The sequence below is a fragment of the Arthrobacter sp. NPDC080031 genome, from assembly GCF_040702485.1.
Classification (GTDB): domain Bacteria; phylum Actinomycetota; class Actinomycetes; order Actinomycetales; family Micrococcaceae; genus Arthrobacter.
The window spans coordinates 57,672-115,342 of sequence record NZ_JBFBLA010000001.1; the positions used below are offsets into that span (position 1 = coordinate 57,672).

The 57,671-nt window shown below is 60.9% G+C and carries 43 protein-coding genes and 5 pseudogenes (1 of these 48 only partly in view); 36 read left to right on the forward strand and 12 right to left on the reverse strand.

Going from position 1 to position 57,671, the window contains the following annotated elements:
* Positions 1–806, forward strand: partial view of an NADP-dependent malic enzyme gene (locus AB0323_RS00270; RefSeq protein WP_366175620.1) — the 3' portion only. 409 nt of this gene lie to the left of the window's left edge; 806 of the gene's 1,215 nt are visible here — the last part of the coding sequence; the start codon falls outside the window, past its left edge; its stop codon occupies positions 804–806.
* A 1,020-nt stretch (positions 807–1,826) separates the two neighbouring features.
* On the opposite strand, the gene AB0323_RS00275 is transcribed toward AB0323_RS00270, so the two are convergent.
* Positions 1,827–2,000, reverse strand: coding sequence for a hypothetical protein (locus AB0323_RS00275; RefSeq protein WP_366175621.1), 174 nt, complete (start codon positions 1,998–2,000; stop codon positions 1,827–1,829).
* 115 nt (positions 2,001–2,115) lie between these two features.
* On the opposite strand from AB0323_RS00275, the gene AB0323_RS00280 reads away from it, so the two are divergent.
* Positions 2,116–2,379: a hypothetical protein gene (locus tag AB0323_RS00280; RefSeq protein WP_366175622.1), complete on the forward strand. Its 264-nt coding sequence runs from the start codon at positions 2,116–2,118 to the stop codon at positions 2,377–2,379.
* Positions 2,380–2,724: 345 nt separating this feature from the next.
* Here AB0323_RS00280 and AB0323_RS00285 read toward each other — a convergent pair whose 3' ends face one another.
* Positions 2,725–3,960: a thiolase family protein gene (locus tag AB0323_RS00285; RefSeq protein WP_366175623.1), complete on the reverse strand. Its 1,236-nt coding sequence runs from the start codon at positions 3,958–3,960 to the stop codon at positions 2,725–2,727.
* Between the two features lie 108 nt (positions 3,961–4,068).
* Here AB0323_RS00285 and AB0323_RS00290 point away from each other — a divergent pair, with 108 nt between their 5' ends.
* On the forward strand, positions 4,069–4,926 hold the full coding sequence (locus AB0323_RS00290) for an MBL fold metallo-hydrolase (RefSeq protein WP_366175624.1): 858 nt from the start codon (positions 4,069–4,071) through the stop codon (positions 4,924–4,926).
* Between the two features lie 53 nt (positions 4,927–4,979).
* Here the strand turns inward: AB0323_RS00290 and AB0323_RS00295 are convergent, their stop codons facing one another.
* Positions 4,980–5,882 (reverse strand): alpha/beta fold hydrolase, encoded by a 903-nt coding sequence (locus tag AB0323_RS00295; protein ID WP_366175625.1) that lies wholly within the window; start codon positions 5,880–5,882, stop codon positions 4,980–4,982.
* Entirely contained in the window at positions 5,875–6,699 is an 825-nt protein-coding gene (locus AB0323_RS00300) for an alpha/beta hydrolase (protein ID WP_366175856.1), read from the reverse strand. Before AB0323_RS00300 ends, AB0323_RS00295 begins: the two co-directional genes overlap by 8 nt.
* Before the next feature lie 157 nt (positions 6,700–6,856).
* Here AB0323_RS00300 and AB0323_RS00305 point away from each other — a divergent pair, with 157 nt between their 5' ends.
* From AB0323_RS00305 to istB, 6 genes are all read left to right on the forward strand, one after another.
* Complete coding sequence (locus tag AB0323_RS00305) at positions 6,857–7,567, forward strand: flavin reductase family protein (RefSeq protein WP_366175626.1); 711 nt, start codon at positions 6,857–6,859, stop codon at positions 7,565–7,567.
* Positions 7,568–7,581: 14 nt separating this feature from the next.
* Positions 7,582–8,793 (forward strand): alpha/beta hydrolase, encoded by a 1,212-nt coding sequence (locus tag AB0323_RS00310; RefSeq protein ID WP_366175627.1) that lies wholly within the window; start codon positions 7,582–7,584, stop codon positions 8,791–8,793.
* A gap of 15 nt (positions 8,794–8,808) precedes the next feature.
* Positions 8,809–9,600, forward strand: a complete 792-nt coding sequence (locus tag AB0323_RS00315) for an enoyl-CoA hydratase/isomerase family protein (protein ID WP_366175628.1) — start codon at positions 8,809–8,811, stop codon at positions 9,598–9,600.
* 184 nt (positions 9,601–9,784) lie between these two features.
* Complete coding sequence (locus tag AB0323_RS00320) at positions 9,785–10,288, forward strand: CGNR zinc finger domain-containing protein (RefSeq protein ID WP_366175629.1); 504 nt, start codon at positions 9,785–9,787, stop codon at positions 10,286–10,288.
* Positions 10,289–11,300: 1,012 nt separating this feature from the next.
* On the forward strand, positions 11,301–12,518 hold the full coding sequence (istA, locus tag AB0323_RS00325; RefSeq protein ID WP_366175630.1) for an IS21 family transposase: 1,218 nt from the start codon (positions 11,301–11,303) through the stop codon (positions 12,516–12,518).
* Positions 12,518–13,306, forward strand: a complete 789-nt coding sequence (gene istB / locus AB0323_RS00330) for an IS21-like element helper ATPase IstB (RefSeq protein WP_366175631.1) — start codon at positions 12,518–12,520, stop codon at positions 13,304–13,306. Before istA ends, istB begins: the two co-directional genes overlap by 1 nt.
* A 999-nt stretch (positions 13,307–14,305) precedes the next feature.
* Here istB and AB0323_RS00335 read toward each other — a convergent pair.
* Positions 14,306–14,758, reverse strand: coding sequence for a helix-turn-helix domain-containing protein (locus AB0323_RS00335; RefSeq protein WP_366175632.1), 453 nt, complete (start codon positions 14,756–14,758; stop codon positions 14,306–14,308).
* 146 nt (positions 14,759–14,904) lie between these two features.
* Here AB0323_RS00335 and AB0323_RS00340 point away from each other — a divergent pair, with 146 nt between their 5' ends.
* From AB0323_RS00340 to AB0323_RS00350, 3 genes are all read left to right on the forward strand, one after another.
* The gene (locus AB0323_RS00340; protein WP_366175633.1) at positions 14,905–15,600 is read left to right on the forward strand and encodes an SDR family oxidoreductase; all 696 of its coding nucleotides are present in this window, start codon (positions 14,905–14,907) and stop codon (positions 15,598–15,600) included.
* A gap of 520 nt (positions 15,601–16,120) precedes the next feature.
* Complete coding sequence (locus AB0323_RS00345; protein ID WP_366175634.1) at positions 16,121–17,356, forward strand: beta-ketoacyl-[acyl-carrier-protein] synthase family protein; 1,236 nt, start codon at positions 16,121–16,123, stop codon at positions 17,354–17,356.
* Between the two features lie 912 nt (positions 17,357–18,268).
* Positions 18,269–19,297 (forward strand): hypothetical protein, encoded by a 1,029-nt coding sequence (locus AB0323_RS00350; protein WP_366175857.1) that lies wholly within the window; start codon positions 18,269–18,271, stop codon positions 19,295–19,297.
* A 974-nt stretch (positions 19,298–20,271) separates the two neighbouring features.
* Here the strand turns inward: AB0323_RS00350 and AB0323_RS00355 are convergent.
* Positions 20,272–21,555: an RbtT/DalT/CsbX family MFS transporter gene (locus AB0323_RS00355; RefSeq protein WP_366175635.1), complete on the reverse strand. Its 1,284-nt coding sequence runs from the start codon at positions 21,553–21,555 to the stop codon at positions 20,272–20,274.
* 1,715 nt (positions 21,556–23,270) lie between these two features.
* Here AB0323_RS00355 and AB0323_RS00360 point away from each other — a divergent pair.
* The 9 genes from AB0323_RS00360 to AB0323_RS00400 all read left to right on the forward strand — a co-directional run bounded on the left by AB0323_RS00360 (position 23,271) and on the right by AB0323_RS00400 (position 30,601).
* Complete coding sequence (locus AB0323_RS00360; RefSeq protein ID WP_366175636.1) at positions 23,271–23,777, forward strand: helix-turn-helix domain-containing protein; 507 nt, start codon at positions 23,271–23,273, stop codon at positions 23,775–23,777.
* 159 nt (positions 23,778–23,936) lie between these two features.
* A complete protein-coding gene (locus AB0323_RS00365; protein WP_366175637.1) occupies positions 23,937–24,422 on the forward strand; it encodes a tautomerase family protein in 486 nt (161 codons plus the stop codon).
* Between the two features lie 2 nt (positions 24,423–24,424).
* Positions 24,425–25,837 carry an aldehyde dehydrogenase family protein gene (locus AB0323_RS00370; protein WP_366175638.1) on the forward strand — a complete coding sequence of 471 codons (1,413 nt, stop codon included), beginning with the start codon at positions 24,425–24,427 and terminating at the stop codon, positions 25,835–25,837.
* Positions 25,838–25,906: 69 nt separating this feature from the next.
* Positions 25,907–26,725 carry a 3-keto-5-aminohexanoate cleavage protein gene (locus AB0323_RS00375; RefSeq protein ID WP_366175639.1) on the forward strand — a complete coding sequence of 273 codons (819 nt, stop codon included), beginning with the start codon at positions 25,907–25,909 and terminating at the stop codon, positions 26,723–26,725.
* Positions 26,726–26,752: 27 nt separating this feature from the next.
* Positions 26,753–27,544 carry an enoyl-CoA hydratase/isomerase family protein gene (locus tag AB0323_RS00380; protein WP_366175640.1) on the forward strand — a complete coding sequence of 264 codons (792 nt, stop codon included), beginning with the start codon at positions 26,753–26,755 and terminating at the stop codon, positions 27,542–27,544.
* A 5-nt stretch (positions 27,545–27,549) separates the two neighbouring features.
* Positions 27,550–28,848, forward strand: coding sequence for a CaiB/BaiF CoA-transferase family protein (locus AB0323_RS00385; RefSeq protein WP_366175641.1), 1,299 nt, complete (start codon positions 27,550–27,552; stop codon positions 28,846–28,848).
* A gap of 135 nt (positions 28,849–28,983) precedes the next feature.
* Complete coding sequence (locus AB0323_RS00390; RefSeq protein WP_366175642.1) at positions 28,984–29,343, forward strand: hypothetical protein; 360 nt, start codon at positions 28,984–28,986, stop codon at positions 29,341–29,343.
* Positions 29,343–29,669, forward strand: a complete 327-nt coding sequence (locus AB0323_RS00395; protein WP_366175643.1) for a hypothetical protein — start codon at positions 29,343–29,345, stop codon at positions 29,667–29,669. Before AB0323_RS00390 ends, AB0323_RS00395 begins: the two co-directional genes overlap by 1 nt.
* A 527-nt stretch (positions 29,670–30,196) precedes the next feature.
* Positions 30,197–30,601, forward strand: coding sequence for a tautomerase family protein (locus AB0323_RS00400; protein ID WP_366175644.1), 405 nt, complete (start codon positions 30,197–30,199; stop codon positions 30,599–30,601).
* Positions 30,602–30,869: 268 nt separating this feature from the next.
* Here AB0323_RS00400 and AB0323_RS00405 read toward each other — a convergent pair whose 3' ends face one another.
* Complete coding sequence (locus AB0323_RS00405) at positions 30,870–32,063, reverse strand: glycerate kinase (RefSeq protein WP_366175645.1); 1,194 nt, start codon at positions 32,061–32,063, stop codon at positions 30,870–30,872.
* Positions 32,064–32,107: 44 nt separating this feature from the next.
* On the opposite strand from AB0323_RS00405, the gene AB0323_RS00410 reads away from it, so the two are divergent.
* From AB0323_RS00410 to AB0323_RS00430, 5 genes and pseudogenes are all read left to right on the forward strand, one after another.
* Positions 32,108–32,575: a helix-turn-helix domain-containing protein gene (locus AB0323_RS00410; RefSeq protein WP_366175646.1), complete on the forward strand. Its 468-nt coding sequence runs from the start codon at positions 32,108–32,110 to the stop codon at positions 32,573–32,575.
* Positions 32,576–32,698: 123 nt separating this feature from the next.
* Positions 32,699–33,448, forward strand: a complete 750-nt coding sequence (locus tag AB0323_RS00415; protein ID WP_366175647.1) for a glucose 1-dehydrogenase — start codon at positions 32,699–32,701, stop codon at positions 33,446–33,448.
* Between the two features lie 32 nt (positions 33,449–33,480).
* A complete protein-coding gene (locus tag AB0323_RS00420) occupies positions 33,481–34,407 on the forward strand; it encodes an alpha/beta hydrolase (RefSeq protein ID WP_366175648.1) in 927 nt (308 codons plus the stop codon).
* Positions 34,404–35,249, forward strand: a complete 846-nt coding sequence (locus AB0323_RS00425) for an alpha/beta hydrolase (protein ID WP_366175649.1) — start codon at positions 34,404–34,406, stop codon at positions 35,247–35,249. The genes AB0323_RS00420 and AB0323_RS00425 overlap by 4 nt, the downstream gene beginning before the upstream one ends.
* 1,758 nt (positions 35,250–37,007) lie before the next feature.
* Positions 37,008–37,528 (forward strand): annotated as a pseudogene (locus AB0323_RS00430) (hypothetical protein).
* 111 nt (positions 37,529–37,639) lie between these two features.
* Here the strand turns inward: AB0323_RS00430 and serC are convergent.
* A pseudogene (serC, locus tag AB0323_RS00435) lies at positions 37,640–38,769 on the reverse strand (phosphoserine transaminase).
* 318 nt (positions 38,770–39,087) lie between these two features.
* On the opposite strand from serC, the pseudogene AB0323_RS00440 reads away from it, so the two are divergent.
* The 3 genes and pseudogenes from AB0323_RS00440 to AB0323_RS00450 all read left to right on the forward strand — a co-directional run.
* A pseudogene (locus tag AB0323_RS00440) lies at positions 39,088–40,758 on the forward strand (AMP-binding protein); the annotation flags it as partial.
* A 51-nt stretch (positions 40,759–40,809) separates the two neighbouring features.
* Positions 40,810–42,855, forward strand: coding sequence for an NADPH-dependent 2,4-dienoyl-CoA reductase (locus AB0323_RS00445; RefSeq protein WP_366175858.1), 2,046 nt, complete (start codon positions 40,810–40,812; stop codon positions 42,853–42,855).
* Positions 42,856–43,111: 256 nt separating this feature from the next.
* On the forward strand, positions 43,112–44,287 hold the full coding sequence (locus AB0323_RS00450; RefSeq protein WP_366175650.1) for an acyl-CoA dehydrogenase family protein: 1,176 nt from the start codon (positions 43,112–43,114) through the stop codon (positions 44,285–44,287).
* 1,500 nt (positions 44,288–45,787) lie between these two features.
* Here AB0323_RS00450 and AB0323_RS00455 read toward each other — a convergent pair.
* A complete protein-coding gene (locus AB0323_RS00455; protein WP_366175651.1) occupies positions 45,788–46,333 on the reverse strand; it encodes an MFS transporter in 546 nt (181 codons plus the stop codon).
* Positions 46,334–46,360: 27 nt separating this feature from the next.
* Positions 46,361–47,088: pseudogene (locus AB0323_RS00460) on the reverse strand (MFS transporter).
* Positions 47,089–47,476: 388 nt separating this feature from the next.
* Between AB0323_RS00460 and AB0323_RS00465 the strand changes: the two are divergent.
* The 4 genes from AB0323_RS00465 to AB0323_RS00480 all read left to right on the forward strand — a co-directional run bounded on the left by AB0323_RS00465 (position 47,477) and on the right by AB0323_RS00480 (position 52,224).
* Positions 47,477–48,271: an enoyl-CoA hydratase-related protein gene (locus tag AB0323_RS00465; RefSeq protein WP_366175652.1), complete on the forward strand. Its 795-nt coding sequence runs from the start codon at positions 47,477–47,479 to the stop codon at positions 48,269–48,271.
* Between the two features lie 9 nt (positions 48,272–48,280).
* Positions 48,281–49,021 carry an SDR family oxidoreductase gene (locus AB0323_RS00470; RefSeq protein WP_366175653.1) on the forward strand — a complete coding sequence of 247 codons (741 nt, stop codon included), beginning with the start codon at positions 48,281–48,283 and terminating at the stop codon, positions 49,019–49,021.
* Between the two features lie 244 nt (positions 49,022–49,265).
* Positions 49,266–50,897, forward strand: a complete 1,632-nt coding sequence (locus tag AB0323_RS00475; RefSeq protein ID WP_366175859.1) for an AMP-binding protein — start codon at positions 49,266–49,268, stop codon at positions 50,895–50,897.
* 178 nt (positions 50,898–51,075) lie between these two features.
* The gene (locus tag AB0323_RS00480; protein WP_366175654.1) at positions 51,076–52,224 is read left to right on the forward strand and encodes an acyl-CoA dehydrogenase family protein; all 1,149 of its coding nucleotides are present in this window, start codon (positions 51,076–51,078) and stop codon (positions 52,222–52,224) included.
* Positions 52,225–52,571: 347 nt separating this feature from the next.
* Here AB0323_RS00480 and AB0323_RS00485 read toward each other — a convergent pair whose 3' ends face one another.
* Complete coding sequence (locus tag AB0323_RS00485; RefSeq protein ID WP_366175655.1) at positions 52,572–53,369, reverse strand: enoyl-CoA hydratase-related protein; 798 nt, start codon at positions 53,367–53,369, stop codon at positions 52,572–52,574.
* A gap of 416 nt (positions 53,370–53,785) precedes the next feature.
* Between AB0323_RS00485 and AB0323_RS00490 the strand changes: the two genes are divergently transcribed.
* Positions 53,786–54,583 carry an enoyl-CoA hydratase-related protein gene (locus tag AB0323_RS00490; RefSeq protein WP_366175656.1) on the forward strand — a complete coding sequence of 266 codons (798 nt, stop codon included), beginning with the start codon at positions 53,786–53,788 and terminating at the stop codon, positions 54,581–54,583.
* The gene (locus AB0323_RS00495) at positions 54,580–55,362 is read left to right on the forward strand and encodes an SDR family oxidoreductase (protein WP_366175657.1); all 783 of its coding nucleotides are present in this window, start codon (positions 54,580–54,582) and stop codon (positions 55,360–55,362) included. The genes AB0323_RS00490 and AB0323_RS00495 overlap by 4 nt, the downstream gene beginning before the upstream one ends.
* 106 nt (positions 55,363–55,468) lie before the next feature.
* Here the strand turns inward: AB0323_RS00495 and AB0323_RS00500 are convergent, their stop codons facing one another.
* Positions 55,469–56,017 carry a TetR/AcrR family transcriptional regulator gene (locus AB0323_RS00500; RefSeq protein ID WP_366175658.1) on the reverse strand — a complete coding sequence of 183 codons (549 nt, stop codon included), beginning with the start codon at positions 56,015–56,017 and terminating at the stop codon, positions 55,469–55,471.
* A 472-nt stretch (positions 56,018–56,489) separates the two neighbouring features.
* Between AB0323_RS00500 and AB0323_RS00505 the strand changes: the two are divergent.
* Positions 56,490–57,356: pseudogene (locus tag AB0323_RS00505) on the forward strand (dihydrolipoamide acetyltransferase family protein); the annotation flags it as partial.
* Positions 57,357–57,671 lie beyond the last annotated feature (315 nt).

Below are 57,671 nucleotides of genomic sequence, written 5' to 3' on the forward strand. Positions count from 1 at the left end.
GCCCCAGCTTCGGTGCCGTCAACCTCGAGGACATCGCCGCCCCGCGCTGCTTCGAGCTGGAAGAAAAGCTCATCGAAGCCCTGGACTGCCCCGTCATGCACGATGACCAGCACGGCACCGCCGTCGTGGTCCTCGCCGCGCTGACCGGCGCCGCCAAGATCACCGGCCGCGGGCTCGAGGAGCTCCGCGTGGTGATCTCCGGCGCAGGAGCCGCAGGCATCGCCATCGCCGAAATCCTCCTCGCCGCGGGCATCGCCGACGTGGTGCTGCTGGACTCGCGCGGCGTGATCAACTCCGAGCGAGCCGACATCGCCGCCGACCCCGCCAGCAAGAAGGCCCAGATGGCGCAGCGCAGCAACCAGCGCGGCATATCTGGCGGCCCCGGCGAAGCCCTGCTGGGCGCTGACGTCTTCGTAGGCGTGTCCTCTTCCAAGCTGGATGAGGAGCACCTGAAGCTGATGAACCACAGCTCCATCGTGTTCGCGCTGTCCAACCCGAACCCCGAAGTCCTGCCCGAGGTCGCGTCCAAGTACGCGGCGGTGGTGGCCACCGGCCGGAGCGACTTCCCGAACCAGATCAACAATGTCCTGGCGTTCCCCGGCATCTTCCGCGGCGCCCTGGACGCCGGTGCGCGCCGCATCACCCCAGCGATGAAGGTTGCCGCGGCCCGTGCAATTGCCGAGCTGGCCGACGACAAGCTGTCCGCATCCTACATCGTGCCGAGCCCGCTGGACCCGCGCGTTGCGCCGGCCGTAACCGCGGCCGTCGCCGCAGCTGTGGAAGGTGAAGTTGGCTTCCCCCTGTGATAACGCCGATGTCTTCGACTGGAACGGGATCAAGCTCAGATGGAGGTGCTCGATGACGGCCTGGTCATTGCACCTGGAGTAGTCGAGGACCCGATTCCAGATCAAAGCATCATCCGGCTCAACTTCTCCGTTGGGAGAGGTCGACGAACGTACCGCCGGGAGGACTGCTGGCAGGTTAGTATTATCCGCCGGTCATCTTAAGCCCTCAGGCCTTACGCCGCCACTTCTTATCTGAGTTTCAGAGCGTGACGGCCCTACCGATAGACACGTTTCGATCTAACGCAAGGGCGCTCACATGTCTTCGCTGCGCTCCCGTTTTTACAGTCCATCGCAAAAGGTAGCGCAACGAACGGACGTGAAAACAGCGCAGCATATAAACAGGAAAGGGTGACCAAAACGTACCGTAGTTCTTCCTCCCTAACTTCTCCAAAAGAACTACCGCCTGCCCGAGATCAAGGCCAACCGAGATGAACTACCGCTTTCGCAAGCTCAAGCCCCAGACTGGATCCTTGGCGCCGCAGCCCGTTCTTAACTGGTCCAATCTTTCCCGCACCGACGAAGTGGCGATCCACAATCACGGATGGATCATAACGTCAGGCCGTATCGACATGCTAGCCATGGATGGCATTTCTCTGGCTCCATCAGGACGAAGGAAAGGGCCGCGCACTGTTCCTGCATACTGATGGACTGCTGGTGTATCGGTGACCAGTCAACCGAAGCTGAACTGACGACCTCCCCAAGAAACTAGAATTGCACCCCAATCGTGGAGAGGTAGCCGCCTCAGCTGCGGTCTCGCCGACAGGGGCTGCTGCCGGCAGGTGCGGCCCGTCTGTCACCGGCTGCCGCCGCGTTACATTTCCTTTCGGCAAATCTGTTTCCCAAGAACTTAGGACAGATCTACACGATCGTTGGCTGTTATTCCACACGACCCTCCGTCTGTGCCGCGCCCTTCTTCTACGCTTGGCAGAGTGGGCCTCGAAGAAGAACCGGTTACTCGATGGGTTGCCTTTCCAAATCCAATTATCGATAGGCACCCCAACGGCCGACCACCAATAGTTCCGGGGACTTGTGGACTGTGTTCAAGCTGCTGTTCGTACCTGCAGCCACCATGGGCTGGATCTGGGAGATCTGGGCCTGCGGATCCGGTTGGGTCATCTCCTTACGCACCTCGACGCAGTTATCGTAGGGGCTCATTTGTGGGACCGCGCTCCCGAGGTTTGCCGCCTCTTCCTGCCAGGCGTTCCTCCACGACGTCCAAGCTCAGCTCAGGCGTTTCCGCCCACTCCCACTCCCTGCCGAGTTGCTCCAAGTGCAACGTGGTCGCTCGAGGCTCGGCCCGCACGCCAGCGGCACGTCGCACGTCGATTCGACGCTCGAACTCGGTAGAAGGCACCCAGCCCTGGGAGCCGTCAACCACATGTACGCGCGCAACTCCCCCGCGGGAAGCGGCAGCATCGTCCCCCGCTCGCAGGACCACGGGGACCAGGTCATGGGCGCGGTCGCGCACGACGGCGGCGACGTTGAGGGTGTTGCAGATCTTTCGGTCCAACGAGTTCCGGACTGCGCCGTATAGGCCAAGTGAAAGTTTCGACGGCGGCGTCGACCTGGGCAGTCACGGCATCGTGTACAGCGGCTGGCACGTGTAGGAGCACACCTGTGGACTGTACTACGTGCAATTGATCGCCTGGACGGAATGCCTCCGCCAACTCTGCGGTCACGGTGCTGAACCGATCGCCCCCGAAAGGGACACAGTGCCGTTCGTTAGACTCTTGAGCGTCCCAGGGGGCATAAGCGGCTCCTGTTCCCGCCTTCGAAGAGCGCACGTGGCCTGCCTGTCCGGTCTGAATCGCATACGGCCTCGGCTGTCCCCGCTATAGCGTAATTGATTTCCAACACAGACTCTCCCTTCTCATCTGGCTTAGTTCTTGGCCGTCAAATTCTCTAGCACGACGGCCAGCCCCTGCCCCAGCCCTATGCAGATCGCGGCAACACCCCAGCGCTCACCTGTGCGCTGCAGGCTATGCGCGAGCGTGCCAAGGATGCGGCCGCCAGATGCCCCGAGCGGGTGCCCCATCGCGATTGCGCCACCGTGGCGATTGACAATCCCGGGGTCGATCTTCCACGCATCTATACATGCGAGTGACTGGGCTGCGAACGCCTCGTTGAGTTCGACGGCGCCGACCTGGTCCCAGCTGATGCCCGCCTTCGCGATGGCGCGCTTCGCTGCTTCGACCGGCGCGAACCCGAAGAACTGGGGCTCGTTTGCGGCGGCACCGCGGCCCGCGATGCGCGCGATGGGCTCGAGGCCGATCGTCGCGGCGGCGGCCCCGGAACCAAGCAGGACAGCGGATGCACCGTCGGACAGCGGTGACGCGTTGCCTGCGGTCACTGTGCCGCCCTTGGTGGTGCCCGAGCGGTCGCCGTTATCGGGGCGGAACGAAGTGCGAAGCCCCGAGAGCTTCTCTGCGCTGGAACCTGAGCGGATGCCTTCGTCGCGGGTCAGGTCGGTCCCTGGTACGGGGACGACGAGGTCGTCGTAGAAGCCCTCGTTCCACGCCTCGTCCGAAAGGTTGTGGGAGCGGGAGGCGAACTCGTCCTGACGGTCACGGCTGATCCCATGCCGCTCCCGCAGTTGTTCGGTTGCCTCGCCGTTGGACACAGTCCATTCGGGCGGCATGGTCGGGTTGACGAGGCGCCAGCCTAGCGTCGTCGAGGCGAGCATCATGTCCCCGGCCGGGTACGGTTTCTCGGTCTTCGGTAGCACCCACGGCGCACGGCTCATGGACTCGACGCCGCCTACCAGGACGACGTCGGCGTCGCCCACCGCGATCTGGCGCGAGGCAATGATGGCGGCGTCGAGGGACGAGCCGCAAAGTCGATTGACGGTCGTGCCCGGAACCGAGGTCGGGAGACCGGCGAGCAGCGTGGCCATGCGTGCGACGTTGCGGTTCTCCTCCCCTGCACCGTTTGCATTGCCGAAGACGACCTCATCGACCGCGCCGGCTTCAAGAGCGTCAATAGTGAGGCCCGGGGCACGATTTACGATGCTTCGGACGACGTGCGCCGCGAGGTCGTCCGGGCGGATCGCGGCGAGGCCGCCCCCAAACTTACCGAAGGGGGTGCGAATTGAATCGTAGACGAATGCTTCGTTCATAGCTGTTCCTCTGGAAATAAGTAGCCATTGCGACAGAACCAACAGTATATTACTTATGACGCCGTTGGAACTACCATGGCAACCCGTACGCGAAGGACGGAACAAATCATGTCAGTTATGCCTCTGTCATACAAGGTCTGGGTGGCACCGCAAGTGCCACAGTCAGGAAGGGGACCGCTCCCGGATGGCAGCACGCGCATGTGGTCACCAATTTCCTCCACCCTGATCTACGGGGAGCAGGATGCGGTGTTGGTGGACACGCCCATGACTATCTCCCAAACCGATCAGCTCATTGTTTGGCTCAAGGGCCAGAGCAGGAGGCTCACCCAGCTTTACATCACGCACGGGCATGGCGACCATTGGTTCGGGGCCTACCGCATCCTCGAGGCATTCGAAGATGTCGAGGTGCTGGCGACCGCGGGTACCGCCGCGCACATGGTGCCGCAGTCGTCGCCGGAGTTCCGGGCCAGTTTCTGGGATGCGGTCTTCCCCGGCCAGATCCCGGTAGGGAGCCTCGCCCCGACCATCGTCGGCGCCGAGGGCTTCCACCTCGAGGGACACGAACTTCTTCCTGTGGAACTCGGTCACACTGACACTGACGCTACGACAGGGCTCCACGTCCCCGCCGCTGATCTCACCATCTCAGGCGATGCCGTGTACAACGGGGTTCATCTATACCTCGCCGAATCCGGCGGGATAGGCGGCATCGACTCCTGGCTGGCCGCCCTCGACGCGATCGAAGACCTCGGGTCCATGCATGTCGTCGCGGGACACAAGGATCCTAAGTCCAGCGATGATCCTGCACACATAGCCTTCACGAGGGAGTATCTGCGCGATGCCCGCCGACTCCTCGTGGAGTCGACCGCCTCGAGGGAGTTCTATGAGGGCATGCTCGCCCTGCATCCGAACAGGATCAATCCGGGCGCCCTCTGGGGTGCAGCAATTACCCTTTTGCCGCAGGAGTGAGGACAGGTGTGAGGTGGGGCGAGCCGGCAGCTCGCCCCACCCCTATCTCAGGCCTACTCGTGTGACAGGAGATGGGCAGTGAACCACTCGACCGCCGCAGTCGACGCGACGTCGAAGTTCTTGATGTAAGGATCGAAGTGACCGCCGGGGATGAGCTTGAGCGCCTTCGGCTCGAGCGCCTCCTCGTAGGCGGCCAGGTCGATGTCCGTAACGGTCAGATAATCTTCTACTGCAACGATCATGAGCAGCGGAGTAGGCGAGATGCGGGAGATGAATACGCCTGGCTCATACATCCGGGCCCAGCGCGTTGAACGGACCGTCACCTTGTTCTCCCATACGCCCTCGGGCAGGTCTTGCAGGTAGAACTCGACTGCGTCCGGGGAGGCATAGGAGGCCCTTTCCGTCGGGTCACTGCTCACGACGAGCTGGTATTCGATGCCTTCACCCCGGGCCATTGAGCGCTCGTCCTCGGCGAAACCTTCCTCCAGTGCCGGGACCAAGTGGGGCGGAACCCGCCGAAGGGCCTGCCTGTAACCAGAGATGTTGGGAACCTGCGAGACGACAGCCTTGAGCCTACGGTCGGTAGCACCAAGCACGAGGGCATGGCCGCCGCCGTAACTGCTCCCCCAGACACCAAGGCGCGCAGCGTCAACCTCGGCCCGGGTCTCGAGGAAACTGATTGCCCGTCGCCAATCCTCGACCTGGACCCAGGGGTTGACGTCTTGGCGGGGCTCGCCATCGCTCGCCCCGAAGGACCGATGATCGTGGACCAGAACCACGAACCCGGCCTCAGCGAAACGGCGGCCGAACCCGTCCAGCCGGTGTTCCTTGACGCCCGCATAGCCATGCGCCATCGAGATCGCCGGATGGGGACCCGGGCCGTCCGGGATGTACAGCCAGCCTCGCAGCATCACTCCCCCGTCGGCCTCGAACTCAATATCTTCGCGTTCAACCATGTTTCGTCCCTTCGTTGGAGATCCTTTCGACTTGTCGCGCCACCAACCAGCGGCTGATCGCGCTCCAGGCCTCTTCCCAGCCGTGGTCGAGCATCATGTCGTGCCCGATCCCGGCAAGCTCTTGTACATCGGCACCATAGCGTCGTGCGGTTGCGCGCGCAGACACCATGGGCACCATTCGATCGTGCGTGCTATAGACACACAGCAGCGGATACGCGGGATCCATCCTCAGTGGCAGGTGGAACAGCAACTGGTACTGAACCCACGGCGACTCGCCACAAAGGGATCGAGAAATCTCCGCCGCCTCATCTTTATCCATCCGCTCGAATAGCATGTCAGGGGGGAGCCGAAGGCTTCGACCCGCGAGGAACCTCACCGCCTGCCATGGGTGGTTCCGCAGGACCGAAAGCACCGTTCCCAAAGCCGGACCAGGCGTGATGGAGCCGACGAGCACACCCGCGCCGACCCGCGCCGGCCGCGATGCCAACGCCCGCTGAACGACCAAGCCACCGAGCGAGTGCCCCACCAACACGATCTCATCACCGTCGATAGCCTCGATGGCGCGAAGGACATCTGCAACATAATCGTTCAGCCGCGCGGAGCGGAGCCGCCCGCCACTTCCGCCGTGACCCCTGAGCGAGATCGCGTATGACGCATAACCGTCAGCTGACGCGGCTCGCATCCAGTTCCTCCAGCAGGTGGCGTCATGGCCGAGCCCATGAACAAAGAGGAGCGCCCGAAGGGGCTTGGCCTCGCCAGCAGGAGAGGCCACGGCGAGCATCTCGAATTGAACTTCGCTATCTGATCCAAACATCATCGTTCTCACGACACGCAAACCTACCAGAATGTAACATAGGTAACAACATTTTACCTCTGTAATTTTATGTGACCGATCGTGCTTGCCGTCACACTCAAAGCGAGTATGCTGCTTACATGCATAGACGACAAACTGCGTTATCCGGAGGAGAGATCACATGATTATCGACACAGCGGACCTCGACCCCACATCCAGCTATAAGCTGCTCATCGGCAGCGTTCTGCCGAGGGCGATCGCGTGGGTCAGCACCCGCTCTACGAGTGGCGTCTGCAACATCGCACCAATCTCGTTCTTCACCGTCGTCGGGCGGCTGCCACCGATGGTGTCGATCTCGCTGCAGCCGAGGTCGGATGGGGTCACCCTGAAGGACACTTTTGTGAACATCCGCGACACCAACGAGTTCGTCGTCAACCTCGCGACCATCGACAACGCCCATGATGTCCATCGGTCCGCCTTCGAGTTTGAGAGCGACGTCGACGAGTTTGAGGCCCTCGGATTGACAAAGGGCACCACGGAGGTGGTACGGGCACCTCGCATAGGGGAGGCTGCGATCTCGATGGAGTGCATCGTCGACCGGATCATTCCAACGCCCCCTTTGCCTGATCACGTCGTATGGGGTCGCGTTGAGCGGTTCCACATCCGCGATGACGTCTACATGCCGGGCGGGCGGATCGATACAGCCGCGCTCGGTGCATTTGGTCGACTCGCTGCGGAGTACTCGCTCATCGACAACATCTTTACGACACCGCTGCCCGACGAAGTCGTGGACCACTGGGCCACCGCGCGGGCTGTACGGCTCGACGAGCGACCCACAAACTACTCCCCTATCGACACCCAGGAATGGTCCGCGTCCGGATCGACCAAATGAGAGGAAAAATGGAGATGACTGCACACCCGACCCTTACCGACGGAACAACCGTCACGGTCACGAGATCCCCGAGTGCACCGAGTGCACCGACGATTGTCTTTGTGCATGGCTTTCTAGACGGCGCCCACGTATGGGACAGTGTCGTAGACGAACTGGGCGGATCTCTGGCCACAGTCTCCTACGACCTGCCAGGCTCTGGAGATCGCACCGAAACGCCGGCGCCCCTGACCCTCGAGGTTCTGACCGCGGATCTCCTTCAGCTGATCGACCAGCTGAACGGACCATTAACGCTTGTCGCCCAGTCGATGGGTACACAAATTGCGGAATTGGTCGCTGCTGCACGGCCGGACCGGGTCACGGGACTTGTCCTTTTGGCTCCCATCCCACTCGGCGGTACCGGCATGCCCGAGGAGGCGGTCGCGCCGTTCAAATCAATGGGTGGGCAGATCGAACTGCAAAGGTCCGTTCGGCAGCAACTCTCGCCGAAACTGACGACTGACCAGCTCGACCGGCTCGACGACCTCGGTTCGAAGCCGTCACCTGAGACGGTAGCTGCATACGTCGACATTTGGAACCGCGGAGCCGACGACGCTCCCGCAATAAGCGCTTACCGCGGCCCGGTACTTGTAGTCCGAGGGGCCGTCGACGGCTTTGCGACCCAGGAATTGGTCGATGGCATGGTCGCTCCCCGCTTCTCGAACGGACGCGTTGCAGTACTGGACGGCGGCGGTCACTGGCTGCACGTTGAGCAGCCAGCCGAGGTAGCAGCTCTCGTGACCGAGTTCGTCGGCAGCTCGGTGTCCGGCGCAGCCGCAGCTTGGCAGAGCGCCTTCGCGGAGAAGTCAGCCGATACCTTCGGCAGCGAGTTCACGGAGGACGTCGTCCTCGAAGCGAGCGTCCTGACCATGCCGCTCAAGGGGCGGCACGACGTTGCGACAGCGCTCGGAGCGGCATCGGGCATCTACGATGCACTCACCTTCACCTCAAGCAAGACAGTTGACGACGTCACCTACCTGCAGTGGGAGGCGGAGGCACTCGGTGGAACTAAGATGTACGGCGTCACCATCCTCACCAAGGATGCCGAGGGCAAGATTAGGCACGCTGCGATCCACCATCGCCCGCTCGGCGCCGTCCTCAAGTTCTCCACAGAGCTGCGCACACGGCTCGACGGAACCCTTGACACCTCGGTCTTCTTCGATCGCGACCATGATCTCGCCCAGCAGTAAGGAGCAGGAACCTGCATGAAGCACCTCAGCTACGCCATCCTGGAAAGCCACGTTGCCGAGATCGTCCTCAACAACCCACCACAGAACCGCGTTGACGAGCAGATGGGCCGGGAACTCCTTGATGCTGTGGACGCCATCGAGGCCAGTGACGCTCGCGCCGTCATCCTGCGCGCCGAAGGGAAGGACTTCAGCTTCGGCGGCGACATCATGACGTGGCCGGAGACACCGCCCAGGGAACTGCGCGCCAAGTTCGAAAGCTTCATCTTCGCCTTCAACCGGTTTGAGCAAATGCCGCTGCCTGTCATCGCCGCCGTGAACGGACTCTGCTACGGCGGAGGCTTTGAGCTCGCGGTGCGCGCTGACGTCATCTTCGCCGGCGAGACCGCCAGATTCGGACATCCGGAGGCGACGATCGGTATCGTGACCGTCCTGGGCGGTATCTACCGCGTCGCCGAACGGGTCGGACGCGCCCGCGCATATGAATGGGCGCTTACCTCCGAACAGGTACCGGCACAGACCATGGCATCCGCTGGCCTGGTCAACCATGTGGTTCCCGACGCCGAGCTGATGGACACCACAACCGCTTTCGCGCAGAAAATAGCGTCCGGGCCGACACGGTCGCACAGCGCTCACAAGGCACTCCTTCGCCTGTGGGAGAACAGCGGGCCCAAAGTCGCCGACGACGCCATGTGGGACATCGCCATGCCGCTGTTTGCATCCAAAGACTCACGGATGGCCCTCCCCGCTGCCGTAGAAGCGATCAAGGCCGGAAATCCACGCCCGGCAATGCCGTTCACCGGCCAGTAAGAAGGTGGGTCTTACCGATAGAATCGAAAAGCCCCACCTTAACTACCAGGGTAAGGAGACGCGCGTGCATGCGCCCGCCGAGCACCATTGGCCAGCCTCCCGAAGGTTTGGTGTAGACGAAGCCCCGGCTGGCCTGGGATTCGTCCAAGACCTACTAAATACGAAGTCGAACAGTCGGGACCGCATGGTTGACCTACTGGACGAGACCGGCAGCAGCCAACGCTGGCTAGATGAGGCCCTCGAGCGGCTGCGGTTGGTTGACTCCCTCGCTCCTGTGAAGAACGTCATCGTGCGGGAAACCGAGCAAGAACAACTTCGCGTCCTGCGCTCCGAATTCAGCCTGGCACTTTCGGCCGCCTCTGATCCTGGCTCAATTCAGCACCCGATCATCAGCTCGGCGACTGCCGTGAGTATTGAGGCCGGGCAAATTCGGCTGCACGCTACCGGGGGCGGCCTGGACCTCATCCGATCGTATCTGCTGGTTCAACTGGTCAAAGCGTCGTACCGCGGCACTCTGCGCCGCCTCAAAATCTGTGCGAACCCGGAATGCGCCATCGCTTTCTTCGACCGTTCGAAAAACTGCAGCCGGCTCTGGCACGACGTGGCCACCTGCGGCAACTCCGCCAATGTCCGCGCGTACCGGCAACGGCTCAGGGAGCGAGAAGCCGCGGCAGCTCAGAGTGCCTGAGCCCAGACCGGAACGAACACACGACGGCCGTCCCAATGCCTCTTGGCGGTCCTTGGGCTGATCAGGTTCAACCGGCAGGCTACGTGGTTGCCATTCCTCTTCCTGTGACCTAACTTATGCTCGCACCCTTGCCTCTGCGGCGCTGGTTGTCGCTCTTCAGCGGAATGCGTAGTCGACGTGGAAACTCGCAGGCTTCCCCCTGAACACGGCGTCCCCACGATTAACGCTTTGATCGACCCCGGATGGCGGATCACTTCGATACCGCTTAGGTTGCCGCCTCAGCCACATTAAAGGCATCACAAGTACAGCCATGGGAGCCCGCGAAGGCGCGCGGCACGGATTGCCTGTAACGCCCCCATGAGACAGTGGGAGCTGTCGCAAATTAATGGAACAGGGGCGACAGGACAAAAGCGCCAGACGCAGGTCGCCAGAGTTTGCAGCCCGCGAAGTGCAGTGCTGCGAGCAGGCCGAATGTCGGGCGGGGTCGGACAAACCCTGCGTGGGGAGCGTCTTGCCCTCCTCCGCACGGGGCCTGACGCTCGTTCTCACGCATCGCGGAGTGGATGCCGCCGTGAACGGTCAACGCATCCGGCTACGAGAGGCTGAAGTACTATGACTCAAAATTGAACGTACCAACTCGAGCAACAGGTGCTGGCCAGGTTCTCCCCTCCCATACGGCTGACCGCGTGGGGCGTCAGGTGTAGCGGAACCCAGCATCGCCATCCGGCAGCCAAAGAGGGTTCCAAAAAGTCATGATGCCCGCGGCTACCGCGCAGATGTAGATACCACAGCGGTGGGCGAGGCTTCGAGGTGATCCTGGATGCCGGACTCGCTCGTTTTTCCTGGTAGAGCTTTGATCTCCTTGAACCCACCCTGGCCGCTTTCCTTGGAGCACCCGGACTGCACCTAATCTCTGACTCAGCGACTATTTCCTCGGGGTGTCGGTGACGGTCGAAAAGTGAGCCATTGTGATGGTTGAAAACTGAGCCACTCGTTCCAAACGATTGGGTGGGTGATCACTGTGGAGGATTGGGCGCTTATTCGGCGGTTGCATCTTGCCGAGGGTGAGTCGATGAGGTCTATAGCCGCGCGGCTGGGGGTATCGAGAAATACGGTTGCCAAGGCTGTCAGTGCCGAGGGGCCGCCGGTGTATGTGCGCGCGCCGCAGGACTCCGGGATCAAAGCCATCGGGCCGGCCATCCGGGCGTTGCTGAAGGAGAACCCGCGGATGCCAGCCACCGTAATGGCAGAGCGGGTGGGGTGGACTGGGTCACCGGCTTGGTTCAGGGAGAACGTGGCCAGGATCCGGCCAGAGTACGCACCGATCGATCCCGCGGATCGGATCAGTTACGAACCGGGCGACCAGGCCCAATGCGACTTATGGTTCCCGGAGGTGCGGATCCCGGTCGGGTCCGGGAAGCCGAAAATCCTGCCGGTGCTGGTGATGGTGTCCTCGCATTCGCGGTTCATCATGGCGCGGATGATTCCGTCCCGCATGACCGGGGATCTGCTCGCTGGCATGTGGGAGCTCCTTAGTGGTTTGGGCGCCGTTCCGCGGCGACTGATCTGGGATAACGAAACCGGCATCGGTCGCCGGAACAGCTTCGCGGCCGGTGTGTCCGCCTTCGCGGGGGTCCTCGCGACCAAGATCGTGCAGGTCAAGCCCTACGACCCGGAGTCCAAGGGAGTGGTGGAACGAGCCAACGGGTTCCTGGAAACATCATTCCTGCCGGGTCGGTCCTTCGCTTCACCCGAGGACTTCAACACCCAGCTCGGCCAGTGGCTGCCCAAAGCCAACGCCCGGCTGGTCCGACGGACCGGGGCCCGGCCCACGGAACTGCTTCCCCAGGACAAGGCGGCGATGCTGGCCCTGCCACCGGTCCAGCCAGTGACAGGATTCGCCGCGAGAATCAGGCTCCCACGGGATTACTACGTCCGGATGGGATCGAACGACTACTCCGTCCACCCGCAGGCCATCGGCAGGTTCGTCGAGATCACCGCAGACCTGGCCAAAGCCCGCATCACCCTGGACGGCAGAAGCGTCGGAGTCCACCCGCGGTCCTGGGGCACCGGACTGACCATCACCGACCCGGACCACGTCGACGCTGCCCGGACCCTGCGCAAAGCCTTCCAAAACCCCGCACCAGCCGAAGACACCGCGGGGCTGCGGGACCTTGCAGACTACGACCGTGCGTTCGGCGTCGCACTCGATGACGGGCAGGTCGCATAATGCCCGGGACCAAAGAAACCGCCGGCCAGATCGAGTACTACTCCCGGGCCATGAAGGCACCCCGAATCCGGGAAGCGGCAGCCCGGCTCGCCGAGCAGGCACGAGAGGCCGCCTGGACCCATGAAGAATACCTCGCCGCGGTCCTCTCCAGGGAAGTCGCCGCTCGCGAAGCCTCCGGAGCCGAAGCCCGTGCCAGGGCCGCCGGGTTCCCGGCCCGCAAATCGCTCGAGGACTTCAGCTTCGACCACCAGCCCGGCCTCAAACGCGACACCATCGCCCACCTTGCCACCGGGGCGTTCCTCACCGAAGCGTCCAACATCGTCTTGCTCGGCCCGCCCGGAACCGGGAAAACCCACCTCGCGACCGGGCTGGGACTGCGCGCTACACAACTGGGCCACCGGGTTTTGTTCGCTACCGCCATCGATTGGGTTGCCCGGCTTCAGGCAGCGCATCAGAACGGACGGTTACCGCAGGAGCTCATCCGGTTGCGGCGCTATGGGCTGATCATCGTCGACGAGGTCGGCTATACACCGTTCGAGCAGGACGCAGCGAACCTGTTCTTCCAACTCGTTTCCTCACGCTACGCGCACGCCTCGCTGATCCTGACCTCCAACCTGCCTTTCGCCCGCTGGGGTGATGTCTTCGGAGACCAGGTCGTGGCCTCTGCCATGATCGACAGAATCGTCCATCACGCCGAAGTCATCACCCTCAAAGGCTCCAGCTACCGGCTCAAGCACACCCAAACGGACTCATTACCCTCGACAAGACCAGAAAATACGGGAGAATAACCAACGTCAACGTGGCTCACTTTTCAACCCACGAAACGGCTCACTTTTCGACCAGCGCTGACACGGGGCAAGGCCAGCGACCTCCGTGCCTTCGAAACATGTTTCAGCAACCTTGCCCATCCGAGGCACCAAAAAAGTCAGCTCACGACTCTCCGTGAAGACAATCAAGAGCTAAAAGCGCAAATCGTGGAGTCAAGGTCCGCTGCCCCTCAACAGTGTGCTCCCGCGGCGTCGCCCACCGTCGCGCGATGTATAGCTGTGGGGCGGCGGCGAGGTGTTGTTCCTCTTCCGACCACGCATCGAAGTTCTCACTTAAGCACCCGTTGCGGGGCGCTTAGTCGGGAACCGCGGACAGCAGCACCTAAGGCGTTGCGTAAGCCCGAAGGCGCGGTCGATGTGGACACCGAGCGCGAGCGCCGGCACCGGCATGAGCTCGTCCCTGAGCGCCGAATACGAACGGGCAAGCACGTCCAGGAGGAACAAGAGCCGAGATGTGTCCCGCGCGTCATCGTCCTCTGCGAGCCTCACCCAGGCCAACAGGTGTGGATCCTAATGCCCGCCATAGGGGGTGACCGGGCTGACGGGTCGAATCTCGACTTGTGTACTCGAGGGCATGAACTGTAGCGGCAACGAGGAGACCGATACTGCTGCGGTCGTGCGGCATCTGGTCTGGATCGTCCCGACGGGAACCGGTCGCTCTGGTTTGCGCCGAGAATCGCAGTCATAACTGCCAGGAGCATTTCACTGTCGTGGGCTTTGAGCCGGGAACGCGAGGACCTTTCCGTGTTCCGTCAGTGGTGTGCATGTGAGGGTGAAAGGCTCCGCAGCGGCATATCGGGGGCGAATCGCTGCGTTTGGACTGGGAGGACAGCTAGCAGCAGGCCGCCATGCAGGGCCCGAATCCCTAAATGTGCTCGGATGCCTCCCATCGCCGACGATCTCGCGCGGCGAGGTATTCGGGGACTGATACGTGGGATCGGGTATTCGTATCCGCGACACTCACAGGGGATCAACGTCTCCACGGTTGGCGGTCATTGTGATCGCTGGCTTTCGGCAGTGTGCGCAGACGAGCTCCACGTCCAGTTCGTGGCCGCAAGAGTGGGTGAATATCAGCGGAGGTCCTTCGGGTCCGGCGAGATGGTCATCGCCCCACTGACGCAGCACTGATATGACGGAGTTGAGGGTCGCGCCGAGTTCGGTGAGATGGTATTCGTACCGTTCGGGGCGTGTGCTGTATGGGCGGCGTTCGAGAAGTCCCTCTTCCTCGAGCTTGCGCAAGCGCGCCGTCAGGATGTCGCGCGGCGCACCTGTGTTCTTGACCATCTCGCCGAAACGGTGCGTGCCCAGCATCATTTCGCGAATGGCCAGCAACGACCACTTCTCGCCGACCACGTCAAGGGCGCGTGCGACCGAGCAATGACGTGTGCCCTCACGCTGATGATTCGAGCTCATGCCCTCGATGCTATCAAGTTTGACTTTCCAACACACCGGGGAACCCGGTTGGATTTTCAAACTAAGTGGGTTATCGTGAAGTCGGTGGTCCCCTTCACCGGCAATGGGCGGTGAAGGGTTTGAGACAAGAACGAAGGGCATGGACAATGACGAAGCTGGATGGCGCGGTTGTATTGGTCACGGGAGCGAACGGCGGACTGGGGAAGGAGTTCGTGGCGCAGGCGGTCGAGCGGGGGGCAGCTAAGGTCTACGCAACGGCGCGCACCCCGCAGGAGTGGGATGACACGCGCGTGGTTCCGCTCGTGCTGGATGTCACCGATCAAGCGTCCGTCCGAGCCGCCGCGGAGGCTGCCGCGGACGTGACCGTGCTAATCAACAACGCAGGCATCTGGACCGACGCGTCTTTGCTAAACAAAGATCTCGCTTCAGCCCGGGCGATCTTCGAGACGAACTTCTGGGGGCAACTGGCGGTCACCAACGAGTTTGCATCGGCGCTCAAGCAGGGGTCCGGTGCGTTGGTGAATGTACTCTCGGTCGTGAGCTGGCTGGCTGTCGCCGACGCCTACAGTGCGACGAAGGCAGCAATGTGGTCGGCCACGAACGCGCAGCGACTCGCCTTCGCAGGAGACGACGTACAAGTGATGGGACTGCATCTCGGCTACACTGATACGCCCCTTGCAGCAGGGATCGACGTGGACAAGAACGACCCCGCTGACGTTGTAACCGCGGCATACAACGGTCTCGAGGCCGGTGAAATTGAGGTACTCGCCGACCAGATCAGCCGTCAAGTCAAGGCGGGGCTTTCGGGCCCGGTAGGAGCGCTTTATCCGCAGCTGGGTTAAGGCGTCCAGTGGCCATTCACGAGAGGGTATCGCGAGACAGCAGACCCGACCCCCGGTTCTTTGTCTGAAACTTGGCACGGTGCTTGACCGCCTCGGCAAGCGGACCATCTCGTGCGGGCCGGCTCGGCCACGCCGGACTCGCCAACCCACAAAATGGGCCTCATTGCGTGGAGACGACGATGCCTGTCTTGCCTGGTTTTGTACACCCGAGCGGTAATCGCTCGGTGTCAGTATCTCCTCCGGGCCTTAACGCCTACTAAGCCATTCCCATCGCCTTCGTCAACTGCCGGCACAGATCGTCTGGTGATCGCCGGCTTTCCCAGTTGACTCGCTTGACTGTAGACACCCACGGACCCACTTCAACCGAGCGGTGGCGGTCCTAGATCCGGCAACCCACTCCTCGCCTTGCACTGGCCGCGGAGCGCCTCGCGAGGTGATCGTCTCCATGGTCCATCACGTCGAGTGAACGAAAAACTGCCCCTGTGCATCCGACGTATGGACCAGGAAAGAAGGACAACTCATGATTGATCTCCCGATGAATGCCGTGGCTGTCACCGGCGTCGGGGCTGTAACTCCGCTCGGCATGGACGCCATGACGTCCTGGCAGCGGCTCTTGAACGGCGAATCCGGCATCCGGCGGCGCGTGTTCGATAGTGCCGCGGGGAAAGCGGTCCCGCCTTTCGCCGCTGGTGAACTGCCCTCGAACCCGGCGGACCTGCTATCCCGAGTGGAGAGCCGCCGCCTCGACCGATCCCAGCAGTCTGCCCTGGCCGCAGCACGAGAAGCCTGGGAACACGCCGGCGCTACATCAGTAGACCCAGAGCGGCTCGCCGTCGCGATCGGCACCGGGATCGGCGGGGTCACGACTCTCCTGGATGAAGACGATGTGCTGGAAGCATCCGGGCCGAGGCGGGTATCACCCCGCACCGTCCCCATGCTGATGCCCAACGGTGCCTCTGCCGTGGTGAGCATCGAATTCGGAGCGCGTGCAGGCGTGTTCACTCCCGTGTCAGCTTGTTCGTCCGGTGCTGAGGCTCTCGCTTGGGGTGCCCGGCTGATCCGCGCAGGTGACGCCGACGTTGTTATCACCGGCGGCTCAGAAGCGCCCATTTCACCAATCACCGTATCCAGCTTCCAGCAGACGCGGGCCCTTGCCCGCCCCGCCAATCCAGCGTCATCGTCGTCACGACCTTTCGCCAACGACCGCACTGGCTTCGTGCTCGGAGAAGGCGCAGCTATCGTAGTGCTGGAGAGCGTTCAGCATGCCGAAGCCAGGGGCGCGAAGATCCTCGCCGTCCTCGCCGGGGCGGGCATCGCTTCTGATGCACATCACGTGACCGCTCCCCGGCCGGACGGAGGAGGCCAGATCCGTGCAATGAGAATGGCGTTGCGTCAAGCGAACATCGCACCCGGGCGGGTAGATCATATCAATGCCCATGCGACCGGCACACCTCTTGGCGACGTCGCCGAGGCACGTGCAATCCGCGAAGTATTTGGTCCGACGGCGGTGACCGCGCCGAAGGCATCAACGGGGCACATGTTTGGAGCAGCCGGTGCGATCGAGGCCATCTTCTCTATCCTCAGTCTCCGCGACGGGGTAATTCCACCTACCCGAAACCTGACGGGAACCGGTATCGCCGCCGAGATCGACCTCGATATCGTCACTGAACGGCGAACAGCGCCACAGCACGCAGTCGTATCGAACTCGTTTGGGTTCGGCGGACAGAACGTCTCCCTCGCCTTTATACGGCCCTAGATACTGAGACCAAAGCCCACCACGGTCTAATGGACTACACCCCCTCCTACGCCTACATGTCGACATGTCAACTTCCGAAGGATTATCGGTCCGGCTTTCAAATTAACCCCTCACTAGTCGGCAGGCAGGCATGTTTATCAAACCAAATTGTAGGTATTCGTCAAGAAATGTCACCACCATTTTCAGCGTCAGAAAAATGTATATCTCTACGCGTATTGGACAAGCGGAAAGGCTCAGCGAAGATGGCGCCCCATGGTGCCGGCTGTGATATTTGCCTAAGTAAGGGATGGCTAGGAAATGACTGGCTTTCGGAGTCGTGAGGATGTCTGGTGGCACACGGAACCCATCGGTCAAGCGAAAAGGGTGGGCAATCTCGCTGAGCCCTTGTGTGAACGATTGTGGGGTGGTTTGCGTGGTTAGTAAGGGCGCGCCATATCGCACAACCTATAGCGATGAGGCCAGGGCGCGTAGAAGCCGCCCATTGCTCGGCAAGGAGTTGAGTGAGTCGTTCGCGTTGTCGGAGGTGAGATCCTGGGGCTCGCTCGGCGTCCAAAAAGCACCCATGCTACTCGTCTCAGGGGGTGCAATGCTGTGCGGTGTTCTGTCAGTCGCGAGGCAGCTAACACCTCAGGGACGTCACACTGCCCCTGGAAGGACAACTGATGCGCAACTACTCAAAATCGACGACTTCGCTATACAGATCCTTCAATTGCAGGTTGGCTACATCTGCAGGCTACTAACCGCCGAGCGATACGCCGCCAAAAACAAGTCCGTCGTGACTGTTTACACCAATTTTCGGGTCGAACCGTATGGTGGGATATCGTGCAACAAACGTGGGCCTCAGGACCAAAGTGGCTTCAGCCGCACGTCTCGACACTCCATACCGGGCCTTGCGCGAGGGGCGTGGCAAGTATGACCCGATCTTCCATTACTGCCAGCCCTATTCCCGTAGATAACCCTACCGAAGCTGGTGCAAGGCATCGGCGCCTGACCTATTCGTTAATGTCAGTCCCGCTCGGTCTTGCCGGGTCTGGGGCTGCTTGGACAGCGGCCGCGCGCCAATTCGACATCACACCTCTCATCGGCGAAGCGCTCTTCCTGGGGAGTTTACTAGGATGGCTGGCCATCACCATCGCCCGCATCCCCATATCTCGATCCCGGTGGCATGAGCTTCGCTCCGACCTGCGTAATCCCGCAACGGGACCGTTTCCTGCGTATGTGCCTATCGTCGGGCTGCTGCTGACCGGGCACTACAGCTCCCACCTTCCCCAAACGGTGTCTCAGGTGCTGTGCATGTTCTGGGTCAGCCTGCTTTGCCTGATCTCCGGACACCTGATTGCAATCTGGTTCGGTGGTACGCTTCGGCTGGACCACCTGCACCCGGGCTATTCGCTTCCAGTGATAGCGGGCCCCTTTATTGCCAGCACCGTGTTGTCCGTTGTCGGCTTCCACGAGGTTGCGTTGACCGCCATAGGAGCGGGCGCCTTCTTCTGGCTCGTGATCGGCACAATTATAATTGGACGGCTCATTGTCGCTGAGCCATTGCCGAGCTATATGGCCCCCACCCTGTCGGTTATCGTTACTCCGCCTGTAACCGGCGGACTTGCCTGGTTTGCGTACTCCGGTGGTCAAGTTGATGGCGTCCAGTTCGCTCTGGTCGGCGTGATTTTCCTGCTGGTCTTGACACAGGTGTTCTTCGTGCCAACTTACAGGAATGCACCATACAGCATTGTCTGGTGGGCGTTCTCATTTCCGGCCGGAGCCCTTGCGGGATACAGCATTCGGTGGGAAGCTGCAATCCATACGCTGCTGTCCGGAGTGATCGCGATGTGTGCACTCGGAGTGTCCAGCGGAACTCTTCTGGCACTGTCGGGTGCGTCGATTCTATCTTTCATTCGAGCCCGAAGAGCCACTCGTGGATCAACAGCCACCCACGGCTGACTTAACCGCCCACGGTTCCGTTTAGAAGGCAAGCGCATCCAGCACATGACTCCAAGACAGTGTCGATGAGGGCCGAAAAGTGTAGACGCCCCCCGGTTGGCAGCTTTGATTATTGACTAGCTGCAAGGAGAAGGCGTATCTGCTCGGCCCCCTTCGGGCTGGCATTAGTCGCGCAGAAACAACAGACGTACACTGTCAATTTCCTCTCTACTCATGGACAGACCCTAGTCGCCTTGCCGCCGCCATCACTTCAGCAGACAGTGGCGTCCCGGTGACGGACCCCTCAACGCACAGACGGCAGTTCTCCTTGCTGGAGGTTCAGACCAGGAAATATCTAAGAATGCCGAAAAATATGAACAACACTCCGAAAAGCACGGCGGTCGCCCGAAGCCGCTTGACATGGACCTCGGAGTTATTCCTGAAATACCCAAAGTAGCCAGGACTAAGAGTTTTTGGCTGGGATGGAGGATGTGTGAAAACGATCAGCGCCAGCCCCGCTAAGACCAGTTCCAGAAACGAAAGGCGGCGATATAGACCGTCCTGCTTAGTGCCTCATTTTGCAACACACAGAGCACCGGCCAAGGTCATTCCGACTCCGATGACGAGGCACAGGACGTCGAAGAACCGAGGCTCACCCAACGAGGACCTTAGATGACTCGATGCTCGGAAATCATTTGCCCTAACAAACTCCTACGCCTGATTCGGATTTCACGCGGCGGGAGTGTGAAATCGGGTTCTTTAGCGGAGTAGCCGTGACCTCGATCCCCAAGAACGCCAGCGAGAGGGTGATTTGCAACTGACGCAAGCGGTGGCGAATTTCCAGACGTACTTCATTGCAAGCCTGCAGAGGTTCAAAGACCCATGAATTCGGCAGTTCCGAAAAGGCAATGAGCGCTGATGTATAGGTAGGTCTGAGTCGCAGTGGGCCGAGGTAGACTGAACCTCGGCCCCCGACAGAACATCTCAACCGGGACCTACCGGATAGCGACCGTACTTGACACTTGCGTTGCACCTGGCGGAGTTGACTGAATACCGCGCAGAACATAGGTGAGAGCGAAGGCGAGTGCGTAAGTGGCGACCAGTACCCAAATCACGGTTTCCAGGCCGAAGGGCTCGGCCAGCGCGGCGATCAGGCTGGCGACCATCTGGCTCAGCGCCGCAGCGAGACTCAGCACCGATACTGCCGCGGCCATTCGTTCCGGCGCCAGCCGGGGAACGATTGCACTGACGGGCACGAACCCGGTCACGCTCAGACCCCACAGTACCGCCATTGTGAGAATCGCCCAGAAGTTGGCACCGATAGCCAGCGGAACGTAGAACAACGCCAGACAGGTTAGGATGCAGCCAACTGCTCCCAGCCAGCGCACCACGCGAAGCTCACCGATAGAGCTCGCAATGTATCCCATGAGAACATTGCCGAGTACGTTCGCCAAGAATGCCGTACCCCAAATCGCCTGCCACTGCTCGATCGGCAGACCAATCGTCTGCGTCATGTAAATTCCCAGCAGGGCGATGAAGACAAAAATGGAAAATGCGTTGATCAGGCGGATCACGCCGCCGATGCCGACCTTGGGATGAGTCTTCAGAATCGTCGCCCCAGCAAGGACACTGCGGACGCTGGAGGAGACCGTTGGTCGCTGTGCAGGCTGGAGTGCCCGCACGAGGATCAGCACCAGCAGGCCGCCGGCGAGAATGAAGCCGGCCTCTAGCCACAGGCTGCCAAGTTGGCCGACCGCCGGAATCACCCACGCACCGACATAGCCGCCGGCGACGCCGAACCCGAATAGATAGAAGAACCAGTACCACCCTGCCGCCCGCGTCATCGAAGTCGATGGAGTGACCAGCACGATCCAGGTGAAGAATCCGTAGGCGAACAGGGGATACGCGAACCCCCGCAATCCGTAGGCGACGAAGGCGAGCGTCCACAAGTTCGATGACAGCGCAACGAGGAAGACCACGTGCAGCGCGAGCCACAGGCAGAAGCCCAGCATCATCACGGCTTTGGGGCCCCACGCTTCCGACAGCCCACCGCTGAACCAGGAGGCGACCGCAGCGGTCAATCCGTAGAAGGCAAATAATAGCGCTATAAAGCCCGTGTTGATCCCCAAGCCGGTCATGAATGGTGCGAGAAAACCCGCCTCCATGCCATCTCCGGTCATGAATAGGGCGATCGCTAGGTATCCCCACGCGATTGGTCGGGCGACGCCCTGTCGATCCAAGAATGACGGCCGGACGGTCACCCCAGTGGATGTTGTCATTTCAGCGCTCCTCGTTGAGTCAGTGACGATGTGGATTGGAATTGACTACCCACTGAGCTTGAAGCTACATGGCGAGGCGATGCGGGTCAATGGGAAATTCGTTGCGCTGCCCCAGGTCCGTACCTCGGCGGCAGTAGCGCCGGCCACTGAGGGCGTCTTGTTCGCGGTCGTCGGGTCGACGGCATTCGTCATGGATTCGGTTGGAGCTGGGCCAGGATGGTTACGAATCCTCCTAGCTAGTGATTATGAATTCCCCCGGGCAGCAGCGTCGGGGAATTCGCCTTTATGAAGCCCACTGGACGGGCCGTCTGACCGCGGGAGAGCTCTGGAAATGTCTAGTCCTAGCCGTCCGAGAGCGGGCGGGGCGCCCCAACCAACCGCTTCCTGGCGCACTTATGACGATGGTTTGTTAACCAGCGCCAAGGTCGCCGATACTCCTAATTCGCCACTGTCAGGTTTGTTTTTAGATCTGGTCCGAAGTCCTAGGCTTCCCTCCCCAGAGGTTGTGGGTCCACCTTAAACTCCCGTCCCGAACAATTCGGAAGTTCGTGGCCGCCTACGGGCAGTTTTTCATAGCCGCTAACACAAGTGGTTACACCACCGACAAAGAGTCCGCCGCTGGCTTGTACTGCATGATGTTCCCCCTAGATGCAATTGCCCCCTGAAGATTAGAGCTCTGAATTGGCATTTGCGCAGCCCGCACCCGCGAAAATGCAAGGTGCCGAAGGGCATACCACCAGTCACATTTCCAAGGCGACTGCCGCACCCTCCCGGGTGAACTGGACAAGCTAGGAAGTCCCCGAGCCGCCCCAAGGCCTCGGGGTCTTCTGCTGTATCCAACGACTTGCTCGGCCGCTAGCATAAGGGCGGGCGCGACGGCGGTTCCTGCGGGGGCCCACTGCCGCACTAGGTTGCCCGCCCCGAGCCAGAGCCACTCTCCTAGCGAGGAGGCTGACTGGGGTGTTTTACAGTCTCGGAGGCCGGTTCATGACGTCCCCAATCCTCAGGACCTTCCTCCGCAACCTCCGCCCCCGCGGAGTATCTCGATACATGACAAGAAGGCTCGAGTCTTTGGATTCCCACTTGGGCCCGTATGACCCCCTACCTGTGCCGCCGACATAGGCCAGGGGGAAGTGGATCTTCAATGGGACATGGGCGCCGGCTGGCACGGTAGCGCCCCCTGCTGCTATTTCACCGCCTATGGATACCCCGCGGGGCCACACCTCTAGGTCCGTTGCTGTATAAGAGCCTATGTTGATGAGCATGGCATCGAACCGGACCATGAGAAGCATCCCAAGGTCTCGTTGTTCGGTATGCCAGTCGATCCTTAGGCGCCAGACTGCCCGGGGCTGATTCAACTCCAGTCTGACGACGGCCTACGAGCTCACGAGCACGGCTAGCGCTGAGAGAGCGATCGACCAAACGTGCCTGGATTCCACTGAGACAGATTACAGGGGCTCCGCAGCGTCTCCCACGCCGCAGACCCTCCCCTATGCTCGCTTGCTCTCAGATATTTGCAAGCGGTTACGCTGACGAGGATGACTGTTTCTCCGAGGTTCATCTCAACTTCCTCGCCGAAGGCATTGGTGCCCCTCGGATAAATCCAAGGTAAAGACTGTTCCGATAATTACTCGTCAAAGGTTCTGGATGCCGATAAACTACTGAGTTGCTATCCTTGACTTATGACGCGGAATTTATCTGGCTGGCCGTGTTCGGTGGCACGCTCCGCAGACGTGCTTGGGGATGCTTGGACCTTGGTGATTCTGCGGGACAGCTTCCACGGCGTCACAAAGTTCGACGATTTCCAGCAGTCCCTCGGCATCGCCCGAAACACGCTCTCCGATCGGCTGGGAAACCTCGTGAACGCAGGAGTGCTGACCAAGGAGTTTTACCAGGACAACCCGCCCCGCTATGAGTATCTCCTGACTGAGATGGGACACGACCTATTTCCTGCACTCGCGGCGATCCTGGCATGGGGCGACCGTTGGCTTTCCACGGGTAACGGCGCCCCGGTCGGGCTCTATCATCGGCCTTGCGGGCACGACGCCGAGGTGGATGTGGTGTGCGGACACTGCCGGCAGAGGCTCGTGGACGATGATCTGCAGTTCTATGTGGGCGCCGGATACCCAGACGTCGTCGGGGAGGGGCACGATTTCCGTGACCGACTTGCACTCACCCCCGGAGGCGAGGGAGGCCGGCCACAGCCCCGCCGAGTCCCCTGACCGCTGACACCTAGACTAGCGGGTCTTTTTTTAATACTCACTCTTGTATTGAGATTCGCTCTGTGCTCTACTCGCAGTGCGGGCATCTCCTGACGGGGAGGACCGTTCGGGGCTTCGCAGCGTTGCGGACCCGATTCTTCGAGCGAGAGGAGCCCAGCAATGCCGCTGTGGCAGATTCACCACCCTGAGAACGCGTACTCCGCGTCAGACAAACAGGCGTTCTCCGAGGCCATCACCGCTATCTATACGGACCTCGTCCACATTCCCGCTTTCTACGTTGTTGTCATATTCGACGAAGTAAAGACGGGAGACATGTTCGTTGGCGCCAAGCAGCGTGAGAACTTCGTGCGACTCAACATCGACCAGATGGCGCGCACCCTCCCTGGCAGGGTGCTGCGCGAGTTTTGGGTCCACCACATCGACTCTGTCATCAAGCCGTGGGTGCAAGACCGCAACTTTGACTGGGAGTTCACGATTGACGAGCCGCCGGCCGATCTCTGGTCGCTGCAAGGCTTTATTCCGCCGCCGTTCGAGTCGGTCGGTGAGGCCAGGTGGATCGAGGAGAACAAGGCCTCTGCTTACACCCAGGCCGAGCAGCTGCCCATCAACGTGATGATGGCGCCTGGCACCCGCGAGAGCTTGTGACCATGACCTTCACGACAATCAACCCGGCCACAGGTGAGCAGCTCGCCTCCTTTGAGACCATCTCCGACGCGGAGGTAGAGTCGCTCCTGTCGACCGCGGACTATGCCTTCAAGGATTGGCGCGCTCGACCGGCCGCAGAACGAGCTGCGATCCTCAAGAATGCCGCCGCTTATCTCCGGGACCAGCTGGATGAGTATGCCGGCTACATCACCCTCGAGATGGGGAAGTTACATTGGGAGGCCGAGGCGGAGGTCCAACTGGCGGCGTCAATCCTGGACTACTACGCGGACCATGTAGACGCATTCCTCGAACCTGCGCCGATTGTCGACTCCCCCGGCGCGTATGTGCAGCCACACCCTATCGGGCCGATCTTGGCCATCGAGCCGTGGAACTTCCCGTACTACCAGGTGGCCCGCGTTGTCGGGCCACAGCTCGCGGTGGGTAACGTGGTTCTGCTTAAGCACGCGGAAAACGTCCCGCAGTGTGCGATGGCGTTCGCCAGGGCCTTGGAGCAGGCCGGGGTGCCAGCGGGCGTGTTCACGAATCTGTTCGTCACGCACGAACAATCGGCGCAGATCATCGCCGACCCGAGGGTCGCCGGGGTCACCATTACGGGCAGTCCACGAGCCGGAGCGGCTGTCGCTGCCGCTGCAGGCCGGCACCTGAAGAAAGTGGTTGCCGAGCTCGGTGGCAGTGATCCGCTGATCGTCCTCGAGGACGCTGACATTTCCAACGCAGTATTCGGCGCGGTATTCGGGCGGATGTTCAACAACGGGCAATGCTGCGTGGGCTCCAAGCGCCTCATCGTGGTAGGCAAGGATCGCGGCGAACAGGTCATCACCGCGATCGCAGAAGCGTTCGGCGCGCTCACGCCGGCCGACCCAGCTGTGCCGGTCGGGGCGTTAATAAACTTGGGCCCATTGGCTTCCGAGCGTGCACTGGGAATCCTGCTGGAGCAGATCAAGACCGCTGCCGCGAACGGCGCGCAGATCCGCGCCGGCGGCAAGCGGGTCGATCGGCCCGGGTTCTACCTGGAGCCGACGATCCTCACCGAGATCACTAACGACAACCCCGCCTACTCGGAGGAGTTTTTCGGCCCTGTCCTGGCCGCATACGTCGTCGATACCGAGGAGGAAGCGATCGCCCTGGCCAATGACACCCCGTGGGGACTCGGAGCGTCCGTGTTTACGGGCGATAGTGCACGAGGCCAGCGCATTGCCACAGAGCTCGACAGCGGCATGGTGTTCATCAACCAGCCGGCTTGGACCAGCGCAGAGATGCCCTTCGGTGGGACCAAGGCATCCGGCTTCGGCCGGGAGCTGGGCAAAGCTGGCTTCGGCGAGTTTGTCAACCACAAGCTAGTTAATGTCGCCAAGGTAGGCTCCGGTCCCTGGGGCCCCTCGCCGGAAGTCTGAGCCGCGGACGCGGGCCGTCATATCTCGGCGTGCCCGCGCCGCCCCGTCATACAGAGAAAGCAGCATGATATGACCGTCGTACTTACTGTCGCGCCCACCGGGCCGATCGCCACAAAACGGGACAACCCGAACCTCCCCACGCAGCCGCACGAGATCGCCGAGGAGGTGCACGCAGCCTACCAGGTCGGCGCCGCCGTCGCCCACCTGCACTTCCGGGATGCCGCCGACGCCCCGACCGCAAACCTCGACATCGCCAGGCGCACTGTGGACCTGATCGCGGAGCGGTGCCCGATCCTGATCCAGATCTCCACTGGGGTGGGTCTGTCGGTACCATTCGAACAGCGCGAGGCTCTCGTCGAACTGCGCCCCCGGATGGCAACCCTGAACCCCTGCTCGATGAGCTTCGGAGCGGACGAATTCCGCAACCCGCCCACGGACGTGGCCCGACTCGCTGCCCGCATGCACGAGCTAGGCGTGAAGCCGGAGCTCGAAATTTACGACACCGGACATCTCGATGCGTGTCTGCGGCTACGGGACAAGGGGCTGCTCGACGACGAGCCGATGCAGTTCTCCATCGTCCTCGGCGTCCAGGGCGGCATGGCGGCCAACGCCGATAACCTCCTGACCATGGTCCGGCGCCTGCCGGAAGGCGCGGTGTGGCAGGTCATAGCCGTCGGGCGGGCCAACCACGAGCTCACCGGTATCGCCATCGCGCTGGGCGGCAACGTGCGTGCCGGACTCGAAGACACCCTGTACCTGCGCAAAGGCGAGCTTAGCAAGGGCAACACCCCCCTCGTCGAGCGAGCAGCGCAGATGGCAGCTGCCTACAACCATCCACTGGCATCAGTCGCCGAGACCGAAGCCCTCCTCCACCTGCCCTCCCGCTGACAGCGGACCACATCCGAAGGACTCCCTATGGGAAGCACACCCGCACAGACCCCGAGCATCGAGAAAGCCATGGACGGCGCGGTCGCCGTCCTCACGCTGACGCACCGCCCTTACAACCTCATCGACAAGGCGTTGGTGCACGCTATGATTGATGCGCTGCAGTGGGCACTGGATCAACAGGCCCGTGCCGTCGTGTTACGCAGCGGGCTGCGGCACTTTTCTGCCGGCGCCGACCTGGACGCGATGCTCGCCGATACCCGCAACAGTGATGTCCTGGACTGGGACCTCGTGGACCTGCTCAACGCTTTTGACGAGCACCCGGCACCAATCGTCGCCGCAGTGCACGGCACCTGTGTCGGCGGCGGCTTCGAGCTCGCGCTGGCCTGTGATCTTATCGTCGCCGCCGCATCGACGAAATTCGGCTCAGTCGAAGTCACAGTTGGCCTCCAGCCACTGATGGGCGGCGTGCAACGTGTTGCTCACCGCGCCGGTGCCGCGCGGGCGAAGGAGATCGCATTGCTCGGACGCCGCTACGATGCAGCCACCCTCGAGCGGTGGAACATTATCAATCGCGTCGTCGCCGATGAGGACCTCGACACGGCCGTGATGGTGCTCGCCCAGGAACTCGCCCACGGCCCCTCTGTGGCGAACACGGCGACCAAACGGCTCGCCTCACTCGCTGTCAGCCATGGAATCGCCGCCACCGACGCGGCCATGAGCGAACTGCAGCGAGCAATCTTCCGCTCTGAGGACTTTGTGACCGGGGTCAATTCCTACCGGGAGAACGGCATCGGCCAGGCTGCCTTCGAGGGTCGGTGACCGCCATGACCCAGGCACTTCCGCTGGAAGGATTCCGCGTCGTTGACTTCTCCCGAGTCCTCGCCGGCCCGCACTGCGCCAAGAACCTTCTCGACCTCGGCGCTGAGGTCATCAAAATCGAACCGCCCAGCGGTGACCTCTCCCGGCGAGCATTCCCTGGCAACGGTGAAATGTCTGGCTACTATGCCCAGCAAAACGCGGGGAAACGAAACGTCAGCATCGACCTGAACATCCCCGGCGCCCGGGAAGTCGCGGCCCGCTTGTGCGAGAGTGCCGACATCATTGTCGAAAACTTCCGGCCCGGCGCCCTGGCCGGATTCGATCTGGATTACGACACTGTTGCCCGGACCAACCCCGCAATCGTCTACGCGTCCATTAGTGGCTACGGCCAGCAAGGCGCGTGGCGCGGCCGGTCCGCCTACGCTCCAACGGTGCAGGCCGAGACAGGGACCACAGCGACCACGCTGGCGCACTTCGACCGTACCGGCCGACCGCGCAGCGACGCGTTTTCGCATGCCGACGTTTACGCCGGACTGCACGCCACGATCGCGATCCTCGCTGCCCTTACTGACCGCGCACGAACCGGCCGCGGTCGCTACATTGACGTGGCGATGGCTGCAGTCATGCTCTCCATCAACGAGCGTGTGCACGCCGATCTTTCGGGTGTCGACCTCGGCGCGGAGCGGGCCGTACTCGGTGCCACTGATGGGCCGTTTTTCACGGGGCCCGACGGGGAGACGTTCGCCAGCCCTATGAGTCTAATCGGGAGCCTGACCTTCCCGTTCTACGTGGCCGCCATGCGGCGCCCCGATCTCGCCCAGGACCCGAGGTTTCTCACCCCGGCACTGCGCGAGCAAAATTTGCCTGAACTGCACCGCATTGTCCAGGACTGGGTCAACACGTTCGAGGACATGGGCTCCTTGGACGCTCAGATGGACGAGGCAAGGATCGCCACGGGACGGGTCCGCACCATTCAGGAGTTCGCTCGGACTGATTGGGCATTGGAGTGGCCGGCGACTCGGACCGCAACAGACCGCGACGGCACGATCTTCCCGATCCCGGGGCGTCCATGGCGCTTCGATGAGCACGCTGTTTCGGCCGATAAGCGTATCGCCGCGTACCGGGGCGAGCACAACGAAGAAGTTCTCGCCGAACTCGGTTACGCGCCCAAGGCAATCGATGAGCTCGTGGACTCCGGGGCCCTCGTGGCCGCACCCGTCACCGCACTCCCGGTGGATGCCGCCGACGACGTACCGGAGACACCTGGCACGCCCGCCGGCATGACCTTTGGAGGTGCCCAATGACACAGGCCTCATCATCTATCACGGTCCCGCCTGCTTTTCAGAACCGCCGCCGTTCACTATGGTCCGCGGCGATTGGTAACGCCTTGGAGTGGTTTGACTGGACCCTGTACACAACTTTTTTCCTTTTACCTTGCGATGAATCGCTTCGACACAACGGACTCGATTTCGGCGCTGCTGTCGACGTTCGCAGTGGTCGCCGTGGGATTCGTCGCTCGCCCCATAGGCGGGCTGTTGATCGGGTGGCTCGGAGACAGGACGAGACACAAGTTTACTCTGGTGGTGACCATGTTGCTGCTCGCCGGGACGAGCGCCGCGATCGCCGTCACACCTACCTACAGCACGATCGAGGTATGGGCGTCGGGGCTGCTGCTCTGGCGGCTCCTGCAAGGGCTCGCCCAAGGTGGCGAGACGGGGCGTCGCTTACACCTGCGTCGCCGAACCTCGCTCCTGCTAACAGACGCGGCTTCTGGTCAAGCGCCGTCTTCATTGGTGTGATGATCGGCGTCATGGCCGCCACGGCGCTGGCCGCAATCTTGACCACACAGCTGAGCACCGAGGCGATGGAGGCATGGGGATGGCGGACAGGGTTCGCTCTCGGAGCAGTGCTGGGCATCTACGCCCTGTTCCTGCGCCGCCAGGCCGTTGAGAGCGACATCTTAGCCACCGATCAAGCGGTCAGCCCCTTACAGAAGGCAACGCTGAACCGTCGCGACGTACTCCGGTTCTCCATCCGCACCGTCCTAATCTCGGCGTTCGCCCAGGTCTGGTTCTACATCTTGGTCACCTTCCCGCCGGCGACCGCCATCGCCACCAAGGCATGAATCCCGGGGCGCATACATCGCGAGCCTACTCGCCCAGCTCATCGCCGCAGCTTTGCTTCCCGTGTGCGGGCTGCTGGCAGACCCCTTCGGACGCAAGCGACTCCTCGCCGTCTACGGCATCGGAGTCATCCTCGCGGTGTACCCGTCGGTCGCATTCTCAGCTCAGAGCCCTGGACCTTGTTCATCTCCCAACTGATCGGCCTGATCGTGTGGTGTCTTATCGCCAGGATGTTCCGCGCACTGCTGTCTGAACGAGTACCAACTGCCGCTCGTGCCTGCGGTGTGGGGCTGGCCTCCTAGCTTACCGTCGCGGTGTTCCGGCGGCACCGCCCCATACCTGAACACCTGGCTCGGCTCCCTCGGCCTGGGCTGGATCTACAGCATCTACGCCATGGGCCTCGGCGCTGTGGCGCTCATTGCCGCTTTCCTCGTCAAAGAAACCGCCGGCGTTCCGCTCGAATTATCGGGACGGAGCAACTCAGTCAAACACCGCAAAAATCTGAAATTCGCATGAAGGAGAGCCTCCAATGCCCATCGTCGACATCACCCTCCTTCGCGGCCGGACCCCGCAGATCCTTCACGATATCGCCGATGCCGTTCACGACGCCCTGGTCAGCGAGTTCGGTATCCCCACTGACGACCGCTTCCAGGTCATCCACCAGAAAGAGCCATACGAGCTAATATTCGACCCCACGTTCCTTGGCGGCCCCCGCACTGCCGAGTTCGTGATGGTGCGAGTCGTCGTCGGCAAGGAACGCCCGATCGAGACGAAGCACGCCCTTTACCGGGCGATTGCCGGCAACCTCGCCGAACGAATTGGTATCGACGTCGAGGATGTCTTCGTCGCACTCGATACGGTCGCCCTCTCCGACCTGTCAGTTGCCGGCGGCCGCCCCTTTGCACCCCCGCACCTCGCCCCGCCGAAGGAGTAACCCAAGTGTGACAAGAACGGCACGCACGGTGGCAGCAAAGCCACGCTGTGATGGGCGGAAATCATCATTCCCGGGAGCCCATTGCCATTCGTTGTCGCCGAAGTGCGGCGGGGTGCCCTGGAATAGCCCGTTCGGCTACCTCCGGGCTCAATGGACTTATCCAGGACTCGGAGGAACATGGGCGCAGTTGCTGCACCCTCGCCCCGAAAAGGGCATTTCGGCAAGCGACTTGCCCCGCACCGCCTGTACAGGGAGACGGCAAAATGAGTTAGAGAGCAGTTAGCGAGAATGCGCTTCCAGTGGGCCGAGGCCAACGGTCATCAGCCCACTGGATTGTCATCGACGCGGCCACTCGGGTGAGGATCTTGGCGGCGTCCGCGAACGTGTCCTCGTCGGGCCTCGCGGCTTCGGTCAGTGAGGCGACCCGCTCGAATGGGCCGTTGCCCTCCAGGTCGAGCCGGCCAGCGATTGCCCACGACGGAACCTTTGCTTCGCGCGCGAGTTCTGCCACACGCACCGGGGCCTTTCCTGCGAGAGATTGAGCGTCGAGCGACCCTTCACCGGTGAGCACCCAATGAGCGCTATTCAAGTCACCCCCCAGTCCCAGAAGCTCCAGCATGTAGTCAGCGCCCGGAACGATCTTCGCACCAAGCGCGACGTGAAGACCGGCGGCAATGCCGCCCGCTGCGCCCCCTCCTGGCACGGCCTGGGGGTCGACGCCGAAACTGCGGTGCAGCGCCTGGCTCCAGCGTGTCAGGCGTGACTCCAAGATTGAAACGGTTGCGGGATCGGCGCCCTTCTGCGGCCCGAAAACCAGCGCAGCGCCCTGGCTACCGAGCAGTGGACTGTCCACATCAGACGCGACAACCAGTTCTGTCCCCGACCATTCAGCATTTTCTAATCCTGGAGTGATTGACCAGACTTCATCCAGCTTTTCCGGCACCGCTATGATCCGCCGACCGCTCTCGTCATGGAAATGAAAGCCGAGGCCAGCAAGCAATCCTGCGCCGCCGTCCGTACTCGCGGATCCACCAAGAGTCACCACGATCCGCGATACGCCAAGCTGTCCCGCCGCTAGTATTGCCTGCCCGAGGCCGACGCTCGTAGCCGCTTGCGCTGTAGTAGCTGTTGGTGACAACTGTTCTATTCCGCAGATGGTCGCGAGTTCGATATACGCAGTCTCCTGCCACCGCGCAATCTGTGCTTCCTTTGGGACCCCTAATGCATCGGCCGCCTGGATGTCGATCAGGCTCGCACCCCGCACGTGAAGGGTATCGAGCGTCCCTTCGCCGCCATCGGCGACAGGGCGTATCACAAGTCGTGCGGCAGGCAGAACCTGAAGCACACCCGCCGCCATCGCTGACGCCGCCTGTGCGGCGGTCAGGCTGCCTCGAAACTTGTCTGGGGCAATCACAATGGTCGGCGCCGATATTAACTTCGTCATAGCGTCAACAGATATCATCAGAGGGTTGGAAAAAACAACCCTTGTGAAGTTATGCTAGTTGCATGCGTACGCCTCGAGTTCCCGACCCGCGCGTCTGCTCCATTGACGCCGCACTGAAGATCATCGGCGAAAAATGGTCGCTCCTAATAATCAGGGAGATCACATTCGGTCAGCATCGCTTCGATGACATCGTTTTCAATACTGGCGGGTCGCGCGATATTTTGGCTGCCCGACTGAGGTCCCTGCAGGAGACGGGCCTAGTACGCCGCGAGCCATACGAAGCGAAGCCAGAGCGATTTGAGTATCACCTGACCGAAGCGGGCGAACAACTCTTCACCGTAATGCAGTCGATCCGAGACTGGGGTGATCGCTACGCCCGCACAGATCCTGAAAACATCGTGTCTTTTTATCACGACTGCGGCGCCCGCCTTCGGCCCGAACTAATCTGCCAGGACTGCGGCGGCCCCATTGATGCTTCAAATCTTCACGGTGATCGCGAAGTCCATCGTTCGGACTTGCCCGCGAGCTAAACGCGCAGGCGACAATAGCTGGGATGCATATTCCCGAGTGGGTTGTATTTTCCAATCCTCAATTATAGGCTTACGGTGTGGTCCTGAAGGCCCACTGTGCAGCACAACGACAAAGGAGTCACAATGAACGACATCTCCCACCCTCGAGTTGCTCTCGTCACGGGCGGCGGATCCGGCATCGGTCGGGCCATCGCAATTCGATTGGCTACTGACGGCTTCGACGTCGCCGTGAACGACATCTCAGAAGAGAGCGCCAACGCCGTTGTCAAAGAAATCCAAACGCGTGGGCGTCGAGGCTTCGTTTCTCTTGGTGATGTCACCAAAATGGATGAGATTAGTGCGGTCGTTACAAGCGCGGCCGAACACCTCGGTCGCCTAGATGTAACTGTCGCCAACGCTGGCATCGCCGCTATCGAAAGTTTCCTCGACGTGTCCCCGGATTCTTGGGACCGAATGTTCGCGATCAACACCAAGGGCGTCTTCTTGACATGGCAGGCAGCGGCCCGCCACTACATCGCTGAGGGCCACGGCGGAAAGCTGCTGGCGACGGCCTCACAGGCAGCCTTTAGGCCGTCGCCCGGCATGCCGGCTTACTCCGCCAGCAAATGGGCTGTCCGCGGCCTTACCCAGGCCGTCGCCAATGAACTCGCGCCGCACGGCATCACCGCCAACTCCTGGGCACCCGGAATCGTCAACACGCCGCTGTGGGAGACGGAACGGGACCTGTTCGGCAAGCTCGTAGAGACCATTCCACTCGGGCGGGCGCAAGAGCCTGAGGACGTCGCGGACCTGGCATCCTTCCTTGCCTCTCCGCAGTCCGACTACATCACAGGGCAAACCATCATCGCCGACGGCGGAATGCTGTACTCCTGAGCCGACCCCTAAAGAAACTGCAAGGACGCCACATGAACTCCAAACCCACCCTAGCGCCGCCAGAACAGCTGGCTAATCTCCCGCAAACCGAAGGCCTTGCCCGAAACGGCGATGTGAACATCCACTATCGCACCTACGGTTCCGGCCCGGCACTCGTACTTCAGCACGGCTTCCCGGACAACGAGTTCGGCTGGTGGAATCAGATTCTTGACCTGGCTCGCGACCATCTCGTCATAACACCCACGTTGCGCGGCTACCCACCCAGCAGCGTTCCGGAAAATGTTGGGCGATACATGATCCCGGAACTCGCGACGGACATTGGCGCGGTTCTCGACCACCTCGGACTCGAGAAGGCCGTACTGGTTGGTCACGACTGGGGAGGTGTCATCCTCCAAGCCTTCGCTCTGTTCAACAGCGACAGAGTCACCGGTCTGGCATTCCTGAATACTCCAGTACTCCAACCCTTCATACACCATGTCAATCACGACGTGCACCAGCAAGAACTATCTGATTACACCATCGCCTACCAGCGGTTCCAGGAAGGCGACGAGAAGAACATCGAGTACATCACCCGCTTCATTCGCGACCCCCAACGGCGCCAGGACGTCACCGAATACCTCGAGGCATCACCGATGCACGGCATGCTCGCTTATTACAAGATGGGCTACCCAAGACCTCCCTATGGGGCACCAGATCCGGAAGATGTTTCCTCCTTTGTGTATCAGGTCCCCTCACTGATTCTGTGGGGTCTGGAAGACCCATATTTCGACGCGGCGCACCTCAACAATCTATGGAACTGGTTCACCCTCTCCTACCGATTCGTAAGCATCCCCGGCGCAGGCCACTGGGTACACCAGGACGCTCCCGGCAAGGTAAACGCTGAACTTCGTTCCTGGCTGCGAGACCTTAACGAACCTCCCTTCGTCACCACCCCCAACCCGGAAGGACCCACCCTTTGAGCACTTACCACGCCGAGACAATTGAGACGTCCTACATCCAGGGCACGCTTGCCCGTTACGGCTACCGCGAATACGGTGTCGAAGGGAGCAGCCCACTGCTGCTCCTAAACCGCTACCGGGCAACCCTGGACGACTGGGACCCCTTGCTGCTGGACCTGCTCGCAGCCAAACTCCGCATCATCATCCTCGATAATGTCGGCGTCGGATACACCGACGGCACCGCCCCCGACACGATCGCCGAAATGGGCCTCGGCGTGATCGACTTCCTCAACGCGAAGGGCTTGGGCCGTGTACACCTGCTCGGCTGGTCAATGGGCGGCTTCATCGCACAACTGCTGGCCGCGGACTGTCCTGACCGCTTCGAGACCGTCACCATCGCCGGCAGCGGTCCAGGCGAGCCGAGTATCCGCCCCGCCGAGAGCGAGCGCTCCATCGCGATCCGCGGCAAGGCCGAACCCGAGATCGAGGACATCCTCTACCTCTTCTTCCCCGATACCGACGGGGGGCGAGCCGCGGGCGCGGAGGTCCTCGGGCGTAGCTATAACCGCGCTGACGGAATCACCAAGGAGGTCAAAAAAGAATCCTGGCTCAACCAAAATGCGGCGATCCAGCGCTGGAACAGCGGCGAGGACTCAGGATGGAACCTTCTGCCTGGCATCACCACCGTCCCTCTTATGGTCGCCAACGGCACCCAGGACGTCATGGAAGATGTCCAGCAGACCATTGCCATGGCCCGCCGTATTCCGAATGGAGTCACCGCAATTTTCGCCGACGCAGGACATGCCTTCCTTTTCCAGCACGCCCACCGATTCAGCCAACTCCTCGTTGGCTTCACCTCATAACCGACGGCGGGGTTCTATCTCACTGACCGGGGACCTGCAGGCTGCGATAATGTGCAGGCCCCGGCTTGTCGACTCTAGCTGCGCGGGAGCTGTCAGGCTCAGGACGCAGCGGCTATAACTTCCACAAACGGCCGCTAGACCAACTACGCCTCGGCAAGTTAGCAAGGCCATCGCCTGGGGCAACCAACGAACTCACCGGGTACGCGTACAGCTTCAGCTTTCTCCTAGAAAGGATCACTGGTGTGCTTCAGGTCATCCGTTCTAGCTTGAAATCCGACTTCGGTACATCGGAGTTTCCAGCGTTGCGGCAAACATCCTCTGGGAAAAAGTTCGCTGCGTTCAAGCCCTACCCCTCCAACACCCCAAAAAGGTTCAACGAACCGCCGCGCCAGAGCGACTGCTGAGCAGCAGTTCTGCCGGAAGACCTGGAATATTGACCCCTACAGACCCCAGCAACAGGGTCGGTCGCGACGGTGGTGTCGCGAAGCCCACGCACGTTCTTTTAATTGGGGCAAAACCCGCTGTCACAATCCATTACACCAGAATTGAAGATAAACAATGATTGCCACTGCCCTCGGGAACAGCGTGAAGATAAGTGTAACCACCCGTCAAGAAATGGACCTAAAGATTCAAGAAAGCGTGGCGCTTCTCGTAGAACGCGCAGCAACATTCAAGGACAGGGGAATACTTGTTACCCGGCACACTGACTGTGACTTCACGCTGGGACTAGATAGCACGATCTCTTACGGAGAAACACGGGAAATCGATCGGCGCCATTGACGAACTAGGCGCCTTGGCGCCTGCCTCCGAGAACGGTCTGCGTTGAAGTGATACCGGAGCTCTAGACAGGTACCCCGCAAGATTACCATTGGCGACGAATCCGAAGCCGGCAGGTCTTGGTTGCTTCTAAGCCTACGACGTCACGATACTGTTCCCCGGCCCTTCCGTAACCGATGTGGCAAGAACGGCCTACGAAACCATGCCGACCTCGACGTCAGACACCGCAAAGTTCGAAGAGCTTCGGCACCAGCTCGGGGACAACCTGCACTTCATGAAAGTCTTGAGCAGTTCGTCCCGCGGCGGAGGCCTGGTCCCAGCACTAGCGTGGGCGTACACGCTAGTGCTGAACGGCAGCGGATATACCGATCACGACTCATTTTTCTCGGGCACCCAATAGTTCCGAACTGCTAAACCACGGACGCGCCGATCCAGGCAAGTGCGCGGTGAATGACAGTTCATACGAACATCGCGCCGGAGCAGGGCCGCCAACGCCGTCTACCAGGGGCGTCCGCAGCAGCGAGAGTCCATAGGGCTCCCGTGAGAAGGCTAACGCGATTAAGGTTTAGGCTCTCCGATCAAAGGCAACGGCGCGAATGTGCATCCCTGCACTCGTGCGCGGCTCACGAAAAACGCAGATTGCCGGCCCGTGCATGTTTGCCGAGTGCGTACATCGGCAAGTAGGCAATGACGCTGGAAAGGATCGAGGCGGGCTATTCATTTGCTACAGGAGACTTTACTGGGCCCGCATCGCTATTTGGAGTGCGAGGTACGTCAACGCCTCGGGGTAAATATGTAAACAACGCCGGTCGAGAACACCCCGCAGATTGATGTATTCGCTTTCCCGTTCAAACGCCCGAGGAATTTCAGTGCACCCGGTCAGATTTGACACTAAATAAGAAGAAACACCCCACGATCGGGGGCAGCGCGGCTACCGGCAAGGACTACGTCCACGCCAGATCCGCATGATGTCCCTTGGGGGTGCGATCGGCGCGCGGCTGTCCCTCAGAGCCGGCGGCCAATTCGCAGTCGCCGGTTCTTGCATACGCTTCATGCGGAGTTTTCGCCTACTTCATCCTGAGAGCATTGGGAGAGCTGATCAACGATCGTCCATTCTCCGGTTCCTATGTGTCATACGCGACCGAGTGCGTGGGCCAGAAATGCAGCATTATTGCCGGATGGCCGCAGTTCTTTTATGGAGCACGGCCGGGACCGCAGACGTCACGGCAGTTGCCTTGTACGCCCATTACTGGACCGCTTTCTCCGCTGTTCCGCAATGGGTCCTCGCTGGGATCCCCCTTGTAGCCGTGCTCGGTTTGAATCTCTTGGCCGTCAAGGTTTTCGGCGAAATGGAGTTCAGACTTGCCCTGATCAAGGTGGTTGCGCTCACGGCTTTCCTCGTCATCGGTACCCTGGTGTTGGCGTTTGCCTTGCGTTTGCACGCGGGCGGAGCGTCGGCGACGATAAGAGAAAGAGGGGGTCGGGCTGCACCAGCGGCGTAGCCCGGACCCCCTTCTCGGCCGGCGTCCGGCCGGTCATTCGTTTCACTTCTGCTGAGCCAGCGTTCAACCTATGCGATACTCCAGGACGGCGGGCGACGCCGTCTATCGTTGTCACAGACGCAGCTCGCCCACCACGTAATCGATGCTGGACAGCAATGCCGAGACGTCGTCTGGGTCGATGGCCACGAACGTGGCGATGCGCAACTGGTTGCGCCCCAACTTGCGGGTATGGCTCGGTGTCCACGATGCCATTGGCGCGCAAAATCTTGGCCAAAGCGCCGGCGTCTACCCTCTCGTCAAAGTCGATGGTGGCGACAACATTGGACCGCTCGTCGGGGTTGGTAACGAAGGGAGTGGCGAACTCGGAGGCATCTGCCCAACGGTAGATCCTTCCGGCGGATTCGGCTGTACGCGCCGCGGCGAAATCCAGGCCGCCGCAGGTGTTGAGCCACTGTACTTGAGCATCAACGGTCACCAGAGTAGACAGCGAGGGGGTGCTGTACGTCTGGTTCAACCGCGAGTTGTCGATGGCTGCCCTCATATCCAGGAAGTCCGGGATCCAGCGTCCACTGGCCTTGATGCGCTCGGCGCGCTCCAGCGCCGTCGGAGAGAAGAGCCCCAGCCACAGGCCACCGTCGGAAGCAAAGTTTTTTGGGGGGCGAAGTAGTAGACGTCGCTCTCGGCAACGTCAACGTCCAAACCGCCAGCAGCCGAGGTGGCGTCTATCAGCACGAGCGCACCCTCATCAGCTCCGGCCACACGCTTTACGGGTGCAACGACTCCCGTGGACGTCTCGTTCTGCGGCCACGCATAGACATCGGCGCCGACCTCAGCCTGCGCTGCCGGACGAGTGCCGGCGGTTGAGGTAATGATGGTGGACGCTTCCAGGAATGGTGCCCTGTCGGTGGTGATGCAAACTTCCGGCTGAACTCACCAAAGGATAGGTGCTGGGCCTTTTTCTCTACGAGGCCAAATGTTGCGACATCCCAGAAGGCTGTCGCCCCGCCCAGGCCCAGGCCCACCTCATAACCCTCGGGAGCGCGGAACAGCTGGCTCACGCCTTCGCGCACGGAACCAACCAGATTCTTGACCGGGGCCTGTCGATGTGAGGTGCCGATGATTGCTGTGGACGCCTGAGACAAGGCATGAATCTGTTCCGGCCGGACTTTGGACGGGCCTGAGCCAAACCGCCCGTCCTTGGAAAGGAGTTCGGCGGGGACTGCGATGCAGGTCTTGCTCACAGGTGCTCCAATGCGGGATATGACTTTGCTCCGGGCGGGGTTACAGACTAAGGGGTCGCCCGGACGCGGAAACCAGTTCTCCCTGATTACGCTCCGGGCAGCAACAGACTCTACACCCAGATTCCCTTCTGGAGTCGCCTCATCAGGTTGCTATCCGACGCAACAGGCGGTTTATCGACCGGCTGGTTGACACTGTGATGTGTGGCACTTACCTTTGAAGCAATGACAGGCGTGTGAGAACAGGTGACTAAATCCCTGAGCAAATCACGTGAATGTTCTGGTTCTATTCGCGCATCGCGATTCAAGGAGGAGTCCGCTATGACATCAAATGAGGTACGTGAACCGCTGGAATTTCCTGACCCGCAGACGGTTCCAAGTCTGGGCCGAACGGTTACGGCAGCCTTGGAACCAGTTCTCGCCCCGGATTACCGGGACCGGGGCTGGTGGCGGGACCGTACTGTCATCGATGACTTCCTCGAGCATGCACAGAACCAGCCGGAGAAAACCGCAATTATCTCTCATCACTCTGACGGGGCTGTCGAAACATTCACCTTTGGGGAATTGGCGGGACTCGTCGACCAGTACGCAGCCGCTCTCTTGAGCTTAGGCGTCCGCCCCGGAGAGGTTGTGTCCTTCCAGCTGCCGAACTGGTGGCAATTCACTGCTCTGCACTTGGCCTGCGGCCGTATCGGCGCCGTTACCAACGCGATATTACCCATCCTCCGCCGCCGTGAGGTCGCCTTTATCTGTGAACGCCTCCAGTCCCGCGTATTGATCACCCCGGCGGTCTTCCGGGACTTCGATTACGCGAAGATGGCCTCGGAGGTGGCGGCCAGCGTGCCCTCCCTCGAGTGCGTCTTCGCCATTAGCCCTCCGTCTGGGGCGGCACTTCCCGACGGCGTAGCAGACTTCAACGTCTACTTTGAGGATCCCCGCCACACTCAAGCCCATCCAGCAGCCGATCTCGAAGCCCTGAGGCCCGATCCGGATCAGGTGGCGCAGGTCCAGTTCACTTCCGGGACAACCGGTGAGCCCAAGGGTGCCGTCCATACATGGAACACTGTCTTCGCAGGAATGCGTCCTTCATACGAGGCTGTAGGCCTCGGCTCCAATGACGTACTCCTGGCCTTCTCCCCCATGGCCCACACGGTAGGTTTCTACTTCGGGGTCACGATGCCAATCTGCTACGGCATGACCGCGGTTCTTCAGGACACCTGGGACCCGGTGGTCGCCCTTCGGCTGATCAGAGACCACGGAGTAACGTGGACGATGGCCGCCACGCCGTTTCTCTTGGATTTGTGCAACGCCGTTGGCCCGGAGGGCGTCCAGACGAGTCTGCGACGCATTAGCTCCGCCGGGGCACCCATACCCCCGCCGCTCGTCGAACGTGTGCGCAAAAGCCTGGGGGCGAAGCTCTTTTCTGTTTGGGGTATGACAGAAGTCGGCGCCATCACCTCGACCTTGGCCTCGGATGACCCCGAGCAGGCTGCGGCCTCAGACGGGGTCCCGCAGGAGTGGAACCAGCTGAAAATCATTGACGGGGCTGAGCAGGAGTTGCCCCGGGGTACCGTCGGCAGACTGGTGGTGCGAGGAGCGTCGATGCTGGTCGGTTATCACCAACGTCCGGACCTGTTCGCTGCCTCATTCACATCAGACGGTTGGTTTGACACGGGGGACCTGGCACGAATGGACGACCGGGGCTACGTTCGGCTTAGCGGCCGGGTTAAGGACATCGTTGTGCGCGGAGGCGAAAACATTCCCGTCGTTGAAATCGAGGGTGAGCTGCTCAGACATGCAAAGATCAAGGAAGTCGCTGTGGTTGGCGTGCCCGACGAGCGGCTCGGAGAACGAGCAGCCGCCGTGGTTGTCCCTGCCGACCATAGCAAGCCTCCTACCCTGCCGGAGCTAACCACCTTCCTCGAAGTGTGCGGAATGGCTAAGCATTTCTGGCCCGAGTACCTGGTCGTGGTTGATGAACTACCCCGCACCGCGACCGGAAAGATCCAGAAATTCCGCGTCCGGGACCTTATTTCCGGACGAATCGGAAACTCGAATGCTTACGAGAACCTGCAGGCACCTTTGGATCTCGGGTTCCTGACGCTGCGTAACCGAATGATACAAGGGGCGATGCACACTCGGCTGGAAACATTGGATCGGCCCAAGGAACGCCTGGTGGAGTTCTACCGGGCTCGCGCCAAGGGCGAGATTGGGCTCATTCTAACCGGCGGCTATGCCCCGCACCCCGATGGCCGGATGGATCCGGACAGCGGTGTTCTTGACACCCCGGAATCCATTGACGCCCACGGGCATCGAGAAATCTGCGAGGCCGTGCACGCCGAGGGCGCGGCGATCGTGCTGCAGATACTGCATGCCGGCCGGTATGCAAAAGTCCCCGGATGTGTGGGGCCGTCAGGCGTACGCGCCAGGATTAACAAATTCACACCCCGCCCACTTGAAACTGAGGAGGTGTGGCAGCTCGTCAATGATTTCGCCAACACCGCTGCCCTTGCGCGTGAAGCTGGGTATGACGGCGTCGAGATCATGGGGTCCGAGGGGTACCTGATCAACGAGTTCACGGCCCGGCGAACCAATGACCGGTCCGATGAATTTGGAGGAGACCTGGACGGACGTCTGCGCCTCCCGATCGAAATTGTTCGAGCCGTCCGTGAACGTGTCGGTAAGGACTTCCTGGTTATTTACAGGATCTCCTCCATTGATCTGGTTGAGGACGGCCTCACTAAGGAAGAGATTGCAGAGCTCGCCAGACGCGTTGAGCGCTCCGGCGTGGATATCATCAACACCGGCATTGGCTGGCATGAATCCACTGTCCCGACGATAGCGGCCAGCGTGCCCCGTGCTGCCTGGGCCTTTGCGATTAAGGACATCAAAAACGCGGTCACGGTCCCTGTTATCGCTTCCAACCGGATCAACACCCCCGACAAAGCTGAAGAACTTCTTGCTGACGGTGTGGCCGACCTCATCTCGATGGCCCGACCCCTGCTGGCCGACCCGGATTTCGCACTTAAGGTTCGAACGAACCGGGTCGAGGAGATCTGCACCTGCATCGGTTGCAACCAGGCATGTCTCGACGCCATCTTCACGGACCGACCCGCAACCTGCATGGTCAATCCCCGGGCAGGCCGCGAGATTGATTTCCTTTTGCCCTTGCCCGAGGTACGGAAGCGGATCGCCGTCGTCGGTGCCGGCCCTGCCGGCCTTGCCTACGCCCTCAACGCAGCTGAACGCGGCCACATTGTGACCATTTTCGACCAGGCGCCGGCTATCGGCGGCCAGATAAACATGGCGAAAAATGTACCGGGCAAGACCGAGTTCGGTGAAGCCCTGCGCTATTTCAACGTACGGCTCAACAAACTAGACGTCGACATCCGACTGGGAGCACCCGCTAAGGTAACCGACCTGACGCCAAATAATTTCGATGCGATCGCCCTCGCCACAGGGGTGACCCCTCGCCTGCCTGAGATCCCGGGCATCGACCACCCCAAGGTCATTTCCTACGTGGACGTCCTGACCGGAGCAGCAAACCCCGGTCATAAGGTGGCGATCATAGGGGCAGGAGGAATCGGATACGACGTCGCCGAGTTCCTTCTCGGCGATCCCAAGGAGTCCCTTGTCCCCGACGCTTTCCTTGACGAGTGGAACGTCGACACCAACGGCACCAGTGAGGGCGGGCTCTTGGGCACAAGCCGGCGTGACCGACAGGAACCTCCCCGGCACGAAATCACGATCTTTCAACGCAAGGCTTCACGTATGGGCCGAACCCTTGGAAAATCCACAGGATGGATTCTTCGGTCCCGGCTGCTCCATGCCGGCGTCCGCGAGGTCCCGGGCGTGGTTTACGAAAGCATTGACGAAACGGGGCTACACTACTCCATCGACGGCACAAGCCACGTTCTTGAAGCTGATACCGTCATCATCTGCGCAGGGCAGGACAGCAACCGCAAACTTTTCCACGAACTGACTGAAGCCGGCCTAAGTCCTGTTTTGATTGGAGGGGCGCACACCGCCGCCGAACTCGACGCCGTGGCTGCGATCCATCAGGCAACCCGACTGGCCTGCACCATTTGACCCGGGTGGGATCCCTGGACAGCAGCTTCCACCACGTAAGCGGCTTCGTTCGGACACTTTGCTGATAACGGTGTAGCCGCTTTGTACCAGTGACAGCTGGGAAGTCTGTTTCTTCCATGAGGCTCTCGTGCTGGTAGATGCCTCGGCGTCCATGATTCTGATCTGCAGTGGCACATTCGATTCGAGTATCTTCATGCGGCATTCTCTCCGCAACCCATCCAACGGCTGCACGCCACAAATGATTGGAACCTGCAACATGAACAAAATCGGGCTTTCTGCTCGCCCCACTCTAGAGCTCGTTGATGATTTCATTGAGCGAAAGGTTCGGGAGCGCGGCGAGGCAATGGACCGGACCGGCGAATTCGACAGAGACTTGCTCGACGAGGCGGCAAGCCTCGGTCTGACCGGCATGCTTTTTGACGATTCTCTTAAACCGGACCTCTCGTCCATGCCGTTGGCTCACGACATGGCGGAACGACTTGCGGCGGTTTGCGCACCCCTGGCAATGCAGATCGGTGTGCTCAGGATTGTTGGGTACCTCCTCGCAAGGTACGCGACCCAAGATGTCCAGGACCGCTGGCTGAAGAGTACAACAGAGGGAAAAACGTACGGCTCCTTCGCATTGACAGAACCTCACGCAGGCACGGATCTTCGTTCACTCTCGACCGTTGCGGTCCGCAGCGGAGACACCTACCTCGTGAACGGACGCAAATGCTGGGTGGGCTTCGCTCCCTGTGCCGCCTATGCAATAGTCCTCTGCAAAGAAGGATCTGCCGCCCGTGACGCCAAGACCCTTGCGTTGGTCGTGGATATGGAAAGCCCAGGGGCACGTGGCGTGTGGGGGCCAGAACTCTCAGGATTCCGCGGCATGCCAAACGGCGAACTTTTCTTTGAGAACGTAACCGTCCCGGTTGAGAATGCGCTGAGGGTAGAAGGCTTCGACGGAATGATGGACGGTTTGAATATGGCCCGCATAGAAGCTGCCGCTTACGCCTGTGGCTTATTGCGCGGAGCTTTGGAGGAAGCCGTGTACCGCGCATCCACCCGGAAGGCGTTTGGGGGCAAGATCGCAGACCTGCCCAGCATCCAGATGAAACTCGGACGCATGCGGGCTGCTTACCACACTGCCCGCGAGCTGACACTGAAGGCCTGCAGATCCTATATGGAAGGACGAGGCGGTGACCAGGACCTAATCTCCATCGCCAAGATGACGGCCTCCGACCTGGCCCGCCTGCACACCGACGAGGCTATGCAGATATTTGGAGCGGCGGGAGTAACCCTCCACTCGCGCGTAGAACGGTTGCACAGAGACTCCAAGGCAACACAGATATTCGACGGAACAAGCGAGATTCACGAAACCATGGTGGGCCGCCGCCTTGTGAGCGCCTTCGAGCGCCACTCAGGAAAAGATTTCATAGATCAGTTGGCTTAGTAAAGCGGGCCGCCTTCGTCTCCTGCACACAGTGCCGTGAATTCCTTCGCATTGGTGAGTCCGTGGAAGTTTGGCTCCGTGGGCGACTGTACCGCCATGGACGAGTTGACGCCGTCATGCCCGACGGGACCGGATTTTGGATGGCTGCGGAGGCGGTTCTCCAGCGGGAGTTTACAGACCAGGTCTGCGGTTTTGAGACGTGGGGATAGCACCCGCGCACGAGCGTTCTGCCCAAGTGGTGGCAGGAATAATTCAGGACCAACACGCGTGAAATCACGGCACGCACTGCGCCATCCCCGGTCGGTTGCCCAGGTGTTCACCTCATACAACACAGCCCGGAGGATCGAATGGGACCTTGCCCTTGTGGCGAGCACCCCTGAGCTTCAGCTGACACCACGCCAAAGGCGCCAACCGCTGATACGGACCTGGAGGCCCCCAGCCCGTCGGAATTGTCAGGGGATTAGTCTCCCCGCGCGCGTTAGACCGAACCTCACCCCAGGCTCTGAGCCAGACTAAATGGCCTGACCAGGGGCAGGATTGTCATGCGGGAGTGCCTCTGGCACGGCTGCGGTCGGGGACTGTGGGGCTTTCGCCAGCATCGTAAAGGGTCCTTGCGCGGTTTCTTGTGTTCCGGCAGCAACAAAAGGCACCCCGACCGAAAGGATCTGGACCGCGGACCGAATGACCGGCCGTTCAACGTGATCCGCGAAGAGACGCGCTGGCGCTGTCTGCCCCCGCGTGTTGGCCCGCACAAGGTCATCCCCCATCTGGTGACGGCATGGGTTCCGGGCGTCATTAGCACTTTGTAGATGTGCCGCTATCGACCATCCTTGGTCAGTTCCGGCGACGTGCGGCATCGGAAAGGTGGAGCCCCCGATACAATGCGGGGCCAGCTCAAAAGCCATAGCGGCAAACGTCCGGTCGTGACCTTGGTGATGGCCCCTGGCCTCGTGTCGGCGTCATTCAGCACCTTGAAGCATTGCCGGACGGCGCTTACCCAGGGAAGAGCCGCTGCACCGCGACCTTTGATCTCGCTAATATGATGCAATTGCAGCAGGTCCGAGCGGTCTCCCTCCGAAAGGTCCGGCCGTCCCCCCGCGCCAGAATTAACTCCGTCACGCCGGATCAAAGCGGCCGCCTTCCACAATTATGCGAAGCGCCGTTTGCAGCGGCGCCACACTAAACAGCCTGCACCTGGAGATACCCACGCTCCAGGTCCTTTCAACTGGGCCAAACCTTGCCACTGGCATAACCACGTCGGCTGAAGCGTCCCCTACCCCTACCCTGGTTTCAATGTTAGGTACCTGTAATGGACTCGCCCGTCGAGGGACGTCCCTTCACCGGCGAATAGTCCGGGATCTTCGGACGTCAATCGTGCCTCTATTTGAATGGTGTCGATTGCCCTGCGGACGTGATCGGCATCCACAGACCATTGGCCAGAACGAGCCGATGCCCCGCTCCATTCGGGAGCGGGGCATCGTATTGACGTAAACTCTCCGATTAGTCCAGTGTCGCAGGCGCTGTGGACGAGGCCGCCTGCTGGCCATGTGTGAAGAGTTCTCCCACTTTGATTTCTGCTTCCTCCAGCTTCCGCTGGCGGGGGACGACGACCGTTACTATCGCACCGAGCAGGGCAACTCCGGAGAATACGTAAAAGGCAGTCGGGCCGCCGAGCCCGGCTGCGGCCAGCCACCCGCCAATAATGGGGCCAAAGATGCCGCCCAGCCGCCCCATGCTGGCGCAGAAGGCGACACCAGCGGCGCGAGCGTTGGTCGTGTAGTAGTTCGATTGAAAGCCGTAGATGAGGATTTGGGTACCGATAGTGCCTGCGCCGGCAACGCCGATGAACAGAAACAGCAAGGGCAGCGGAAATTGGAAGGTCATTAGCGTCAGGGTGATTCCGGCCAGGATGAAGGTCGCAGCGATAACGCGTTGGGGTCCGCGCTTGTCTGCCAGCCGTGAGCCGATTAGGCAGCCGATCAACGCCCCAAGGTTAAGGATGAGGATGAAGTAAAGCGGGCTGAATTTGTAACCATAGCTCTGCATAATGACACCCAGCCAGGTGTTGAGCCCCTATGTGAGGAGCAACCCGCAGAAGGACATCAGTCCAAGGAGGATGGACGCCGCGGCGAACTGCTTGGAGAGCACGGCTGAGTAGCCGGTCTTCTGGGGAGCAGCACCAACTTGCTTGATTACCTGCTCCTCCAGGAGCGGCACGCCGGTTTTGATGGATAGCTCTTTAGCCCGCGATGTTTTACCCCGGGCCAGCAGCCAGCGGGGGGATTCCGGAAGCTTCCACAGAGCGAGTGGTACGAGGAGCACCAGTGGCGGTATGGCGCCGATCAGAAACAAGCCACGCCATCGGATCTGGTCCAGCAGCAGAATTCCTGCAAGTGCGGCCAATACACCGCCTGCGGCGACTCCACAGTAAACGAGGCTGTTGTAGAACTGTCGCCGGCCGGGGCAAATTCAGCCATGGTGGCGCCCGCGGTGGCAATGGCGATGCCTAGTCCCACGCCCGTGATGAACCGCATCAGCCCGAAGGCAAATACCGATTCCATGTGTGCGGTGATAATCATCCCGATGGAGAACCAGGCGATGCCGCCGATCATGAGCTTCCTACGACCGAAGAAGTCACCGATCGAACCGCAAAACAGTGAGCCGACGAGGACACCGATAAGAGCGTAGGAGCCCACCAGGCCTGCGACGGCTGGGTCGAGGGGGCCAATTTGTGAGGGGTCGGCGAGGAGGCGCGGCAAGGCAACGCCGTAGATGACGAGGTCGTATCCGTCGAACAGCATGGCGCCGAAAATGATGAAGGCCACGAAGTTGGCCGTCTTTTTTCCAGTTGTGGATTAGCCGACACGTCGGTGTGTGGTTGGGACATTTTTCCCGGGTCCTTTCTGGGGCGGATCGTCGAGAGGCCCTTCCTGGAGGGCAGATCCGATGTGGTCCACACCACACTAAGACCCAACGGTCGTTTAATAAACCGGCTAGTCGAACAAATTGCCCGACTCCTGCTAGAGAAAACGCCATTGATCAGGGAGGACTCTATCCATAGTCAAATCGGTTAACCAACCCTTTAGAAGGTTTCTCGACCACACGGTTGAGTTTTTTCGTGATTGAGCCTAATGTGGTGTGCAGCACGTGGAGGTCCAAACCTCCCAACCAATCGATGAGGAGGCGAAAATGAGTGACGTCTATGAGGACATCTGCTATGAAGTCGAGGGGCCCGCTGCGGTCATCACGATCAGCCGCCCGGAGCGTTACAACGCATTCCGCGGGCAGACCGTCGAGGAGCTGATTCATGCGCTCCGAACGGCTTGGGCCGACAAGCAAGTCCGTGCCGTAATTCTTACCGGCGCGGGCGAAAAAGCGTTCTGCAGCGGCGGTGATGTCAAGCAGAAGGCGGAGACGGGCGACTACGGGCCAACAAAGTCAGGGTTATGGGAGGTCGAATACCTCCAGAAAGTAATCCGTGACATGCCAAAACCTGTGATCGCGGCTGTAAATGGCATCGCGATCGGGGGCGGCCACGTGCTCCACGTCGTTTGTGATCTGTCCATTGCGTCCGAGACTGCCCGGTTTGGCCAGGCCGGTCCGCGCGTCGGGTCGTTCGATGCTGGTTACGGAACGGGGTTCCTGGCGCGAGCCATTGGTGAAAAGCGGGCACGCGAAATCTGGTTCCTCTGCCGCCAATATGACGCTGCCCAGGCGCTTGAATGGGGCCTCATCAACAAGGTAGTCCCCGCAGCCGAGCTGATGACGGAAGCCAAAGCCTGGGTAGATGAGATCGCCCAGCTCTCCCCCACGGCCATTCGCTTCCTGAAGGCCGCCTTCAACGCCGACACCGACCACCTGGCTGGCATCGGAAACGTCGCGTTCGCAGGGTTGGACCAGTTCTCGCAGACGGACGAGGGCCATGAGGGTGCCGAGGCATTCACCGAAAAGCGCAAGCCCGATTTCAGCAAGTTCGCCGCATAAGGAGCCACCATGACTTTCGAGAACAAAATTGCACTGGTAACTGGCGCCGCGTCAGGTATTGGCCGGGCTATCGCCCTCAATCTCGGGCAGGCCGGCGCCACCGTAGCTGCCGTTGACCGCAACAAAGGGGGAGCTGCCGAGACGGCTGAAATGATTGGCGACGCGTCAGCGGCGTTCTACGCGGACCTCGGGGACCGCGAGAGCATCCTTGCTCTCCACGATGCCGTCAGCGGCCAGCTGGGCCTTCCGGACATCATTGTAAATGCAGCCGGTTTCGACAGGGTGGAGCCGTTCATGAGCAACGATGCAGACCTGTGGTCGGCACTGGTGGCCGTGAACTTTCTCGGCCCGGTACAGCTCTCCCATGCCTTCCTCAAATCAATCCTTGCGGAGGAGCGGAAGGTTAAGATCATCAACATCGCCAGTGACGCCGGGCGCGTAGGCAGCATGGGTGAGACCGTGTACTCGGGGACCAAGGGAGGTTTGATCGCGTTCACCAAGTCGCTTGCTCGTGAAATGGCCCGATACGGCATCAACGTAAACTGCGTCTGCCCCGGCCCCACGGAGACGCCCTTGTTTGAAACCCTGCCCGAAAAGATTCGCCTGGGACTGGTCAAGGCTATTCCATTCCGCCGGCTCGGAACCCCGGAAGAGGTCGCGGACGCCGTCCAGTTCTTCGCCTCAGATTCGGCTGACTTCGTCACGGGTCAGGTCCTTAGCGTGTCCGGCGGCCTCACCATGGCAGGGTAACCAAACAGGCACTAGGGCAAAAAGCCTTGAACCCAGCCTGCTGACGCATCTACTGATCGGATCCGGCTTCGTCCCGAACTGCTAAGACGCCAGCATTAACGGTAAATCCCTCAGTTATCACAGCACATCAGATGTTTAGCTTTTCCCAAGAGAGGAAAAAAGCATGACCAACGGATCCAGCGCCGATGTCGTCGCTGCCCTCAACCCCGGTGCCACGGCCAGCGTCAAGGCCGTGGCTGCCTCTGTGCGGTCCTACGCCTCAGGCACCTCCGACGTGCCGCTGCTGGGTGAAACTATCGGCGAAAACCTGGACCGTATTGCCTCCGCCTTCCCTAACGCGGACGCGCTCGTCGACATTCCCTCCGGGGGGCGGTGGACCTACACGGAACTCAACGCAGAAGTCAATGCACTCGCAGCGGCGCTCCTGGACCTGGGCCTATGCCCGGGGGACCGCGTGGGAATCTGGGCGCCCAGCAGCCCGGAATGGTTCATGCTGCAGTATGCAACCGCGAGGGTCGGGGTTATCCTCGTCCCCATCAACCCGGCCTACCGCCGGCACGAGCTCGAGTTCGTTCTCAATCACGCCGGTATCAGGATGGTGGTCTCAGCACCGCGTTTCAAGACCTCTGACTACGCGGCCATGCTCTCGGAAGCGCTGCCCAATACCCCCACCGTGGAAAAGGTCGTCTACCTGGACAGCCCAGAGTGGGATGACCTGCTCGAGCGGGGCCGGGCGGCACATTCAACGGACCCCTCCTCCGTCGCCGATATCCAGTCCGCCCTGTCCATGGACGACCCCATCAATATTCAGTACACCTCCGGGACCACCGGCTTCCCCAAGGGTGCAACACTGAGTCACCATGCGGTACTGAACGACGGCTTTTTCATCGGCGAGCTTCTTGGCTATACCGAAATGGACAGGGTTTGCATCCCCGTGCCCTTCTACCACTGCTTTGGTATGGTCATCGGCAATCTTGCAGCCACCAGCCACGGCACCGCCGTGGTCATTCCCGCCCGCTCGTTCGAGCCGGCCGCAACGCTGAACGCGATACAGGCCGAGAGGTGCACCAGCCTGCTGGGCGTTCCGACGATGTTCATCGCCCAACTGGCCCACCCCGACTTCGGAAGCTATGACCTGAACAGCCTCCGGACAGGATCCATGGGTGGGGCGCCCTGTCCTGTGGAGGTGATGAAAAAGATCATCGACCGAATGGGAATTACGGAAATTTCTGTCTGCTACGGCATGACTGAGACCGCTCCTATCTCTATGCTGTCCCGGCGCCACGACAGCCTCGACAAGAGAGTCAATACCGTAGGTCGTGTCATGCCGCACCTCGAGGTGAAGATCATCGACCCCGAAACCGGCAGGACTCTCCCCCGCGGCTTCGCAGGTGAATTCTGTACCAGGGGCTATTCGGTTATGGCCGGCTACTGGAACGACCCTGAACGCACGGCTGAGGCCATCGACGAGCATGGGTGGATGCACTCCGGGGATATCGGCCTTATGGACGATGAAGGCTACGTCGCTATTACAGGCCGGATCAAGGACATGGTCATCAGGGGCGGCGAAAACCTCTACCCCCGGGAGATCGAGGAATTTCTCTACACCCATCCGGACGTTGTTGATGCCCAGGTAGTTGGCGTCCCCGACGCCAAATTGGGAGAAGAGCTTATGGCCTGGGTCAAACTCCGTGAAGGAGCTGAGCCGATGACGGCGGAAACTTTGCGCGCCTACTGCAAGGGCAAACTCGCGCACTTCAAAGTGCCGCGGTATGTCCACGTCGTTGACGAGTTCCCGATGACTGTCACCGGAAAGATCCGGAAGGTGGACATGCGGGAAATCTCCGCCAAGCTCATCGCAGGTCGAACCGCCTGAGCCCGCCCCGCAAGTGATTAATTGAAGCCGCGCGGCGCTATCTCGTTTCCCCGGGGCGTCCAACTCGTGGAGTGGGTGGACCGGTTGGTTGGAAATCTAATAAAAACGCATTTTGCGCTGTGAGGTCCCCCGGCGGGGACGTCGCGGTGCGTCCGACAAGGAAGTGAACCGAAGCAACATGAAGCGAACCATCTTTGACACCGAGCATGAGACGTTCAGGACCCAAGTTCGTGACTTTCTCACCTCTGAAGTTGTACCCCATAACCGTGCATGGACCGAAGCCGGGATAGTCCCCAGGGAGCTTTTCGCTAAGGCCGGCGCTGCCGGCTTGCTCGATACCGCGATCCCGGTTGAGTACGGAGGCCGCGGGCTCCGGGACTTCCGCTACAACCAAATCCTTGGTGAGGAACTGGCAGCGGCCAACCTGGCCGGCGTGGGACTTGGGCTGACCCTTCATACGGACATCTGCACGCCCTATCTGCTGAACCTGGCCACTCCCGAGCAGGCCCAGCGCTGGCTGCCGGGAGTTGCCTCGGGCGAGATCATCACCGCAATCGGTATGACCGAGCCCGAGATTGGTTCCGACCTGGCTTCAATGACGGCGACAGCCATCCGGGATGGCGATCACTATGTCGTCAACGGCCACAAGACGCTGATCAGCAACGGCATCAATGCTGACCTGTTGATTGTTGCCCTCAAGACCGATCCTCAGGAGCGGCACAAGGGAATCAGCCTATTGGTCCTCGAGCGCGGAATGCCCGGTTTGGAATTTGGGAAGAACCTGAAAAAGGTGGGTCTGAAGGCACAGGACACCGCCGAATGGCTGTTCCATGACGTTAAGGTTCCAGTAGCCAACCTCCTCGGCCAGGAGGGCCAGGGGTTCAAGCACCTCATGATAAATCTTCCCGCTGAGCGGCTCTCGATGGGCTCCTACGGCGTTTCTGCGGCTCGGGCCGCGTTGGAATGGACCTTGGACCATGTTCGCGAACGGACAGCATTCGGTTCTCCGATCGGGACCTTTCAGAACACAAGGTTCAAGCTCGCTGAGCTTGCTACAGAGGTTGATGTCGCCCAGTCCTTTGTCGACGCATGCGTTCAGGCATACGACACCGGTGACCTGACTGCGGCAGACGCCGCTAAAGCTAAGTGGTGGTGCACCGAGCTGCAAGGCAGGGCACTCGACGTCGCAGTCCAGCTCCATGGCGGATGGGGATATCTCGAAGAGTACGCAGTGTCCACAGCTTGGGTCGATGCGAGAATCAGCCGCATTTACGGAGGCACCACCGAGATCATGAAAGAGGTCATCGGAAGGGACCTCGGCTTGTAGTGGCCCTCGCGGCAGGCGCGCTTGGCAGCCTCCGCCCAGCCCGGAAGTAGTAGGAAGTTGGGATGCTGCCAGCAGGCCGCGGAAGGGGCAGCCCGGGGCATCGCACCCAGGCTGCCCCTTTTTGCCGCAATCGCTCGGACCGCCTTCACAGTAGCCGGTCCTGCCCCTGACTGGCCGCCCACCACGCCCTTACCGCCGTCAAGCCCGGTCCAAGGATGACCGCGAGAGCGACAATAAAATATGATGGCCTCCCGCTATCGCTTGGGAAATTCACCCCATCCGACGGCGGGAGGCCTCAGTTTGCCTACTGCTAACGCTGGATCATGCTTTAGATATGGCCGCGTGACTTAGCGATATACAGGTGTCCGCTTCTCCAAAAAAGCATTGACCCCCTCGACCCCGTCGGGAGCGGCAATAACCTCGCGGATCGTCGCCGCCTCCACGTCCATTTCTTCTGCCATGGTCCTCGTTGCGGACTGGGCCATAAGCCGTTTGGCACCGGAGAATGCCGTGCCCGATCCGTCGCGGAGTGCAGAAACAATCCGGTCGACCTCGCTCTGAAGATCCACAGCCGGCACCGCCCGGCTGATGAGGCCCCATTGCGCGGCCTCTTCGCCCGTCAAGACCCGGTTCATCAAGGCCAGATCCATGGCCCTCGCCCAACTCACACGCTGAGGAATGACCCAGGTCAGGCCGCAGTCAGGCGTGAGGCCCGACGCTGTGTAGGCCATTACAAGTTTTGCCTCTGCAGCTGCGAGGACAATGTCGGCAGCCAGAGCAACGCCCAGTCCGCCCCCCGCTGCTGTCCCATGCAGTACGGATACGAGCGGGATCTCCAGCGACCGAAGAGTTGCAATTCCCGCGTGCAGTTCGTCAGCCGTCGCCTGTACCTGAGCGCCCCTGTCATCAGCCCCCGCAAACTCGCGCAGGTCTCCCCCAACGCTGAAGACCTTACCTTCGGCGGCCAGGACACCAACGCGGATTTCACCAGTGGCAGCTCCCTTACTCAAACGGTCCGCGGCCTTCCTCAAGGCCATTCCCATCGGCTGATCCAACGAGTTCCCCGCACTCGGCCGCGCCAACGTAATGCGGGCAACTCCCTCCACAACTTCCCAGGTGATTCGGTCGAACAGGTTCTCAGCCATAAAGGGCTCCTCAAAGGCAACGAAACTAGTGGTGTGCGCCTCAATTCTAACATCCCACTCGACTGCACCGCCGAAAAATCGACCGAATGGTTTACTTTGCCTGTCGACTTACGCTTGGCTCTTTATCGACTCTGAAGACGGATGTCCGACTTCACGGTTGACCACCCGGTGAACAGGAGTTTAGGGTTGTGACAAACCGTGCTTGGAGTGGTGACTGCCGGCAACGGCACAAGAGGCCGCCCCCAGTGCTGCGAATGAATCCTGGAACGCAAATGAGCAGCCCTGCCGCTACCGTTGCAGCCGGTTGGGGCCGGGCGGGGACCGCGGAAGAAAAGCGTCCAGGTCTCTGGTGTCCCGCCTGACGGGCGCCGCAGGTAGCTGGGCGCTTGGACGAACCAAACTATTCATTAGGAGACATGATGCCAACGCAAACGATCCATGGTGAGCTGACCAAATCCGAGGTTAGTGACGGCATCGCCGTCCTAACGATCGATCGGCCCCAGGTCCACAATGCGCTGAACGCGCAGGTGCTGGACGAAATCCGCTCCTTCCTCACGGACGTCCGTGACCGGGACGATGTGAAGGCTGTGATTTTCACGGGTTCCGGAGAAAAGGCCTTCATTGCAGGTGCAGACATCTCACAACTCGTGGATTACACCCCGCGGGACGGGCTCATGGCCAAGATGCAGCGGCTCTACGACGAGATCGAGGAGTTCGAAAAGCCAACGATTGCTGCCGTTAACGGCTACGCACTGGGAGGCGGCAATGAGCTGGCCATGGCCTGTGACATACGAATCGCTTCCTCAAACGCACGATTCGGTTTACCCGAGACGAACCTCGGAGTGCTTCCCGGTGCAGGCGGCACTCAAAGGCTTGCGCGCCTTGTCGGCAAAGGGCGAGCTGTCGAACTCATCTTGACAGGCAGGATGTTCGACGCCGAGGAAGCATTTCGGATCGGTTTGGTAGCCCGTGTGGTCGCGCCAGAAAGGCTTCTTGAGGCCGCCCAGGAAACCGCGGCCCAGATTCTGGCAAAGGGCCCCCTGGCCGTGAGGCTGGGCAAGATCGTGATAAAAAACGGTTTCGAAACCGATCAGCGTACCGGAATGCTGCTGGAACGGTTGGCCCAAGCCCTGCTTTACGCCTCGCCTGAGAAGGTGGAAGGCACGAACGCGTTCCTTGAGAAGCGTCTCGCAGCCTTTGATCGGGTGCAATGAGAGGCTCTCACGACAGTTCGGCCAGTTCCCTGTCGGGAACAGCCCTGGTCATCGGTACCGGAGGTATCGGCGCCCAGGTGTGCAGGGACCTCGCCGGTCAGGGCAAGAAGGTCTTCCACACCTATCACCAGAGCCGGGATGCCGCCGAGGAGTTAAGTAATTCCCTCGGTAGCGCCTCCGCTGGCACGAGTCCCCTTGACATCCGTGATGAGACCTCGATCCGGGAGGCTGTCGAAAAGGCCGCGTCAGTGCTCGGACAGGTTGACATCCTCGTAGTAACCGCAGGGCACCGCCATGAGTTTGCCCGGTTTGTGGACACACCCGCCATTCTGGCTGGTGAGATCCTAGAGCACGAGCTGGTGGGAGTGATGTCTCTCGTCCGCGCCGTACTTCCGTTTCAGGAAACCGCGGGATACGGGCGGATCGTGCTGGTCGGCTCGGACAGCGGAAAAGCTGGGACCGCGTGCGATGCCGTCTCCTCAGCGGCCCGCGGCGGGTTGATTTCATTTGCGCGGTCTCTGGCCCGGGAAACGGCCAAGGACGACATCACCATCAATGTCGTATGCCCCGGGCCGACTGACACTGAACTGCTGCATTCGATGCTTGATGCCGAGGGGACCACGGCAAAGATCATGCAGGGCACCGTTCGGGCAATCCCTAAACGCCGCTGCGGGACAGTTGGAGAAGTCTCCGCGATAGTAACCTTTTTGGCCGGCGACGTGGCGGGCTACATTACAGGCCAGGCAGTCAGTGTCAGCGGCGGGCTCACAATGAGCTAAGCCGCAGGGCCTCCCCAGGTACCGCAGAGGCGAAGCCGGGTCGATCCAGGACAGCGCTGGGACCCTGCAGTTCCGGGGACGACAGAGATCCTAGGGAGTAGAGCCCTTAAAGGAACATTCGCAGCGCGCAGTCAACGATGTCCCGCCGTACGGCGGCCCGTTCGCTCGATGTCGCATCAGGTCGGATCCACACCGAAGACTGATTGAGGATTCCATGGAGGCATTGCATTGCAACGTTGATATTGGGGCAGTTGAATTCGCCGCCTGCCACGCCCTTGACGACGGCCTCGCGGAAGACAGCGTCATGACGACGGCGCATGTCTTTCATGGAATCGGCAAAAATCTCCGGCCATGCACGGGGCCACGAGAAGACTGTGGCGATTTCCGGTGCCGTTTCGGTCAGAATCAGTATCTGCTCATCGATCAGCGCTCGGAGAAGATCCGCCGCAGAACCGCTCTCAAGTGCCTGTCGGCGGGCGTCAAGACGGCTAAGGACCTCCTGGGTCAGAACTTCCAGTGCCGCCGCCACCAGAGCGTCCTTGCTCTCAAAGTAGTGATACAGCGTTGCTTTTGCGATATCGGTCTGCTCGGCGACATCCTCCAGGCTCATCCCCTGGTAGCCGGAGGTGGAGAGGATTCTGGTCGCCGTGCGCACGATTTCCGCCCGGCGCCTGTCACGTCTACGCTCCACCCGGCTTACTCCAGCTGAGGCGGTACCGCTGCCAGACGATCCGGACTTCCCCGGAAGGGCCGCATCCGCAGGCAGAGTCGCGGTCGCACTGTTGCTCTCGTTAGTCAAGATTTCCTCGTCCCTTGGATCTTGTGGCAGCACCACTATCGCTACTGATCATAGCTCGTCGTCGTATAGAAGGTCGAAAACCGACTTATAAAACGGGAAATCGACTGCTTAGTTGGCTGGCCGAACTCCATGCCGTAACTTAGGGGCCATTGGCGTCTGAGCGGCACAAAATAGGGCACGGTCCCCACAAATCACAGCAGAATCCCGAGGAGGCGACATGGCACCTAGTAGCAGCGAGAGTGGATCTCTCAGTATGGTGGAGTCCGGGCTGACATTTCCCGGCAACCTTTCAGGGATCGCGCGATTCGTAGTAATTCCGCCTGGAACGCCTCCCCTGCGGAAACTCGCGAAGAGTCTCGGTGTTGACCTTGGCAGGGTCACGGGAAGCGGTACTTCCGGAAAAGTTACACGCAGAGACGTAATCCTGGAGGCCCAGCGCCCCTCCGGGAGGGGGCGCTCCGAGGCCGCAGGGCAACTGACTTCCAAAACCGATGCGCGCATCGGACGCATTGCCGTCAGGGGTGCGCGTAAGGCCACTGCCGCTGCCATGGTCGCCTCCGCCTTCACCGCGCCGCATGTGAGCATCTTTCTCGAGGTCGACGCCACCCGCACGATGGAGTTGGTCCGGCGGCTCAAGAGCAATGCGGACTTTTCGGGCGTCAAGGTCTCACCGTTGCTGATTCTGGCTAAAGCTGTACTGTGGGCCGTCAAGCGCAATCCGGAGGTCAACTCCACCTGGAGTTCCACCGAAATCGGCGATGAGATCCATGTCAAGGACTATGTGAATCTCGGCATTGCCGCAGCCTCGCCGAGGGGACTGTTAGTGCCCAACGTCAAGGACGCCCAGCACCTGAATCTCCCGGAACTGGCCGCTGCGTTAAGTCACCTGACGGCCAAGGCTCGATCGGGCAAGACCCAACCGGCGGACATGCAGGGAGGGACGCTCACAATTACCAACATAGGTACGCTCGGCCTTGATGCAGGCACTCCCATACTCAATCCCGGCGAAGTTGCAATCGTCGCCTTCGGTGCCATCCGACAGAAGCCGTGGCTGGTAGAGGGAAAAGTGGTGCCGCGCTGGATCACCACACTCAGTGGCAGTTTCGATCACCGAGTCGTGGACGGGGACAAATGCGCCAGCTTCTTGCGGGACGCCGCGGCGATCCTGGGGGAACCCGCTCTTTTGCTGGGGTAGCGACAAAAGATCATGAGCCGTTTCCGGCGCCTTCCGGCTCAGCCGGGCGCTTGTCACCCACAAGCGCACTGAGCTCGGGAGGCGGCGGCGAAAGCACTAAAGCGACTTTATGGGCGAGAGTTCGACCATGCGGTTGACTGATGCTAAATTCTGGGCTTATCTTAGGAACAGAGGATCAGGACCGCCGCAACGCCAGCGCCGGCATCGGGGTCTGACATTCATGAAATACGGCTGGCTGACTTGCCGAGGAGTCCGATATGACGTTAAAAGAGACACGGGGCCCCGATTTTTGCCCTGGGCGCGCCTGGCTTCGGT

Excerpts from the sequence above, each read along its gene's own strand:
- AB0323_RS00275 (WP_366175621.1), bottom strand. The coding sequence starts at position 2,000 with ATGAGCCCCTACGATAACTGCGTCGAGGTGCGTAAGGAGATGACCCAA.
- AB0323_RS00285 (WP_366175623.1), bottom strand. The coding sequence starts at position 3,960 with ATGAACGAAGCATTCGTCTACGATTCAATTCGCACCCCCTTCGGTAAG.
- AB0323_RS00290 (WP_366175624.1), top strand. The coding sequence starts at position 4,069 with ATGTCAGTTATGCCTCTGTCATACAAGGTCTGGGTGGCACCGCAAGTG.
- AB0323_RS00295 (WP_366175625.1), bottom strand. The coding sequence starts at position 5,882 with ATGGTTGAACGCGAAGATATTGAGTTCGAGGCCGACGGGGGAGTGATG.
- AB0323_RS00300 (WP_366175856.1), bottom strand. The coding sequence starts at position 6,699 with ATGATGTTTGGATCAGATAGCGAAGTTCAATTCGAGATGCTCGCCGTG.
- AB0323_RS00305 (WP_366175626.1), top strand. The coding sequence starts at position 6,857 with ATGATTATCGACACAGCGGACCTCGACCCCACATCCAGCTATAAGCTG.
- AB0323_RS00310 (WP_366175627.1), top strand. The coding sequence starts at position 7,582 with ATGACTGCACACCCGACCCTTACCGACGGAACAACCGTCACGGTCACG.
- AB0323_RS00315 (WP_366175628.1), top strand. The coding sequence starts at position 8,809 with ATGAAGCACCTCAGCTACGCCATCCTGGAAAGCCACGTTGCCGAGATC.
- AB0323_RS00320 (WP_366175629.1), top strand. The coding sequence starts at position 9,785 with ATGGTTGACCTACTGGACGAGACCGGCAGCAGCCAACGCTGGCTAGAT.
- istB (WP_366175631.1), top strand. The coding sequence starts at position 12,518 with ATGCCCGGGACCAAAGAAACCGCCGGCCAGATCGAGTACTACTCCCGG.
- AB0323_RS00335 (WP_366175632.1), bottom strand. The coding sequence starts at position 14,758 with ATGAGCTCGAATCATCAGCGTGAGGGCACACGTCATTGCTCGGTCGCA.
- AB0323_RS00340 (WP_366175633.1), top strand. The coding sequence starts at position 14,905 with ATGACGAAGCTGGATGGCGCGGTTGTATTGGTCACGGGAGCGAACGGC.
- AB0323_RS00345 (WP_366175634.1), top strand. The coding sequence starts at position 16,121 with ATGATTGATCTCCCGATGAATGCCGTGGCTGTCACCGGCGTCGGGGCT.
- AB0323_RS00350 (WP_366175857.1), top strand. The coding sequence starts at position 18,269 with ATGACCCGATCTTCCATTACTGCCAGCCCTATTCCCGTAGATAACCCT.
- AB0323_RS00355 (WP_366175635.1), bottom strand. The coding sequence starts at position 21,555 with ATGACAACATCCACTGGGGTGACCGTCCGGCCGTCATTCTTGGATCGA.
- AB0323_RS00365 (WP_366175637.1), top strand. The coding sequence starts at position 23,937 with ATGCCGCTGTGGCAGATTCACCACCCTGAGAACGCGTACTCCGCGTCA.
- AB0323_RS00370 (WP_366175638.1), top strand. The coding sequence starts at position 24,425 with ATGACCTTCACGACAATCAACCCGGCCACAGGTGAGCAGCTCGCCTCC.
- AB0323_RS00375 (WP_366175639.1), top strand. The coding sequence starts at position 25,907 with ATGACCGTCGTACTTACTGTCGCGCCCACCGGGCCGATCGCCACAAAA.
- AB0323_RS00380 (WP_366175640.1), top strand. The coding sequence starts at position 26,753 with ATGGGAAGCACACCCGCACAGACCCCGAGCATCGAGAAAGCCATGGAC.
- AB0323_RS00385 (WP_366175641.1), top strand. The coding sequence starts at position 27,550 with ATGACCCAGGCACTTCCGCTGGAAGGATTCCGCGTCGTTGACTTCTCC.
- AB0323_RS00390 (WP_366175642.1), top strand. The coding sequence starts at position 28,984 with ATGAATCGCTTCGACACAACGGACTCGATTTCGGCGCTGCTGTCGACG.
- AB0323_RS00395 (WP_366175643.1), top strand. The coding sequence starts at position 29,343 with ATGATCGGCGTCATGGCCGCCACGGCGCTGGCCGCAATCTTGACCACA.
- AB0323_RS00400 (WP_366175644.1), top strand. The coding sequence starts at position 30,197 with ATGCCCATCGTCGACATCACCCTCCTTCGCGGCCGGACCCCGCAGATC.
- AB0323_RS00405 (WP_366175645.1), bottom strand. The coding sequence starts at position 32,063 with ATGATATCTGTTGACGCTATGACGAAGTTAATATCGGCGCCGACCATT.
- AB0323_RS00410 (WP_366175646.1), top strand. The coding sequence starts at position 32,108 with ATGCGTACGCCTCGAGTTCCCGACCCGCGCGTCTGCTCCATTGACGCC.
- AB0323_RS00415 (WP_366175647.1), top strand. The coding sequence starts at position 32,699 with ATGAACGACATCTCCCACCCTCGAGTTGCTCTCGTCACGGGCGGCGGA.
- AB0323_RS00420 (WP_366175648.1), top strand. The coding sequence starts at position 33,481 with ATGAACTCCAAACCCACCCTAGCGCCGCCAGAACAGCTGGCTAATCTC.
- AB0323_RS00450 (WP_366175650.1), top strand. The coding sequence starts at position 43,112 with ATGAACAAAATCGGGCTTTCTGCTCGCCCCACTCTAGAGCTCGTTGAT.
- AB0323_RS00455 (WP_366175651.1), bottom strand. The coding sequence starts at position 46,333 with ATGCAGAGCTATGGTTACAAATTCAGCCCGCTTTACTTCATCCTCATC.
- AB0323_RS00465 (WP_366175652.1), top strand. The coding sequence starts at position 47,477 with ATGAGTGACGTCTATGAGGACATCTGCTATGAAGTCGAGGGGCCCGCT.
- AB0323_RS00470 (WP_366175653.1), top strand. The coding sequence starts at position 48,281 with ATGACTTTCGAGAACAAAATTGCACTGGTAACTGGCGCCGCGTCAGGT.
- AB0323_RS00480 (WP_366175654.1), top strand. The coding sequence starts at position 51,076 with ATGAAGCGAACCATCTTTGACACCGAGCATGAGACGTTCAGGACCCAA.
- AB0323_RS00485 (WP_366175655.1), bottom strand. The coding sequence starts at position 53,369 with ATGGCTGAGAACCTGTTCGACCGAATCACCTGGGAAGTTGTGGAGGGA.
- AB0323_RS00490 (WP_366175656.1), top strand. The coding sequence starts at position 53,786 with ATGATGCCAACGCAAACGATCCATGGTGAGCTGACCAAATCCGAGGTT.
- AB0323_RS00495 (WP_366175657.1), top strand. The coding sequence starts at position 54,580 with ATGAGAGGCTCTCACGACAGTTCGGCCAGTTCCCTGTCGGGAACAGCC.